The sequence below is a fragment of the Serratia aquatilis genome, assembly GCF_044865145.1.
In the GTDB taxonomy this organism is placed as follows: domain Bacteria; phylum Pseudomonadota; class Gammaproteobacteria; order Enterobacterales; family Enterobacteriaceae; genus Chania; species Chania aquatilis.
Genome location: NZ_CP173186.1, coordinates 346,028 through 403,698, shown reverse-complemented (window position 1 = coordinate 403,698; position 57,671 = coordinate 346,028). Strand labels below are relative to the sequence as shown.

Here is a 57,671-nt window from a genome sequence, read left to right as displayed (position 1 = left end):
TCCTGTTTGCTCCCCACGCTTTCGCACCTGAGCGTCAGTCTTTGTCCAGGGGGCCGCCTTCGCCACCGGTATTCCTCCAGATCTCTACGCATTTCACCGCTACACCTGGAATTCTACCCCCCTCTACAAGACTCTAGCTTGCCAGTTTCAAATGCAGTTCCCAAGTTAAGCTCGGGGATTTCACATCTGACTTAACAAACCGCCTGCGTGCGCTTTACGCCCAGTAATTCCGATTAACGCTTGCACCCTCCGTATTACCGCGGCTGCTGGCACGGAGTTAGCCGGTGCTTCTTCTGCGAGTAACGTCAATGAATGGTGCTATTAACACCAAACCCTTCCTCCTCGCTGAAAGTGCTTTACAACCCGAAGGCCTTCTTCACACACGCGGCATGGCTGCATCAGGCTTGCGCCCATTGTGCAATATTCCCCACTGCTGCCTCCCGTAGGAGTCTGGACCGTGTCTCAGTTCCAGTGTGGCTGGTCATCCTCTCAGACCAGCTAGGGATCGTCGCCTAGGTGAGCCATTACCCCACCTACTAGCTAATCCCATCTGGGCACATCCGATGGTGTGAGGCCCGAAGGTCCCCCACTTTGGTCCGAAGACGTTATGCGGTATTAGCCACCGTTTCCAGTAGTTATCCCCCTCCATCAGGCAGTTTCCCAGACATTACTCACCCGTCCGCCGCTCGCCGGCAAAGTAGCAAGCTACTTTCCGCTGCCGCTCGACTTGCATGTGTTAGGCCTGCCGCCAGCGTTCAATCTGAGCCATGATCAAACTCTTCAATTAAAAGCTTGATTTGCTGCAACTCGTGCAGCGATGCTCGAAAATTAACTTTCGTAATAATTCATTCGCATGAATTATTGCTTGGTCACTCTTCAAGACTTGATATTTTTTTGCTACCGAAGCAGCTGGATATCGTCTTGTGAGTGCCCACACAGATTGTCTGATAAATTGTTAAAGAGCAGTGAGTTACGCGCTTTCGCTTGCTAACTCGAGGTGGCGTATATTACGCTTTCCTCTTGCAGAGTCAACCTCAATTTTAGGTTTTTTTTCTGCTGACTTCGGAAGCCTTGTGAAGTGATTCACATGTTCCGTGTCGATGGAGGCGCATTATAGGGAGTTACGCGCCGCCCGCAACAGGTATTTTCAACAAAAAGTGTCGTTTGCTGCATTCCACAGCAAAACCCGCCCTTATACCCAGTTATGCACTAACTTATCCACAGAGCGCATTTGCCTGGAAAATTTACGAGCACCACGCAAACGTTTTCGCTACAATTCTCCGCGATGAAGTGAACCCCAATCTTAACGGGCGTTAGCTGGATCTTTTCCTGTCTCTTCTTATATAGAGAGAAATCCCTCTATATATAAGAAGCAAAGTAAAGTGGGGATCCACGTAACGCTCTTTTATTGCGACTCAAAGCCAAGGGATAAAACCATGCAACAACCTCGTCCAATCCGCCGGGCCTTGCTCAGCGTGTCTGACAAATCCGGTATCGTTGAATTCGCTGAAGCTCTTTGCCAGCGCGGCGTAGAATTGCTTTCCACCGGTGGTACAGCGCGTCTGCTGGCTGATGCCGGTCTACCTGTTACCGAAGTTTCCGACTACACCGGGTTCCCAGAAATGATGGACGGACGCGTCAAGACGCTGCATCCGAAAGTACACGGCGGTATTCTTGGCCGTCGCGGTCAGGACGACGCGATTATGGAAAGCCATGCGATCAGCCCGATCGATATGGTCGTGGTAAATCTGTATCCCTTCGCTCAAACGGTGGCGCGCCCAGATTGTTCGCTGGAGGATGCCGTCGAGAATATCGATATTGGCGGGCCAACGATGGTGCGCTCCGCTGCCAAGAACCACAAAGACGTTACGATTGTGGTCAAAAGCAGCGACTACGCCGCTATTATTACCGAGATGGACAATAATGACGGCTCGCTGCTGTATTCGACCCGTTTCGATCTGGCCATCAAGGCGTTTGAACACACCGCCGCCTATGACAGCATGATTGCCAACTATTTTGGCGCTCTGGTTCCTGCTTATCACGGTGAAACCTCTCAGCCTTCCGGCCGTTTCCCTCGCACGCTGAATCTGAACTACATCAAGAAACAGGATATGCGTTACGGTGAGAACAGCCACCAGCAGGCCGCCTTCTATATAGAAGAGGATCTGCATGAAGCTTCCGTTGCTACCGCAGAGCAACTGCAGGGCAAAGCGCTCTCCTATAACAACATCGCAGATACCGATGCCGCTCTGGAATGTGTGAAGGAGTTTGCCGAGCCTGCCTGTGTGATCGTCAAGCACGCTAACCCTTGTGGCGTAGCAATCGGTGAAAATCCGTTAGCGGCCTATGATCGCGCCTACCAGACCGATCCGACCTCCGCATTCGGCGGTATCATTGCCTTCAACCGCGAGTTGGATGCCGAAACAGCGCAAGCGATCATCAGCCGTCAATTCGTTGAAGTGATCATCGCCCCCGCAATCAGTGATGAAGCGCGTTCTCTGTTGGCCGCCAAACAGAATGTGCGCGTGCTGGCCTGTGGCCAGTGGCAGCAGCGCATTCACGGGCTGGACTTTAAACGTGTCAACGGCGGTTTGTTGGTACAAGACCGCGATTTGGGTATGGTGATTGAAGCTGACTTGCGCGTGGTGTCTGAACGCCAGCCAACTGCTCAAGAGCTGCGTGACGCGCTGTTCTGCTGGAAAGTCGCCAAATTCGTCAAATCCAACGCTATCGTTTATGCACGCGATAACATGACCATTGGTATCGGTGCGGGTCAAATGAGCCGCGTGTATTCAGCAAAAATTGCCGGTATCAAGGCCGCTGACGAAGGTTTGGAAGTGAAAGGTTCTGCGATGGCATCCGATGCCTTCTTCCCGTTCCGTGACGGTATTGATGCGGCTGCAGCGGTGGGTATTACCTGCGTGATCCAGCCCGGTGGTTCAATTCGTGACGATGAAGTGATTGCAGCTGCCAATGAGCACGGCATTGCGATGATCTTTACCGACATGCGCCATTTCCGCCACTAATCCCTTTTGCTACGTGCGCGCCAGCCGCGCACGTTGTTTATGGAGCACCTGATGAATATTCTGATTATCGGCAATGGCGGACGCGAACATGCGTTGGCCTGGAAAGCTGCCCAATCGCCGCTGGCGGATAAAGTTTACGTTGCACCGGGTAACGCAGGCACCGCACTGGAAGCAAATCTGACCAATGTCGATATCGCCCCCACCGATATTCCGGCATTGGTTGCCTTTGCCAAAGCTAATTCGGTCGAACTCACTATCGTCGGTCCTGAAGCACCGTTGGTTATTGGTGTTGTCGATGCCTTCCGGGCTGCAGGGTTGAAAATCTTTGGTCCTTCGCAGGCCGCTGCCCAGCTTGAGGGTTCCAAAGCTTTTACCAAAGACTTCCTTGCTCGCCACGCAATCCCCAGCGCCGAGTACCAGAACTTTACTGAAGTAGACCCCGCATTGGCGTATGTGCGTAGTAAAGGTGCGCCAATTGTGATCAAAGCGGACGGTCTGGCCGCGGGCAAAGGGGTGATCGTTGCCATGACGCTGCAGGAGGCCGAGGACGCTATTCAGGACATGTTGGCGGGAAACGCTTTTGGTCAGGCGGGGCATCGCATCGTGATCGAGGAGTTCCTTGAAGGCGAAGAAGCCAGCTTCATCGTTATGGTGGATGGCGAGAATGTGGTTCCCATGGCAACCAGCCAAGATCATAAACGCGTCGGTGATGGCGATCGCGGCCCTAATACCGGCGGTATGGGGGCTTATTCACCAGCACCGGTCGTCACTGACGAGATCCACCAGCGCGTGATGGAACAGGTGATTTGGCCAACCGTACGAGGCATGGCCGCAGAAGGCAACACCTATATCGGCTTCCTGTATGCTGGCCTGATGATTACTGAAGATGGCCAGCCAAAGGTTATTGAGTTCAATTGTCGTTTTGGCGATCCTGAAACTCAACCAATCATGCTACGTCTGCGTTCCGATTTGGTGGAACTCTGTCTGGCGGGTGCAGAAGGCAAACTCGCCGATAAAACCTCTGAGTGGGATGAGCGTCCTTCTCTCGGCGTCGTCTTGGCTGCCGGTGGTTATCCTGGTGAATACCGCCAGGGTGACGTGATCCATGGTTTGCCACAACAGGAAAATGTAGACGGCAAGGTATTTCATGCCGGTACGCGGCTGCAGGAAAATCAGGTGCTGACCAGCGGTGGTCGGGTGCTTTGCGTGACTGCATTGGGCGAAACTGTCGCGGAAGCGCAGAAGCGGGCTTATCAGTTAGCGGAAGGAATTCAGTGGCAAGGCAGTTTCTGTCGCAAGGATATTGGCTACCGCGCAATCGCCCGCGAAAAATAAGCCGTATTCACATTAATAAAGGAGGCTCTGTGCGCAGGGCCTTTTTGTTGGTTGGCGTTTCTAGAGTGTATCTTTTGTCGGCTCCCAACGGCAGAAGTCATCGTTAGCCACCAGCAACAACTCGCGTCCTTCCGGTCCATCCAACCAGGCAAGGCTAACCGGTTGGTGATTGTTGGTAGTTCGCCGTGCGATCCAATTCTCGGCCTGTTTATCAAAACCCGGCTTCACCACCTCACCGTTGCATAACTTGACTTCCCCTTGTTGCCAATGCCCCTGCAACAGCCTAACGCGGCCCACATTCAGCGCATCACTCACTTCCAAGATACGACGAGCCTGATATTGGTAAAGGGCGATATCATCATTGGACAACTTTTGGCGCTGAGTGGCCAATTGACGCTGCATAAAACTGACGGTGCCATTCACTGTGAAACGTAGTTGAATGGAATCGCGATCGCCATCTGCATCAGTACGTTTGATCTGGTACAGCACACCATTTTGATATTCGTACAACGTTGAGATCGTCCCCGGCCCACTATAGGGGCTATAGACACTCATCAATACCAAGGGGCGCTGCTGCCCGTCATCTATTCGCCATACCCGCATGACGCCCTGATCGGCGACAAAACCACTGGCAGTAAAAGAAGGCGGGGATGAACGGAGGCTACAAGCGCTCAGACCACTGACAACAGCAGCGATCATGAGCGCCCGTTGAATAAACAAAAGGGGCATGTTCGCCCCCCTGTTTAAACTTTTTATCACGCGGTTAGGACTTAACTGCGTCTTTCAATGCTTTACCAGATACGAACGCAGGCACGTTAGCGGCTGCGATTTTGATTTCTTTACCTGTTTGTGGGTTGCGGCCAGTGCGCTCGCTACGATGGTTTACCTTGAAAGTACCGAAACCAACCAATTGTACCGCATCACCTTCCTTCAGAGACTCAGTAATAGCAGCCAGGGTAGATTCCAGAGCCAGTTTAGCTTGAGCTTTGGAAAGGTCAGCCTTGTCTGCGATTACATCAATCAGTTGAGTCTTGTTCATAACTTATCCTTACAGTGTGTTTATCGTTTGCAAAGCATCGAGTGCGACGGATATGCCGATAGACAGCACTCTCCTGCATACACGCACCGATAGCCACTTTTTTTACGCCCCCCAAATGTAGACCAGACAGGGTGCGGATGTGAAGCCTTAAGGCATGACAAATCAGGCGTTAAATCACGTTTTCTTGTGTTACTGCGTTAAATTTATACCAATATTACTTACCGCAGCCTCACGTAGGTCAGATCGTAACCCTTTGATCAAATCCAGGTCACGCTCCTCGCAGGCAGCCAGAAGGCGGAAAATCTCCCATTGAATGTCCCATTCCTCCTCTACGGCAGGCAGAATTTTCAGTTCTTCATCGGTCATTTCTTTACCGGCCTGAGTCATTTCCAACATTGCTACAGTGCGAATTGACGTTTCACTGATGGCGATGGCGTGCTCCAGCGTCTCCCCACTGAGGCGTGAATGGATCAGTTCCCCTAATGCAATACAAGCATCTATTGCCGGGTAAACACCGTAAAGATCGTAATCGTCAGCCGATGGGATCGCTTCCTCCAACTTTTCCAGTTGACTGTCAAAGTTGACCTTGGCGTCTTTCACCACCAGCGTCTCCCATATCAGATCCAGGATCCGGCGATAAACCGCCGGATCGCCAAATTCCGTTTGCAGGCAGAACATCTGGTAATTTGGGTACATACGCTCGCACAGGCAGGCCATAAAGGTCAAATGCTGCCAGCTTTCCAGCTTTTCCAAGCGTAAATGAATTGGGTTACGTAGCATTGTCTACTCTCTTACTCGTTATTTGCCGCGCAGTGTACCCGAAATCGCTCATTGCGGCACCTCTGGATGCTGCTGTAACCAGCGTACAAAGGCCGGGCGACGTGAAGCGATAGCGTCGGCCCAACGGGTTGGTTCCGGCAAGCGATAACCTGCCATACAGCGCTGTACCCAGGCCAAGGCACTTTCGGTGCAAACACGATGCCCGGTAGAGATAAACAGTGGGTTACAGCGTGCTTTGCTACGCCATACCCATCCCAGTTGTTCGTCCTTGTCCTGCAGCGCAGCCAGGGCACCAACTGCGGAATCCAATGGGGGAAACTTACCGCACAGGCGCTGCTTCGCGACACCAATGGTTGGCACATTCACCAGCAAGCCAAAATGGCTGGCAACCCCTAAACGCCTTGGGTGCGAGATACCGTGCCCATCGACAAAAACCAGGTCGGGCTTAAGTTGCAGTTGCTCCCAAGCGGCAAGCAACGCAGGATACTCGCGAAACGACAGAAAGCCTGGGATATAAGGCATGACCGTATTAATACGCGCTATGCGATATTCCACGAGTTCCAGTGAAGGGTAGCGCAAGATAGCAATAGCGGCACGCGTTACCGAGCCCTCCTGCTCAAATCCAACATCTGCACCGGCAATATATGCTGGCGGATTTTGCAAAAAATCATCCTCACGGATGATTTCCCCAGCACGCTGTTGTTGTTCCTTACGCAGAGCCTGTGTGTCTATCACTGCGTCTCCCCACTGGTTCAACGATGGTATTTAGCCGAAAGCGCGTGGACTGCTTCAACAAATGCGCCAGCATGTTCCGGTGGCACATCCTGGTGGATACCGTGCCCAAGGTTAAAGACGTGCCCCTCACCATGGCCAAAACCAGCCAGGATAGTTTCCACTTCCTGCTCGATGCGTTGCGGTGAGGCATACAGCATGGAAGGGTCCATATTGCCTTGCAACGCAACCTTATCACCGACACGGCGCCGCGCATCAGCAATGTCGGTTGTCCAATCCAGGCCCAGTGCATCACAACCCGTGGCCGCCATTGCCTCCAGCCATTGGCCTCCCCCTTTGGTGAACAGAGTCACCGGCACACGGTGCCCATCGTTTTCACGCTGCAAACCATCAACGATTTTATGCATATAGTGCAGAGAGAACTCGCGGTAATCACGCCCCGTCAGCACACCGCCCCAGGTATCAAACACCATCACGGACTGCGCTCCAGCGCGGATCTGGGCATTGAGATAAAGAATGACACTGTCAGCCAGCTTGTCCAGCAACAGATGCAACGTTTGTGGCTCGGCATACATCATTTTTTTCAGCTTGGTGAACGCCTTACTGCTGCCCCCCTCGACCATATAGGTGGCCAATGTCCACGGACTGCCGGAGAAACCGATCAGCGGCACTTCCCCTTTGAGTTCGCGACGAATGGTGCGGACAGCATTCATCACATAACCGAGTTCATCTTCCGGATCGAACAGCGGCAGTTTTTCAACATCTGCCCGGCAGGTGATAGGAGAAGAAAAACGCGGCCCTTCACCCGCCTCAAAGTAGAGCCCAAGCCCCATGGCATCAGGAATGGTGAGAATGTCCGAGAACAGAATCGCGGCATCCAGTGCATAGCGGCGCAGCGGTTGTAATGTCACTTCGCAGGCCAGATCGGCGTTTTTGCACAATGACATGAAATCACCGGCTTGCGCACGGGTAGCCTTGTACTCCGGCAAGTAACGACCGGCCTGGCGCATCATCCATACAGGGGTAATATCCACCGGCTGGCGCAACAAGGCGCGCAGGTAGCGATCGTTCTTCAACTCATTCATTATTGGGCTCCCTTGATAATCTGCCGCCATTGTACCTTATTCCGCACGGCACAGCGCCACCGTGTCCTCTATCAGACGGCGCGCCACAGTACCCGGCGGCGGCAGCATCGGCAGTTGATCATAACGATACCAACCCGCATTAAGTAACTCTTTCGGATCGTGACGCAATTCACCGCTGTGATAATCAGCCATGAACGCCATCATCAATGAATGAGGAAACGGCCAAGGTTGGGAGGTCACATAACGTAGATTAGTGATAGCGATATTGCTCTCTTCCATAACCTCACGCGCCACGGCCTGCTCTAGGGTTTCCCCGACTTCGACGAACCCGGCCAGCACCGTATGTATCCCGCCACGATGGCGAACATGTTGCGCCAGCAGGATCTCGTCATGGCGACGAATGGCGACAATCACGCAGGGCGCAATCTGTGGGTAATAACGTTCACGGCAGTTATTACACAGGCAAGCGCTCTCAGTGCGGCTGAGATGCATTTCATGTCCACAATAACCGCAAAACCGGTGCGAACGGTAAAAATCCGCCAATTGCACACCGCGCCCGGCAAGCTGGAACAGATCACGATCGAGATCGAGCAGTTGCCTCACCGATCCCATATCTCTTGGCATTGGTTTGCGGACCAGCCAGACCTTTGCGCCGTCCCATTCGCCAATCTGACGAGCCAACTGGCCCTGTAGTGAAAATGATGCGGAAGAACCAAACGGCAGTTCACCATTTGGTAACCAAATTTTGCTTTCATGGCTGATGATCCACCAGCCATTTTCGTTACCCGTTAATGCAAGTTCCATATGTTGTTGCACAACCTCTGCTTCACTGGCAATCTAGGGATGGTCTTGTTACATTTTAATAACTTACTGTTTTTTTCTATTACTTACGGAGTCAACTATGCTCAACCGACTGGAAAGCCTGACTCAACGCGTTGGTGGCAGTAATGAGTTAGTCGATCAATGGCTACAAGCACGCAAACAGTTGCTGATTGCCTATTGCGCATTGGTCGGCATCAAACCCAATAAAGAAAAGCATACCCCGCTGAATGAAAAAGCGCTGGATAACTTTTGCTATCATCTGGTGGATTATCTCTCTGCCGGGCATTTTCACATCTATGGCAAAATTATCAAACAAGTGGAAGGTTCTACCAGCCCTAAAATGGCCCTGACCACCAAGTTCTACCCCAAGTTACAGGCTAATACCGAAAGCGTCATGGCGTTTCACGATCGCTTTAGTGAAATTGAGTTCGATAAAAATATGCGGCAGGAACTCAATCAAGCCTTGTCAGAAGTCGGCGAGGTGTTGGCTTCACGTTTTGCACTGGAAGACCAGTTAATTCAGCTAGCAGCGGAAACCTGGCAACAGGGTAATCCCGACGCAGCCAATACAGGAACGGTGCAACATCCAGCCTGATTTAAGCCTTGCCCCTCATTTTTCACACCGCAACACGGCTGCAGAGTGAAAGATGAGGGGCAAGCTTGTAGTTTTTATTCTCCCTTCTATACCCAAGTTACTTCGAGTTGCAGGTAGGCGGCAACCGAGAGATTCCCCAGGCGCTTGGTAAACCAAGTGACTGAGGTGAGTAAAGGCAGCCAACCCCCCTATAACTTGAAGGGCGACGTGTATATACTGGGTGCTCTTGTCGGAGTGCCTAGCGTTGATTTTCCATTAAATCGGCCAGGCTGAGACCGTTAATTCGGGATCCGCGGAACCTGATCGGGTTAAGACCCGCGAAGGAAACAAGAGTAATCCATACCCGTCATGCTTGACGTTGCAGGTGCGTTGGCTTTCCTCGCTCACCCAGTCACGTACTATCTGTACGCTCCCGGGGCTCGCTGCGTTGCCGCCTTCCTGCAACGCCAATTATTTAGGGTATGCCGCCACTGGCAACAGACCTGCCTTAGGCTACCACCATTACTCCCTCCGAGCTCCAGACAAGCAATTTTCCGAACATCACCACACTGATAGGAATTTGCTATGTCTAATGTAAATAAAACCCGTGTCCGTAAACAACGACGTGATGAAGCGCAGTCTTTCATTGCTTCTCTGCAAGGTGTGACCTTCCCCAACTCCCATCGTATTTATCTTTCTGGCTCTCGAAGCGACATTCAGGTCCCAATGCGGGAAATTCAACTCAGTCCGACGCTGATCGGCGGCAGTAAAGATAACCCGCAATATGAACAGAATGAGGCCATTCCGGTATATGACACCGCAGGTCCTTATGGCGACCGGCAAGAAACGCTGGATGTTCACCGGGGCCTGAAAAAGATACGTGCGGGCTGGATCGCTGAACGTGCGGATACGCAAACGTTAGCCGACGTCAGTTCTGGTTTCACTCAACAGCGGCTGGCGGATGAGGGACTGGATCATCTGCGTTTTGAACACCTGCCGCAGCCGTGTAAAGCCCTGGCGGGTAAATGCGTAACACAATTGCACTACGCACGTGCCGGTATTATTACGCCGGAGATGGAATTCATCGCCATCCGCGAAAATATGGGCCGTGAACGCGTTCGCAGTGAGGTTCTGCGCCAGCAGCACCCAGGTCAAAACTGGGGAGCCAACCTGCCTGAAAATATCACGCCGGAATTTGTACGCCAGGAAGTGGCGGCTGGCCGTGCCATCATCCCCGCCAATATTAACCACCCAGAATCTGAGCCGATGATTATTGGCCGCAATTTCCTGGTCAAGGTGAATGCCAATATCGGCAACTCAGCGGTTAGCTCCTCGATTGAAGAAGAAGTGGAAAAGTTGGTGTGGTCGACTCGCTGGGGCGCAGACACGGTGATGGACCTCTCCACTGGCCGTTATATCCATGAAACGCGCGAGTGGATCCTGCGTAACAGCCCGGTGCCGATTGGCACGGTGCCCATCTATCAGGCGCTGGAAAAAGTGAACGGTGTGGCAGAAAACCTAACCTGGGAAATGTTCCGCGATACCCTGTTGGAACAGGCCGAGCAAGGCGTGGATTATTTCACTATCCATGCAGGGGTGCTGCTGCGTTATGTGCCGATGACCGCCAAACGTCTGACCGGCATCGTGTCACGGGGCGGTTCAATCATGGCAAAATGGTGCCTATCACATCACCAGGAAAACTTCCTCTATCAACATTTCCGTGAGATCTGCGAAATTTGCGCTGCTTACGATGTTGCACTGTCGCTCGGTGATGGGTTGCGTCCTGGCTCTATTCAGGATGCCAATGATGAAGCGCAATTTGCCGAATTACGTACCTTGGGCGAATTGACCCAAATAGCCTGGGAATATGATGTACAGGTGATGATCGAAGGCCCTGGGCATATACCTATGCATATGATCCACCGCAATATGAGCGAAGAGCTGGAGCATTGCCACGAAGCACCATTCTATACGCTGGGCCCTTTGACCACCGATATTGCACCGGGTTATGACCATTTCACCTCTGGCATCGGTGCCGCAATGATCGGTTGGTTTGGCTGTGCGATGCTTTGCTATGTGACACCGAAAGAACATTTGGGTTTGCCGAACAAAGAAGATGTGAAGCAGGGGTTGATTACCTACAAGATAGCCGCTCATGCGGCCGATTTGGCAAAGGGCCATCCCGGTGCACAGATCCGTGATAACGCTATGTCCAAGGCGCGCTTTGAATTCCGCTGGGAAGATCAGTTCAACCTGGCTCTGGACCCTCTAACCGCCCGCGCTTACCACGATGAAACACTACCGCAGGAATCAGGCAAGGTTGCTCATTTCTGCTCAATGTGCGGGCCAAAATTCTGTTCGATGAAAATCTCGCAGGAAGTCCGTGACTATGCTGCGGCACAGACGGCGGCCAACACAGTAGAGATCCAGTTGAGCGGCATGGAGAAAATGTCTGTCGAGTTTCGCTCGCGTGGCAGCGAACTTTACCATAGTGCGTCCAATCTGCAGGAGGAGGTTAATAATGACTGAAATTATCACCCCCTTCCCCGCTACACCGCACAAGCTGGGCTTATACCCGGTTGTTCAGAGTGTTGAATGGATCGCCCGCCTGCTGGATGCGGGCGTTACCACAATTCAGTTACGCATCAAGGATCAGGCAGATCAACAGGTAGAGGCAGATGTTGCCGCAGCCATCGCTTTAGGCAAACGTTACCAGGCTCGGCTGTTTATCAATGACTACTGGCGGTTGGCGATCAAGCATCAAGCCTATGGTGTGCACTTGGGGCAGGAGGATTTGGATACTGCCGACCTGGTTGCAATCCACCGAGCAGGATTACGGCTAGGCGTTTCTACCCATGATGACGCTGAGCTAGCTAGAGCTATCGCCGTAAAACCCTCCTATATTGCGCTAGGGCATATTTTCCCGACGCAAACCAAAGAGATGCCGTCAGCCCCCCAAGGGCTAGCCGAACTCAAACGCCACCTCGCCGGATTGCAGGATCACCCGACGGTAGCCATTGGCGGCATTAGTATCGACCGTGTGCCAGCCGTGCTGGCTTGCGGCGTCGGCAGCGTCGCCGTGGTCAGTGCCATCACCATGGCACCCGACTGGCGTGCGGCCACCGCGCAATTGTTGCAACTGATCGAAGGCAAGGAGCCGAGCAATGCTGAGTGACCAAGAGTTTCTGCGTTACAGCCGCCAACTGTTGCTCGAAGAGGTAGGTCCCGAAGGGCAACACAAGCTGAAGCACGCGACGGTGCTCATCGTCGGTTTGGGTGGATTAGGCTCCCCAGCCGCGCTGTACCTTGCCGCCGCTGGGGTTGGCACTTTACTGTTGGCCGATGATGACAAGTTGCACATTACTAACTTGCAGCGGCAAATTCTTTATCGGACCGTCGACGTTAACAGCAGCAAAGCCCAACTTGCACAACGCGATTTGCAGGCACTCAACCCGCTGGTGGAATGCATTGCATTGGAACAGCGCCTTGCCGGCTCAATCCTGAGTGACGTCGTGGCCCGTGCCGATCTGGTACTCGATTGCAGCGATAATATGGCCACCCGCCATGCGGTTAATGCGGCCTGTTTTAACACAGGTGTGCCTTTAATCAGCGGTAGCGCTGTGGGCTTCAGCGGCCAATTACTGGTTATTGAACCACCCTATACGCAGGGTTGTTATGCCTGCCTCTATCCCGAGCAAACCGAGCCACAGCGTAATTGCCGTACAGCAGGAGTGCTCGGCCCGGTCGTCGGTATTATCGGCACGCTCCAAGCACTGGAAGCCATCAAAATGCTGGCGGGAATGCCTTCTCACCTCAGTGGCAAGCTGCGATTGTTCGACGGCAAGCAGCAAAGCTGGAACACACTACAGTTGAGCAAAACGACAGCTTGCAACGTCTGTGGAGGTTCAGCATGAAAATTATGCTGAATGATCAACCACTGGAGCTGGGGCAGCAGCTGAGCATCCTGGCTTTGCTCGAACAACTGGAGCGCCACCAGCCAGGTACCGCATTGGCGATAAATCAGGTCATCATTCCACGCGACGACTGGGCAAGCCGTTTCGTACAGGATGGTGATGATATTCTTTTATTTCAAGCAATTGCTGGGGGCTGACATGCTGCAAATCGCCGATACTACTTTTACCTCACGCCTATTGACCGGCACAGGTAAATTTGCTTCGTCAGCATTGATGCTGGCCTCTCTGCAAGCCTCTGGTTCCCAGTTGGTCACTATGGCAATGAAACGCGTCGATCTACGCAACGGTAATGATGCCATTCTGGCCCCGCTGCAACAGTTGGGCGTACGGCTATTACCGAATACTTCCGGGGCTAAAACCGCTGACGAGGCGGTATTTGCCGCTCGACTGGCGCGTGAGGCGCTGGGAACTCACTGGGTGAAACTGGAAATTCATCCCGATGCAAAATATCTGCTACCCGATCCGATCGAAACCCTGAAAGCAGCAGAAATCCTGGTTAAAGAAGGGTTTGTGGTACTGCCGTACTGCGGGGCCGATCCGGTGTTGTGTAAACGGCTGGAAGAAGTAGGCTGTGCTGCCGTGATGCCGTTAGGTGCACCAATAGGGTCTAATCGCGGGCTACTTACCCGCGATTTTCTTCAGATCATTATCGAACAGGCTAAAATCCCTGTGGTAGTTGATGCCGGAATTGGTGCCCCCAGTCACGCGTTAGAAGCGATAGAACTGGGGGCTGATGCCGTATTGGTCAACACCGCCATTGCAGTAGCTGGCGATCCGGTAAAAATGGCCCAGGCTTTCCGTCTGGCCGTCGAGGCGGGCGAGTTAGCGTACCACGCTGGGTTAGGTAGCCAACAGCGGACCGCCATCGCATCCAGCCCGCTAACAGCCTTCCTGAGCCACTCAGGGGAGGCTCTCTAATGGCAGATGATTTTAGAGAACACTTGCAACAATGGGATTGGGACGATCTCCAGCTTCGCATCAACAGCAAAACTGCCCGCGATGTTGAAAATGCGCTCAATGCAGAAAAGCTGACGCGGGATGACTTCATGGCGCTCATTTCCCCCGCTGCCACGCCCTATCTGGAGCCTTTAGCGCAGCGTGCGCAGCAGCTTACACGCCAGCGTTTTGGCAATGTTGTGAGTTTTTACGTGCCACTCTACCTCTCTAATCTGTGTGCCAACGATTGTACTTATTGTGGTTTCTCAATGAGTAACCAACTTAAGCGCAAAACGCTGGACTCAGAGGAAATAGAACGGGAATGCACAGCCATTAAAGCCCTTGGCTTCGAGCATCTGTTGCTGGTTACCGGTGAACACCAGCGTAAAGTCGGCATGGACTACTTTCGCCAGCATATCCCCACTATCCGCCGCCATTTCAGTTCATTGATGATGGAGGTCCAACCGCTGGCACAGGAAGAGTATGCCGAGCTAAAAACCCTCGGGTTGGATGGCGTTTTGGTTTATCAGGAAACTTATCATCTCGCGACCTACCAACGGCACCACCTGCGCGGGCAAAAACAGGACTTTAACTGGCGGTTGGCAACAGCGGATCGTTTGGGCCGCGCCGGGATCGACAAGATCGGACTAGGAGCGCTCATCGGGCTTTCTAACAGTTGGCGCGCCGACTGCTATCTGCTGGCCGAGCATCTGCTTTATTTGCAACAAACCTACTGGCAGAGCCGCTACTCGATCTCGTTCCCTCGTTTGCGCCCCTGCACCGGCGGCATTGAACCGGCATCACTGATAAGTGAGCCGCAACTGATGCAGTTAATCTGCGCTTTCCGCTTATTGGCTCCTGATGTTGAGCTGTCATTATCGACTCGGGAGTCATCCTTCTTCCGCGATCATGTGGTCCCAGTGGCTATCAACAGCGTTAGTGCCGGCTCCAAAACCCAGCCTGGTGGATACGCTGACGATGTTCCACCTCAGTTGGAACAATTTGAACCGCATGACAGCCGAACACCCCTGCAGGTGGCGCAAGCCATTCAAGCAGCCGGATTACAGCCAGTATGGAAGGATTGGGATGACTATTTGGGACGCGCTGCGCAACCACCTGTAACGATTACAAGACAGCCCCAATAACGCGGGAACCACTACGCAAAGCAATAAAGACAGGCTGGAGCGGTAAATCAGCATCGTTATAGTGACGTTGTTGGTTATCAAATCCGAAACCAACCAAGGTTATCTTCCCCCTCTTGATGACCTTGCCTAACCCAACACCGGGTCGTGCGGAGACTGGCCGCACGTTCCCGGTTTCTTTTTTACCCGCCGCGAGCGAAACGACGTCAATCTACGGCCTGAGGCTTCATTCTCATGCCAACAATGGCTGACAGCAGGCACCCCATTGCCAGATAAGCAGCCACTAAATGCCAGGAGCCGCCCATAAACTCAACCAGCAAGACAGCGATAAACGGGGTGAAACCACCACCAACCACACTGGCAACCTGGTAACCAACGCCAGCCCCACTATAGCGGTATGCCGTACCAAACAGTTCAGTAAACATTGGCTGTTGCACGCTGACGAGCATATCGTGCGCCACGTTGCCCAACATGATGGCAAAGAGGATAATCATCACGGTATTACGGCTTTCTAGCGCCATGAAAAATGGAACAGCACTGGCGAATCCGATTAACGCGCCGGTGACGTATATCCTGCGCCGACCGAAGCGATCGGCCAAATAGGCAAAGCACGGTATTGAGACACAACTCACCGCCCCAACCAGCAAGCCAATATTTAAAAAGATATCGCGCGAAAGGCCAAGATGAGTCGTCGAGTAATTCATAGCAAAGGCTGTAACGATGTACATTGTCAGCAACTCGCCAAATCTTAGGGCAATAATGAGTAAAAATGCCTTCGGATTCTGACGCAGTGCTTCAAAGATCGGGAAGTTGCGTATTTTGTTGGCTCTGATTTCCAGTGCCTTGTTAGCCTCAAACTCCTGCGATTCATCCATGCCTTTACGGACCCACCAGGCAATGGCCACCAATACCAGACTGAACAGGAAGGGTAAACGCCAGCCCCAACGAACAAAGTCTTCATTGGTAGTGAAATGGTTTACGATGGAAACTGAACCGGTCGCCAGTAACAGGCCAACACCGAAACCAATCTGTACGCCACTGCTATAGAAAGCTTTTCTCTTTTTCGGCGCACTCTCAACCGCCAGCAGGGCTGCGCCCCCCCATTCGCCGCCAACGGCAAATCCTTGAATAGCACGTAGCAAGACCAGCAGTACTGGAGCCCACCAGCCAATAGAATCAAAAGAGGGTAACAACCCGATCAAGGCGGTAGCGCCCCCCATCATCCAGACGGTAATCATCAGCATGCGCTTACGACCGAGCTTGTCACCAAAGTGCCCAAACACCATCCCACCGAGAGGACGGAACAAGAAACCCACACCAAACGTACCGAATGCTGCCAGCGTGCCCATTGTTGGACTCACCTGCGGGAAAAACTGGGTGTTAAATACCAGTGCGGCAACTATTCCGTACAGTAGAAAGTCGAACCAGTCGACAACTGCACCAACAAAACTGCCCCACGCGGCACGCCTTGCCCGCTTGGCAGAATAGCTGTCTGAAGGGGTTTGTAAGGTTAAATCGCCGCTACTAGAAGCTGAGGTGTTAATTACTGTTGAGGTATCCATGCCTATCCCGTTTTTAATACTTTACAGCACTGTACAACAAAAAGCCCCGGCTAAGATAGCCGGGGCTTTTGTCATTCACTGCTTAATATGCAGTCAGGGATAGCGATGACTTATTCGTCGTCGTTACCGCCCAGGTTACCTGCATTCAGCAATTCGGCCAGGTTGGCTGTCGCTTCTGCGGCGCTAACCAGCGGAACAACCGGGGTTTCACCCTGAGCTTTACGACGCATACGATCCTGATGATAAGCGTAACCGGTACCGGCTGGGATCAGACGGCCCACGATAACGTTCTCTTTCAGGCCACGCAGTTCATCACGCTTACCGGCAACAGCCGCTTCGGTGAGAACACGCGTCGTCTCTTGGAACGATGCGGCAGAGATGAAGGACTCGGTCGCCAAGGAAGCCTTGGTGATACCCAGCAGATCGCGTGAGAAGGTTGCTTCGATCTTGCCTTCAGCAGCAAGCTTACGGTTAGCAATCTTGACGCGCGATACTTCAGCCTGTTCGCCTTCCAGGAACTCGGTGCTACCTGCGCTAACGATAGTGCCTTTACGCAGCATCTGACGAACGATAACTTCGATGTGTTTATCGTTAATCTTAACGCCTTGCAGACGGTAAACTTCCTGCACTTCGTTGGTAATGTAGCGGGTAACCGCATGCACACCACGCAGACGCAGAATGTCATGTGGAGATTCTGGGCCGTCAGAAACAACGTCACCACGCTCCACAATTTCGCCTTCAAACACGTTGAGCTGACGCCATTTAGGGATCATCTCTTCGTAAGCATCGCTGCCGTCCAGTGGGGAGATAACCAGGCGACGTTTGCCTTTGGTCTCTTTACCGAACGAAATAATCCCGCTGATTTCAGCCAGGATTGCCGGCTCTTTCGGACGACGTGCTTCGAACAGATCCGCAACGCGTGGCAGACCACCGGTAATATCCTTGGTACCGCCGGATTCCTGAGGAATACGCGCCAAGGTATCACCCGCACCGATCTGAATGCCATCTTCCAACTGCACAATCGCTTTACCAGGCAGGAAGTATTGCGCAGGCATATCTGTACCTGGAATCAATACGTCATCGCCTTTGGCATCAACGATTTTCAGTGCCGGACGCAGGTCTTTACCACTACCGGTACGCTCTGCACTATCCAGTACAACCAGAGAAGACAAACCGGTCAGTTCGTCGGTCTGGCGGGTGATGGTCTGGCCATCAACCATGTCGGCGAAGCGGATGAAACCACCGACTTCACTGACAACTGGCATGGTGTGCGGATCCCAGTTAGCAACGGTTTCGCCGCCGTTAACTTCTGCACCGTCACCTTTGCCCATCACGGCACCATAAGGCACTTTGTAGCTTTCTTTGGTACGGCCAAATTCGTCGATCAGCTTCAGTTCGGTATTACGTGAAGTAATTACCAACTTGCCTGCAGCGTTCATAACGAACTTAACGTTGCTCAGCTTCAGGTTACCTTTGTTCTTAACCTGGATGCTGGATTCAGCAGCAGCACGCGAAGCGGCACCACCGATGTGGAACGTACGCATCGTCAGCTGTGTACCCGGTTCACCGATGGACTGTGCCGCGATAACACCGATAGCTTCACCTTTGTTGATGATGTGGCCACGTGCCAGGTCGCGACCATAGCAGTTTGCACACACACCAAAGTCGGTTTCACAGCTAACTACGGAACGAACCTTAACGCTGTCGACAGAGTTCTCTTCCAACAGGTCACAGGTCTTCTCGTTCAGCAGGGTGTTACGTGGAACCAGGATGTCCGCCGTACCCGGCTTGATAACATCTTCAGCGGTCACACGACCCAGAACACGCTCACGCAGTGGCTCTTTAACGTCACCACCTTCGATAACCGGAGTCATCATGATGCCGTTGTGAGTACCACAGTCGTCCTCGGTGACTACCAGATCCTGCGCCACGTCAACCAAACGACGGGTCAGATAACCGGAGTTTGCCGTTTTCAGTGCGGTATCCGCCAAACCTTTACGCGCACCGTGTGTGGAGATGAAGTACTGGAGTACGTTCAGACCTTCACGGAAGTTCGCGGTGATTGGCGTTTCGATGATTGAGCCATCTGGCTTCGCCATCAGGCCACGCATACCGGCCAACTGACGGATCTGAGCAGCAGAACCACGAGCACCGGAGTCGGCCATCATAAAGATGCTGTTGAAGGAAACTTGTTGTTCCACAACGCCGTCACGGTTAACCACGTCTTCAACCGACAGGTTTTCCATCATCGCTTTAGCAACACGTTCGTTCGCCGCAGCCCAGATATCGATAACTTTGTTATAGCGTTCGCCCGCGGTAACCAGACCAGACTGGAACTGCTCCTGGATCTCGGCAACTTCGGTTTCCGCTTCTTCGATGATCTCTGCTTTCTTCGCTGGAATAACCATGTCATCGATACCTACGGAAGCACCTGAACGGGCAGCGTAAGCAAAACCGGTGTACATGATCTGGTCAGCAAAGATAACGGTCGGCTTCAGGCCCAGGATGCGGTAACAGGTATTCAGCATCTTGGAGATCGCTTTCTTGCCCAAAGGCTGGTTGACGATCGAATACGGCAGACCGTTTGGTACGATCATCCACAGGATGGCACGACCAATGGTGGTATCAACGATAGTGGTCTGATGAACAGATTCGCCTTCGGTATTTTTGATCTCTTCTGTAATACGCACTTTTACACGTGCATGCAGAGAGGCCAGACCGGCGCGATAAACACGTTCAGCTTCTTTAGGACCCGTCAGAACCATGCCTTCACCTTTGGCGTTAACACAGTCACGAGTCATATAGTACAGACCCAATACAACGTCCTGAGAAGGAACGATGATTGGCTCGCCGTTCGCTGGTGACAGGATGTTGTTGGTAGACATCATCAACGCACGCGCTTCCAACTGGGCTTCCAGCGTCAGCGGTACGTGCACAGCCATCTGGTCACCATCGAAGTCGGCGTTGTATGCAGCACAAACCAGCGGGTGCAGCTGAATAGCTTTACCTTCGATCAGAACCGGTTCAAACGCCTGGATACCCAAACGGTGCAGGGTTGGTGCACGGTTCAACAGTACCGGGTGTTCGCGGATAACTTCGTCCAGGATGTCCCAAACGACAGCTTCTTCGCGCTCAACCATTTTCTTGGCAGCTTTGATGGTAGTAGCCAGGCCACGCAGTTCCAGCTTGCCGTAGATGAACGGTTTGAACAGCTCCAGTGCCATTTTCTTCGGCAGACCGCACTGATGCAGACGCAGGTATGGACCTACGGTGATAACAGAACGACCAGAGTAGTCAACGCGTTTACCCAACAGGTTCTGACGGAAACGACCCTGCTTACCTTTGATCATATCGGCCAAAGATTTCAGAGGACGCTTGTTGGAACCGGTGATCGCACGACCGCGACGGCCGTTATCCAGCAAGGCGTCTACCGCTTCTTGCAGCATACGCTTTTCGTTGCGCACGATGATATCCGGCGCAGCCAGATCCAGCAGGCGTTTCAGACGGTTGTTACGGTTGATCACGCGGCGATACAGATCGTTCAGATCTGAAGTCGCGAAACGGCCACCATCCAGTGGAACCAGCGGACGCAGATCCGGCGGCAGTACCGGCAGTACGGTCAGGATCATCCACTCTGGCTTGTTACCAGATTGAACGAACGCTTCCAACAGCTTGATACGCTTGGTCAGCTTTTTACGCTTGGTTTCAGAATTGGTTTCATTCAGCTCTTCACGCAGTTGTTCGCATTCGGCTTCCAGATCCATGTTTTTCAGCAAGGCCTGAATAGCTTCGGCACCCATCTTGGCGTCGAATTCGTCACCGAACTCTTCCAGAGCGTCCAGATACTGCTCTTCTGTCAGGATCTGACGGCGCTCGAGGTTAGTCATACCGCCTTCAATAACCACATAGGATTCGAAGTACAGTACACGTTCAATATCGCGCAACGGCATATCCAGCAGCAAACCGATGCGGGATGGCAGCGATTTCAGGAACCAGATGTGCGCCGTTGGGGAAGCCAGCTCGATGTGGCCCATACGCTCACGGCGCACTTTGGTCTGGGTCACTTCAACGCCGCACTTCTCACAGATTACGCCGCGGTGTTTCAAGCGCTTGTACTTACCGCACAGGCACTCGTAATCTTTTACCGGCCCAAAGATACGGGCACAGAAAAGGCCGTCACGTTCTGGTTTGAACGTACGGTAGTTAATGGTTTCCGGCTTTTTAACTTCACCGAACGACCATGAACGGATCATGTCTGGCGATGCCAGAGCAATCTTGATCGCATCAAACTCTTCGGTCTTAGTTTGCGCTTTCAGAAACTTCAATAAGTCTTTCACGGATTGGCTCCTGTCGGAGTTAAACCTGTTGGGTGCACACTGAAAAATTGCACACCCGTGTGACCTGAACAACCACCCTCTGGCTCCCTAAGGTCGGGAGCCAGAGCTGGAATAGCGATTAATCGCCTTCCAGTTCGATGTTGATACCCAGCGAGCGGATTTCTTTCAACAGTACGTTGAACGACTCCGGCATGCCTGGTTCCATACGGTGATCGCCATCCACGATGTTTTTGTACATCTTGGTACGGCCGTTGACGTCATCCGACTTAACGGTAAGCATTTCCTGCAAGGTGTAAGCTGCGCCGTATGCTTCCAGCGCCCACACTTCCATCTCACCGAAGCGCTGACCACCGAATTGCGCCTTACCACCCAGCGGCTGCTGAGTAACCAAGCTGTAAGAACCGGTAGAACGCGCGTGCATTTTATCGTCGACCAAGTGGTTCAGTTTCAGCATGTACATGTAGCCTACGGTTACCTGGCGCTCAAACTGCTCACCGGTACGGCCATCAAACAGCGTAATCTGACCAGAGGTCGGGATACCGCCCATCTCCAGCAATTGCTTGATTTCGGTCTCTTTCGCACCATCGAAGACAGGCGTTGCGATTGGCATACCCTTTTTCAGGTTTTCTGCCAGACGCATCACTTCTTCGTCTGTGAAGGTGTTCAGATCGACTTTCTGGCAAACGCCATCACCCAGATCGTAAGCCTTCTGGATGAACTCGCGCAGCTTGGCGACTTCCTGGTGCTGCTTCAGCATCTGGTTGATCTTCTCACCAATGCCTTTTGCAGCCATACCCAGGTGAGTTTCCAGGATCTGACCGATGTTCATACGTGATGGAACGCCCAGCGGGTTCAATACGATATCAACCGGCGTACCGTCTATATCGTAAGGCATATCTTCGATCGGGTTGATCTTGGAAATTACACCCTTGTTACCGTGGCGGCCTGCCATCTTGTCACCCGGTTGGATCTGACGTTTAACGGCCAGATAAACCTTGACGATTTTCAGCACGCCTGGCGCCAGATCGTCACCTTGAGTGATCTTACGACGCTTGGCATCCAGCTTCTTCTCAAAGTCAGATTTCAGTTCGTCGTACTGCTCAGCCAACTGCTCCAGCTGGTTTTGCTTCTCTTCGTCGGTCAAGCCCAGTTCTAACCAGCGATCGCGTGGCAGCTTGCTCAGCTTGTCCGCTTCAATACCACCGGCAACCAGCACCGCGTGGATACGCGCAAAAAGGCCAGCTTCCAGGATCTGCAGTTCTTCAGTCAGGTCTTTTTTGGCCTGCTTCAACTGCATCTCTTCGATTTCCAACGCACGCTTGTCTTTTTCCACGCCATCGCGGGTAAAGACCTGAACGTCAATAATCGTGCCGGAAACGCCGTTTGGTACACGCAGAGAAGAGTCTTTAACGTCAGACGCTTTCTCACCGAAGATCGCACGCAGGAGCTTCTCTTCTGGCGTCAGTTGGGTTTCACCTTTTGGCGTTACCTTACCAACCAGAATGTCGCCACCGGTAACTTCTGCCCCGATATAGACGATACCGGATTCATCCAGTTTGGAGAGTGCCGCTTCACCCACGTTAGGGATGTCGGCAGTGATCTCTTCAGGCCCCAGTTTGGTGTCACGAGACACACAGGCCAGTTCCTGGATGTGGATAGTAGTAAAACGATCTTCCTGTACTACACGCTCGGAGACCAGGATGGAGTCTTCGAAGTTGTAACCGTTCCAAGGCATGAACGCTACGCGCATGTTCTGGCCCAGTGCCAGTTCGCCCAGGTCTGTTGACGGACCATCTGCCAGCACGTCACCGCGCTCGATTGGCTCGCCCAGATTCACACACGGCATCTGGTTGATACAGGTGTTCTGGTTGGAACGGGTGTACTTGGTCAGGTTATAAATGTCGATACCTGCTTCGCCCGGGTACATCTCGTCTTCGTTAACTTTGATAACGATACGGGAAGCATCCACGTACTGGATCACGCCGCCACGCTTGGCTACGGCAGTAACACCGGAGTCAACCGCAACAGCACGTTCCATACCGGTACCTACCAGCGGCTTGTCAGCACGCAGGGTTGGAACCGCCTGACGTTGCATGTTCGCACCCATCAAGGCACGGTTGGCGTCATCGTGTTCCAGGAATGGAATCAGTGAGGCACCAACGGAAACAACCTGCTGGGTTGATACGTCCATATAGTCAACCTGATCGCGGCTGAACAGGCTTGATTCGCCTTTGCTACGACAGGTAACCAGATCTTCTTCAAAGCGGCCTTCATCATCCAGGTTGGAGTTCGCCTGGGCGATAACAAAGTTGCCTTCTTCAATAGCAGACAGATAGTTGATTTCATCGGTCACTACGCCGTCACGCACGCGGCGGTACGGGGTTTCCAGGAAACCATACTCGTTAGTCTGTGCGTACACGGACAAGGAGTTGATCAGACCGATGTTTGGACCTTCCGGCGTTTCGATTGGGCACACACGACCGTAGTGAGTCGGGTGTACGTCACGAACTTCAAAGCCAGCACGTTCACGGGTCAGACCGCCTGGGCCCAATGCAGAGATACGACGTTTGTGCGTAATCTCAGACAACGGGTTGTTCTGGTCCATAAACTGAGAAAGCTGGCTGGAACCAAAGAACTCTTTCACCGCTGCCGAGATTGGCTTGGCGTTGATCATGTCCTGAGGCATCAGGGTATCCAGATCGCCCAGGGACAGGCGCTCTTTCACCGCACGCTCAACACGCACCAGACCAACACGGAACTGGTTCTCAGCCATTTCGCCAACGGAACGAATACGACGGTTGCCCAAGTGGTCGATATCATCCACTTCGCCTTTGCCGTTACGGATATCGATGAGCTTCTTCATCACTTCAATGATGTCGTCTTTGCTCAGGATGCCCGAACCTTCGATCTCGTCACGCAGCAGAGAACGGTTGAACTTCATGCGACCAACCGCAGACAGATCGTAGCGGTCTTCAGAGAAGAACAGGTTCTCAAACAGGCTTTCAGCCGCTTCGCGCGTTGGTGGCTCACCAGGACGCATCATGCGGTAGATTTCAACCAGCGCACTTAGACGATCGCTGGTTGGATCGACACGAACAGTTTCAGAGATGTACGCACCATGATCCAGATCGTTGGTGAACAACGTTTCGATACGCTTGTGGCCAGACTGGCTCAGCTTGGCCAGCAGATCCAGTGACAGTTCCATGTTGGCAGCACAGATCAGCTCACCGGTATTGGTGTCGATATAGTCCTTCGCGACCACTTTTCCAGCGATGTACTCAACCGGAACTTCAATACTACGAATTTCGTCTTTTTCGAGCTGGCGGATATGGCGAGCAGTAATGCGGCGGCCTTTCTCAACGTAGATCTTACCGTTAGCTTCGATATCGAAGGACGCTGTTTCACCACGCAGACGTTCTGGAACCAACTCCATCTGCAGCTTGTTGTCACGGATTTCGAAAATAATTTTTTCAAAGAACAGGTCAAGGATCTGTTCAGTGGTGAAACTCAGCGCACGCAGAATGATGGTCGCAGGCAGTTTACGGCGACGGTCAATACGCACGAACAGGTTGTCTTTCGGATCGAACTCGAAATCCAGCCATGAGCCACGGTAAGGAATGATACGTGCGTTATACAGCACTTTACCCGAGGAGTGGGTCTTACCCTTATCGCTATCAAAGAACACACCAGGACTACGGTGCAGCTGGGATACGATAACCCTCTCAGTACCGTTGATTACAAAGGTTCCGTTTTCGGTCATGAGCGGAATTTCGCCCATATAGACTTCTTGTTCCTTGATGTCTTTGACCGTACCTTCAGGTGCTTCGCGTTCGTAGATAACCAGGCGCAGTTTTACGCGTAGCGGTGCAGAGTACGTCACACCACGGATCTGGCACTCTTTGACGTCGAACACCGGCTCACCAAGACGGTAGCTAACGTATTGCAGCTCCGAATTGCCACTGTAGCTCTGGATAGGGAAAACAGAACGGAATGCGGCTTCTAAGCCGTACTGCCCTTCTGGATCTTGCTCGATAAACTTCTGGAACGAGTCAAGCTGGATAGAAAGGAGATAAGGTATGTCCAGAACTTGTGGACGCTTACCAAAATCCTTACGAATACGTTTTTTCTCGGTATAGGAGTAAACCATAGGGTTCCTCAGCTCGCTGGAAAGTCGAACCACTCTGTCCGTCCGATCTTGGGACAGTTCATGCAACACCATTTTATCGACCGGAAAGTGGGAACACTTTCCGCAATACTCGTTTCTATCACGCTTAAATCATTTCATTGCCTTTGCGACAGATTCGGCTGTAGCAGTAGAAGCAGTATATTAAGTCGTCGATAGAAAGAAATATTGTGGTTAGCCAGTAGCCAAACGGTGTGAAACGCTACTGACGCCCTACAGCGCAAAAAGGCTGGTGACCAAAAAGTCACCAGCCATCAGTCTGTTAAGCCAGACTGTACTCTGAGAAGTTAAACTTATTTAACTTCAACAGAAGCGCCAGCTTCTTCCAGAGATTTTTTCAGAGCAGCAGCGTCATCTTTGCTGATGCCTTCTTTCAGTACTGCTGGAGCTGATTCTACCAGGTCTTTAGCTTCTTTCAGGCCCAGACCGGTTGCGCCACGTACTGCTTTGATAACAGCAACTTTGTTAGCGCCAACAGCAGACAGAACAACGTCGAACTCAGTTTTTTCTTCAGCAGCTTCAACTGGGCCAGCAGCTACAGCTACAGCAGCAGCAGCAGAAACGCCGAATTTTTCTTCCATAGCGGAAATCAGTTCAACAACGTCCATTACGGACATAGCAGCAACTGCTTCCAGGATTTGGTCTTTAGTGATAGACATAACAATTGTTCCTAAAATTCAGAAATAGTTTAAATACGTTAGCAAAGGCTAAGAAAGAGTGGCTTATGCCGCTTCTTTCTGATCGCGCAGAGCAGCCAGAGTGCGAACCAATTTGCCAGCAGCGGCTTCTTTCATGGTTGCCATCAGGCGTGCGATTGCTTCATCGTAAGTAGGCAGCGTTGCCAAGCGGTCAATTTGTGCCGCAGGGATCAGCTCACCTTCAAAGGCCGCAGCTTTAACCTCAAATTTTGCATTCGCTTTCGCGAACTCTTTGAACAGACGAGCAGCAGCGCCCGGGTGTTCGTGAGAGAATGCAATCAAGGTTGGACCGACAAACGTGTCTTTCAGGCATTCGAATTGAGTGCCTTCAACTACGCGACGCATCAGAGTGTTACGAACAACACGCATATAAACGCCAGCTTCACGACCTGCTCTACGCAGTTCAGTCATTTTATCAACGGTAACGCCGCGAGAATCCGCAACAACCGCAGACAGCGCGCCTTTGGCCACTTCGTTGACTTCAGCAACAATCGCTTGTTTGTCTTGAAGATTTAATGCCATTAGCTTTTTGCTCCTGGATTAGCCAGGGAAAATTCCCCGGAACTCACTTCACTCAACACTTTGTGTAACCACGCAGCGATGAGCGGCTTAACACGGTGAGCAGAATCCAGCAAAGACAATTTAAAATTTTCTTTAGGCTCTGTCACCGTCTACGCAGGAAGGATTAAGTGCTTTTCAGCACACCTGCGGTCTTGGACGGAGGCCTGGATAGGCCAGGCTCCAACCGAAAAACTTTGTTCTACATACAGCAGAACCTTGGGGCGAAGATTCTAGGTGAATTTTTACCCCAAGTCAAAGCGATAATCACCTGGTGATTAGTTCGCTACAGCAGTCAGGCCGCTTTGATCGATAGCAACGCCAGCACCCATGGTGGTGGAGAGGCTAACTTTCTTGATGTAAACGCCTTTAGCCTGAGATGGTTTTGCTTTTTTCAGCGCAACCAGCAGGGCTTCCAGGTTTTCTTTCAGCTTGTCTGCGTCGAAATCAACCTTACCGATGGTGGTATGGATGATGCCGTTTTTGTCGTTACGATAACGAACCTGACCTGCTTTAGCGTTTTTCACTGCTTCAGCAACGTTCGGAGTAACGGTACCCACTTTCGGGTTTGGCATCAGGCCACGTGGACCCAGGATCTGGCCCAGTTGACCAACAACGCGCATTGCATCTGGAGAAGCAATAACAACGTCGAAGTTCATTTCGCCTTTCTTGATCTGGTCAGCCAGATCTTCCATACCTACCAGCTCTGCGCCAGCTGCTTTAGCAGCTTCAGCGTTAGGACCTTGGGCAAATACGGCAACGCGAACGCTGCGACCGGTACCATGTGGCAGAACGGTAGCACCACGTACGTTTTGGTCTGATTTACGAGCGTCGATGCCGAGGTTAACAGCAACGTCAACGCTTTCTACGAATTTAGCGGTGGCCAGCTCTTTCAGCAGAGCAACAGCTTCGGTGATGTCATACTGTTTAGTAGCATCAACTTTGTCACGGATCACGCGCATGCGCTTGGTCAGCTTAGCCATTTCTTAATCCTCCACTACCAGGCCCATGGAACGAGCGGTACCTTCGATGGAGCGAATCATCGCTTCAACGTCAGAACCAGTCATGTCCGCAGCTTTGGTTTCTGCGATTTCACGTACCTGCGCACTAGTCACTTTACCAACTTTGTCTTTGTTCGGCTTGCCAGAACCAGACTTAACACCAGCCGCTTTTTTCAGCAGAACTGCTGCTGGCGGAGTTTTGGTAACGAAGGTGAAGGAGCGATCAGAATAAACAGTAATAACAACAGGGATCGGCAGACCTTTTTCAATGCTGTCAGTCTTAGCATTGAACGCCTTACAGAATTCCATGATGTTAACACCCTGCTGACCCAGAGCTGGGCCAACTGGCGGGCTCGGGTTAGCCATACCGGCTGCAACTTGCAGCTTGACGTAGGCTTGTACTTTCTTGGCCATTGAAATTTCCTCGTATGGGTAGTATCGCCTCGTGAGAGGCTCCCCGTGTTTCGCCCCGCGTTAAAAGCAAGGCATCTAAAAACAAAAGGCGCGAAATTGTAGTTCAATTCCGCGCCTCTGACAAGCTGCAAATCCACTTGCCTTGCTGACTAATCGATCAGGCTTTTTCTACCTGGCTAAAGTCCAATTCCACTGGCGTTGCGCGGCCAAAAATTGAGACAGACACTTTTAAGCGGCTTTTCTCGTAGTCCACTTCTTCAACAACACCGTTAAAGTCAGCAAAAGGACCATCGTTGACACGCACCAACTCACCAGGTTCAAACATCGTTTTCGGACGTGGTTTATCACCTACCTGCTGCAGGCGGTTCATAATCGCGTCGACTTCTTTATCGCTGATCGGCGCAGGACGATCGGAAGTCCCACCAATGAAGCCCATCACACGAGGAACACTTCGCACCAGGTGCCAACTGGCATCGTTCATTACCATCTGGACCAGTACATAGCCAGGGAAGAACTTACGCTCACTCTTGCGTCGTTGACCACCACGGATTTCAACCACCTCTTCAGTGGGTACCATGACTTCACCGAACAGCTCTTCCATATCATGCAATTTAATGTGTTCACGCAACGACTGAGCTACGCGACCTTCAAAACCGGAAAACGCCTGAACGACGTACCAACGTTTTTTTGGGGCTTCAGACATTTTAGAACCTCAGGCCAGTAATAAACGATACCAGACGGACCAGAATGCCATCCAGGCCCCACAGAATCAGTGACATCACGGCAGTTACCGCGGCGACGATCAACGTGGTGTGCAGCGTTTCCTGACGAGTTGGCCAGATCACTTTACGTACTTCAGTACGCGCTTCGCGCGCAAACGCAACGGTGGCTTTGCCTTTAGCCGTCATCAACGCCACTGCACCAGCAACAACAATGACTACTACAACTGCCAACGCGCGTAATGGCAGGCTGAAATCACGGTAGTAATAATTACCGACGATAGCCACAACCAACAGAACGGCGACGATCAGCCACTTGGCTGCTTCCAAGCCGCGCCCGCTCCCTTGAGCCTCGGTATTCGCACTCATAAACCAACCTGTCACAATGATTCGAACAAACAACTTTGCCTCGCAATGCGAGGCAAACCAAACCGATAAAATGCCATTTGGCGGCATCTCGGTGTTTTACGCTATGACGTATTGCATTCAATACGGTTTAAGAGCCCATCTCACCAATGATTATGACTGCAAAATCGCTGATGAGATAGGTTCTAGTTCACAGCGTAGAAAAAGGGCATCAAATGATGCCCTTTTAGCGCATGTCGCGTCAAATATTATCCGCAATTAAGCGATAACTTTAGCAACAACACCTGCGCCAACGGTACGGCCACCTTCACGGATTGCGAAACGCAGACCGTCATCCATTGCGATTGGGTGGATCAAGGTAACAACCATGTTCACGTTGTCGCCTGGCATTACCATCTCTACGCCTTCTGGCAGTTCGATGGTACCGGTCACGTCAGTTGTACGGAAGTAGAACTGTGGACGGTAGCCTTTGAAGAATGGAGTGTGACGACCACCTTCTTCTTTGCTCAGGATATACACTTCAGACTCGAACTGAGTGTGTGGCTTGATAGAACCTGGCTTAGCCAGTACCTGACCACGTTCGATATCTTCACGTTTGATACCACGCAGCAGAACACCCACGTTCTCACCCGCACGGCCTTCGTCCAGCAGTTTGCGGAACATTTCAACGCCAGTACAGGTAGACTTAACGGTGTCTTTGATACCAACGATTTCAACTTCTTCGCCAACTTTGATGATACCGCGCTCAACACGACCGGTAACAACGGTACCACGACCAGAGATGGAGAATACGTCTTCAATTGGCAGCAGGAATGGCTTGTCAATCGCGCGCTCTGGTTCTGGGATATAGGAATCCAGATAGCCAGCCAGCTCGATGATCTTCTCTTCCCACTCTGGCACGCCATTCAGCGCTTGCAGAGCTGAGCCACGAACCACTGGCAGGTCATCGCCAGGGAAGTCGTAAGCAGACAGAAGTTCACGAACTTCCATTTCTACCAGTTCCAGCAGCTCTTCATCATCAACCATGTCACATTTGTTCATGAATACGATGATGTAAGGAACGCCAACCTGACGACCCAGCAGGATGTGCTCACGAGTCTGAGGCATAGGGCCGTCAGTCGCAGCAACAACCAGGATAGCGCCATCCATCTGAGCAGCACCAGTGATCATGTTTTTCACGTAGTCGGCGTGCCCTGGGCAGTCAACGTGCGCGTAGTGACGGCTTGGAGTATCGTATTCAACGTGAGAAGTGTTGATGGTGATACCACGCGCTTTTTCTTCTGGTGCGTTATCGATCTGGTCGAAAGCACGGGCACTACCACCGTAGGTTTTAGCCAGAACGGTAGTGATTGCAGCAGTCAGGGTAGTTTTACCGTGGTCAACGTGGCCGATAGTACCGACGTTAACGTGCGGTTTTGTACGTTCAAACTTTTCTTTAGACATCGATTGTCCCTCTAAGACACGGATAAATCGGTGGTATCACCACATCAACCAAGCATTTGCTTGTTGAATCCAGAAACAGAAAGAAAATCAGGGGCGAGAAATTAAGAAGTGGTGCTGATAGGCAGATTCGAACTGCCGACCTCACCCTTACCAAGGGTGCGCTCTACCAACTGAGCTATATCAGCACATCTTGGAGCGGGCAGTGGGAATCGAACCCACATCATCAGCTTGGAAGGCTGAGGTAATAGCCATTATACGATGCCCGCATCCTGGAACTCGGCTACCTGACTTTTCTGCAGAATTTATAGGTGTAGAGAAGGATTGTTCGTCGCTTTGCTCTTCACCCTTCGTGCTGGCAGCTGACGCTACTCAACGCGATCTTTGTCGAAGGTTTTCACCTTCCCCAAACGGAAATTATATCAACATCACCGCTTGGTGTGACCCAGAACTCAAGGTCTAGTTTGGTGGTGGGGGAAGGATTCGAACCTTCGAAGTCTGTGACGGCAGATTTACAGTCTGCTCCCTTTGGCCGCTCGGGAACCCCACCAGATTTTAATTACTGAAACTTGAATGGTGCCGGCTACCGGAATCGAACTGGTGACCTACTGATTACAAGTCAGTTGCTCTACCTACTGAGCTAAGCCGGCATCAAGTGCTGCGCATTCTAGGTAGAGCTGACGGCCTATGCAACAAAAAAATTGCGTTCAATGCACTATCGCTCATAAATCAGCCGATTTCAGTGCCCAGTTCGCAATTCAGTGGAATAATAGCACAATTAGTAACCAGGCGCAGACATCATTTTTGTACGCCCCTCTATTTTCGCAAGAGTCACTATCTGGATCGTTCAGCTTGTTTAACCTCACAGGAAACTATCAGACCCACTTGCACCACTAAGAGACAAATGTTGCACCATGATACATTTAGTTGCTTCACAGAACGGCGAGCGAGCGCTGCAGGCAGTTAAAGGAAACGCTCTAAATGTCACTCTTCTTCCATAAATGTAACGTTGGCTGGACTGAAGCACTGCCTTAGTATGTTTATTGCTTTAATTTCATTTCCACCTCCGCCAAGGAAGAATGAGCAATGAACATTATTCAGGTCAATGCAGCCGCACTCCCCATTTATGTCGAAGAACTTGCATCTGTGCTTATCGATGCGATAACACATGGGGCGTCAGTGGGTTACACATCGCAAATCACTCGTGAAGAAGCTACACGCTACTTTCATAGCCTGTGTCCAGCGTTAGCTGAGGAAGAATTGCTTCTATGGATTGCCAAGGACGAAAGTGGTGTCATTGGTACTGTTCAGCTCTCATTGTGCCAAAAGCCGAATGGTCTTAACCGGGCTGAAGTACAAAAACTGTTGGTTCACAGTCATGCCCGCCGCAATGGTATTGGCCGAAAACTGATGAAGGAATTGGAAAAATCTGCCTTGGCTCAAAGCAGAGGTTTATTGTTCCTCGATACGCAAGTTGACTCCGTAGCAGAGCACCTGTATCGCTCTCTGGGTTACCAACGTGTTGGTGAATTGCCGGACTATGCCGCAGCACCAGATGGCAGCTACTACCCGACAGCGATTTACTACAAACGTTTGTTTTTACTTAGTCCGCCTTTCGGTACTGCCTGACCAGTATCGTTTGTCAGTGTTATCCTTCTGCAACGCGTTCTTTATCAATTGAGCACAGGCTCTCACTCTTGGCATAAAATCATGCAGATCGACAACATTCTTTAAAAAAGTCTACGCCAAAAACCAAGCTATCTATAATATGCAGCTTGTTTATTTATCTGGGTTTGGCGCATAGCGTCTTTCCCAACCCGCATAAACAGGCAGAATTAGGCTTATGATACAAAGAGATAAATCTTTAGCGACGCCTTACCTTCAGTTCGACCGCACCCAATGGGCTGCGTTGCGAGATTCGGTACCATTGACGTTATCGGAAGAAGAGATTGTTAAACTGAAAGGGATTAACGAGGATCTCTCTTTGGAAGAGGTAGCCCAGATCTATCTGCCACTTTCAAGACTGTTAAATTTCTATATCAGTTCTAACTTACGTCGCCAAGCCGTTCTGGAGCAATTCCTCGGTACTGACGGACAACGAATCCCATATGTAATAGGCATCGCAGGTAGTGTTGCTGTGGGGAAGAGCACTACAGCACGCTTGCTGCAAGCACTGTTAAGCCGCTGGCCAGAACATCGCAGCGTTGAGTTGATTACTACCGATGGCTTCCTGCACCCTAACAAGGTGCTTAATGAGCGAGGCCTGATGACGAAAAAAGGCTTCCCACAGTCCTATGATATACATAGCTTGGTGAAATTTGTCTCAGAAGTAAAATCCGGAGCTAAGCGTGTCACAGCCCCTGTTTACTCTCATCTAATCTATGACGTCGTGCCGCAAGGTAACAAAGTGATCGAACAACCAGATATTTTAATTCTGGAAGGACTGAATGTTCTGCAAAGTGGAATGGATTATCCACATGAACCTCATCGTGTATTTGTTTCTGACTTTGTCGACTTTTCAATATATGTTGATGCACCTGAAGATCTACTGAAAACATGGTATATCAACCGTTTCCTTAAATTCCGCCAGGGTGCATTTTCAGATCCTGACTCTTACTTTCATAATTATGCCAAGCTTCCTGAAACCGAAGCCATTAACGTTGCAACAAAATTATGGAATGAAATCAATGGATTAAATCTCAAAGAAAACATTCTGCCAACACGTGAACGAGCCAGCTTGATTATGACCAAAAGTGCTAATCATGCTGTTGAATTCGTCCGGTTAAGAAAGTAATTATTAAAATAAGAGAGGCCTACCGTCTCTCTTATCCCGTCATTCACTAAACGCCACGCAAAGATATTTCACCACCGATGAAAGGTTTAATTTCACCTTCTTGTTCAAGCAGTAATGCCCCTTGCTGATCAATACCGCGAGCAATACCGAAAAACTGTTTTTCGCCAATTAAAAGTTTGACAGGCCGATCTATAAAGTTATCCAAATCACGCCAACGCGAAATAAATGGAGCAAGCCCCTCTATCTCAAATTGTTGCAACGAATGACGTAGTTCGTTGAGTAACTTCGCTGCTAATTCATTGCGGTCAATATTAATTCCCGCCTCCTGCAAGTTAACCCATCCTTGGTCAATATGGCTGGCATTAGTTTCTCGCATTGCCATATTAATACCTGCACCCAGCACAAGTTGGGCTGCATCCCCCGTCTTTCCCGTTAACTCAACGAGGATACCTGCCAATTTTCGATCGTTCAGGTACAAGTCATTTGGCCATTTAACACGAACCTGCTCTGCTCCTAAACGTTGTAACGCCTCGGCCATCACAATACCAATAACCAGACTTAGCCCCATGGCTGCTGCTGGCCCTTGTTCAAGACGCCAGAACATGGATAAATAAAGATTGGCACCGAAAGGCGAGATCCATTGACGGCCACGCCGCCCACGCCCAGCTTGCTGATATTCTGCAATACAAGCATCTCCGGATGTCAGCGCTGTAATTCTATCCAGCAAATACTGGTTCGTTGAGTCAACCACCGGTAGGACTGTGACTCGCTTGTCTTCCAACATACCGAGTATTCTTTCCGCATTCAGCAAGGTGATCGCGGTTGGTAGGCTATAGCCTTTCCCAGGTACAGTGAACACATCCAAACCCCATTCCCGAATAGTTTGAATATGCTTGTTAATGGCCGCACGGCTCATACCCAAGAGCTCGCCTAAATTCTCACCGGAGTGAAACTCGCCATCCGCTAACAGTGAGATAATCTTCAGAGGTACTGTTGTATCCCTCATGATAACACCTCTACAGCATCCAACTCCCCCGTAGCGCCAATGAAACGTACCTCAGGCTCCAGCCAAATACCAAATCTCTCAGCTACCGTATTGCGCACATGCTTTGCTAAAGCAACCACATCCTGGCTACTAGCATTATCTGCGTTCACTAGCACTAATGCCTGCAGAGAGTTTACTGCCGCACCACCAATCTGATGCCCTTTTAAAGAGCATTGATCGATAAGCCAGCCAGCAGCTAATTTCACTTGTCCGTCAGCTTGAGGATAGTGTGGCATCGATGGGTATTGGGCCAACATCCGCTCAGCTGTCTCTGCGCTTACCTGTGGATTTTTAAAGAAACTGCCTGCATTACCTGTAATCCGGGGATCCGGCAACTTACTACGACGCATAGCACATACTGCATCAAACACTTGTTGTGGTGTTACAGTCTGTGGGTCAAGCTTGGTAAGGTTGCCGTAGTTCAGTAACGGACTCCACTGTTTATTAAGCCGCAAACCAACAGCCACAATGACGAATCCTTCCTTAAACTTATGTTTAAAAATACTTTCGCGGTAACCAAATTCACAGCGTTGCGGATCCATACGATCAATCTCTCCCGTAGTGAGATTGAGCAGATCGACATACTCACACACTTGCTGCAACTCAATACCATATGCCCCGATGTTCTGGATTGGGGCAGAACCAACCAACCCAGGGATCAGCGCCATATTTTCCAAGCCAGGCATTCCGCACTTGAGGGTATAGCTGACCAGATGATGCCAGTTTTCGCCCGCACTAACATGAAGATGCCAGGTATCCTGCCCTTCTTTAGCCTCGATGCCTTCTAACTTATTGATCATGACAGTACCGGCAAAGTCTTCCAAGAACAGGACATTACTCCCTTCACCCAAGACCAAAAATGGCTCTTTACGCTTTTGCGCCTTCTGCCAAGCCTTAATCATCATCTCAATTTGTTCTGCAATGACTAAATGCGCCGCGTTGACCGGGAGCGCAAAAGTATTGTGATTTTTTAAAGACGCGCTTTCAGTAGACATGACTTAAATACTCTTACGGAATAAATTACTAACTAGTCTACTCGATTCGTCGCTGATGGCTATTATTTGTTTTTATTAGTTTGATTTATCTTGCTATCTATAAAAAAACCGCCATAAGCAAAAAAATAAATATCCATAAAAATCAAACTGATATCATATGGTATTTATCTGAGATAGAGATAATTTTTGGTTTATATACAAACCAATAGCATTGACTGTATGCATAGATACGAGATTGTGACCACAAGCTAAAAATTTTATGAATATTATTGCTAATTAACTTAGCTGTATTTAATTATTCACCGGAAGTAAATAGCTAATGTAAAATCTGAGAATAAGAGGGATGAACTAATAGAGAAGATTATGAGTCTAAGTTTATTTTCATAAAGCAAAAAGCCTCATGCTTTCGCATGAGGCTTTCGACTTTGTTTGATGCCTGGCAGTGTCCTACTCTCGCATGGGGAGACCCCACACTACCATCGGCGCTACGGCGTTTCACTTCTGAGTTCGGCATGGGATCAGGTGGGACCACCGCGCTATGGCCGCCAGGCAAATTCGTTTCATTCCAACCGCTTCACGCTCAATCGCGCGCAGCCATCAGAACCAATCTAGGAACTTCGCTGAAAATCTTTCTCTCTCAAATCCAAAACACCTTCGGTGTTGTAAGGTTAAGCCTCACGGATCATTAGTACTGGTTAGCTCAATGCATCGCTGCACTTACACACCCAGCCTATCAACGTCTTAGTCTTAAACGTTCCTTCAGGGACCTTAAAGGCCCAGGGAAGACTCATCTCGAGGCAAGTTTCGCGCTTAGATGCTTTCAGCGCTTATCTTTTCCGCACTTAGCTACCGGGCAGTGCCATTGGCATGACAACCCGAACACCAGTGGTGCGTTCACTCCGGTCCTCTCGTACTAGGAGCAACCCCTCTCAATCTTCCAACGCCCACGGCAGATAGGGACCGAACTGTCTCACGACGTTCTAAACCCAGCTCGCGTACCACTTTAAATGGCGAACAGCCATACCCTTGGGACCTACTTCAGCCCCAGGATGTGATGAGCCGACATCGAGGTGCCAAACACCGCCGTCGATATGAACTCTTGGGCGGTATCAGCCTGTTATCCCCGGAGTACCTTTTATCCGTTGAGCGATGGCCCTTCCATTCAGAACCACCGGATCACTAAGACCTACTTTCGTACCTGCTCGAGCCGTCACTCTCGCAGTCAAGCTAGCTTATGCCTTTGCACTAACCTCACGATGTCCGACCGTGATTAGCTAACCTTCGTGCTCCTCCGTTACTCTTTGGGAGGAGACCGCCCCAGTCAAACTACCCACCAGACACTGTCCTCACCCCGGATTACGGGGCCGAGTTAGAACATCAAACATTAAAGGGTGGTATTTCAAGGTTGGCTCCATGCAGACTGGCGTCCACACTTCAAAGCCTCCCACCTATCCTACACATCAAGGCTCAATGTTCAGTGTCAAGCTATAGTAAAGGTTCACGGGGTCTTTCCGTCTTGCCGCGGGTACACTGCATCTTCACAGCGAGTTCAATTTCACTGAGTCTCGGGTGGAGACAGCCTGGCCATCATTACGCCATTCGTGCAGGTCGGAACTTACCCGACAAGGAATTTCGCTACCTTAGGACCGTTATAGTTACGGCCGCCGTTTACTGGGGCTTCGATCAAGAGCTTCGCGTTGCCGCTAACCCCATCAATTAACCTTCCAGCACCGGGCAGGCGTCACACCGTATACGTCCACTTTCGTGTTTGCACAGTGCTGTGTTTTTATTAAACAGTTGCAGCCAGCTGGTATCTGCGACTGGCTTCAGCTCCGAGAGCAAGTCTCTTCACCTACGCGCCAGCGTGCCTTCTCCCGAAGTTACGGCACCATTTTGCCTAGTTCCTTCACCCGAGTTCTCTCAAGCGCCTGAGTATTCTCTACCTGACCACCTGTGTCGGTTTGGGGTACGATTTGATGTTACCTGATGCTTAGAGGCTTTTCCTGGAAGCTTGGCATCAACCACTTCGCCACCGTAGTGACTCGTCATCACGCCTCAGGGTTGATATGCAACCGGATTTACCAGGTCACACCCCCTACACGCTTAAACCGGGACAACCGTCGCCCGGCTAGCCTAGCCTTCTCCGTCCCCCCTTCGCAGTAACACCGAGTACAGGAATATTAACCTGTTTCCCATCGACTACGCCTTTCGGCCTCGCCTTAGGGGTCGACTCACCCTGCCCCGATTAACGTTGGACAGGAACCCTTGGTCTTCCGGCGAGCGGGCTTTTCACCCGCTTTATCGTTACTTATGTCAGCATTCGCACTTCTGATACCTCCAGCAGACCTCACAGTCCACCTTCAACGGCTTACAGAACGCTCCCCTACCCAACAACGCCTAAGCGTCGCTGCCGCAGCTTCGGTGCATGGTTTAGCCCCGTTACATCTTCCGCGCAGGCCGACTCGACCAGTGAGCTATTACGCTTTCTTTAAATGATGGCTGCTTCTAAGCCAACATCCTGGCTGTCTATGCCTTCCCACATCGTTTCCCACTTAACCATGACTTTGGGACCTTAGCTGGCGGTCTGGGTTGTTTCCCTCTTCACGACGGACGTTAGCACCCGCCGTGTGTCTCCCGTGATAACATTCTTCGGTATTCGGAGTTTGCATCGGGTTGGTAAGCCGGGATGGCCCCCTAGCCGAAACAGTGCTCTACCCCCGAAGATGAGTTCACGAGGCGCTACCTAAATAGCTTTCGGGGAGAACCAGCTATCTCCCGGTTTGATTGGCCTTTCACCCCCAGCCACAAGTCATCCGCTAATTTTTCAACATTAGTCGGTTCGGTCCTCCAGTTAGTGTTACCCAACCTTCAACCTGCCCATGGCTAGATCACCGGGTTTCGGGTCTATACCTTGCAACTATTCGCCCAGTTAAGACTCGGTTTCCCTACGGCTCCCCTATACGGTTAACCTTGCTACAAAATATAAGTCGCTGACCCATTATACAAAAGGTACGCAGTCACCCCCATTAAGAAGGCTCCCACTGCTTGTACGTACACGGTTTCAGGTTCTATTTCACTCCCCTCGCCGGGGTTCTTTTCGCCTTTCCCTCACGGTACTGGTTCACTATCGGTCAGTCAGGAGTATTTAGCCTTGGAGGATGGTCCCCCCATATTCAGACAGGATGTCACGTGTCCCGCCCTACTCATCGAACTCACAGGATGTGCATTTTAGTGTACGGGGCTATCACCCTTTACTGCGCGACTTTCCAGACGCTTCCACTAACACACACCCTGATTCAGGTTCTGGGCTGTTCCCCGTTCGCTCGCCGCTACTGGGGGAATCTCGGTTGATTTCTTTTCCTCGGGGTACTTAGATGTTTCAGTTCCCCCGGTTCGCCTCGTTAAGCTATGTATTCACTTAACGATAGTGCAACGAATTGCACTGGGTTTCCCCATTCGGGTATTGCCGGTTGTAACGCTTCATATCAGCTTACCGACACTTATCGCAGATTAGCACGCCCTTCATCGCCTCTGACTGCCTAGGCATCCACCGTGTACGCTTAGTCACTTAACCTCACAACCCGAAGGTGTCTTTCGACGCACTTCGTGCTGTAAACATTTGAGAGACTCTCTGACAGGTTAGTTCTTATCTCAATAGTTCTACGGAGAGATAAGTTTCAGCTGTCAGGTTTCAATTTTCAGCTTGTTCCAGATTGTTAAAGAGCAATATCTTAAACATGACTTGGAAGTCATCTTTAAGATATTCGGTGATAATGTCTTTCACTCATTATCGGATTGGCGTCCCCAAGGGGATTCGAACCCCTGTTACAGCCGTGAAAGGGCAGTGTCCTAGGCCTCTAGACGATGGGGACCCGAAATTCGCTTATCGGATCAGTGATCCGATAATTTCGGGTAAAGGTGAGATTTTTCAAGAAAAATCGAGCGCCATTGTGGTTTGTCACTGCACTTGACAGCCACAAACCGCACAGCACTTAACCACCCATACCACAGGTTTTTTGCTCATTACTTTTCATCAGACAATCTGTGTGGACACTGCACTCAACTGCATATCTTTAGGTAAGGAGGTGATCCAACCGCAGGTTCCCCTACGGTTACCTTGTTACGACTTCACCCCAGTCATGAATCACAAAGTGGTAAGCGCCCTCCCGAAGGTTAAGCTACCTACTTCTTTTGCAACCCACTCCCATGGTGTGACGGGCGGTGTGTACAAGGCCCGGGAACGTATTCACCGTAGCATTCTGATCTACGATTACTAGCGATTCCGACTTCACGGAGTCGAGTTGCAGACTCCGATCCGGACTACGACATACTTTATGAGGTCCGCTTGCTCTCGCGAGGTCGCTTCTCTTTGTATATGCCATTGTAGCACGTGTGTAGCCCTACTCGTAAGGGCCATGATGACTTGACGTCATCCCCACCTTCCTCCGGTTTATCACCGGCAGTCTCCTTTGAGTTCCCACCATCACGTGCTGGCAACAAAGGATAAGGGTTGCGCTCGTTGCGGGACTTAACCCAACATTTCACAACACGAGCTGACGACAGCCATGCAGCACCTGTCTCACGGTTCCCGAAGGCACTAAGCTATCTCTAGCAAATTCCGTGGATGTCAAGAGTAGGTAAGGTTCTTCGCGTTGCATCGAATTAAACCACATGCTCCACCGCTTGTGCGGGCCCCCGTCAATTCATTTGAGTTTTAACCTTGCGGCCGTACTCCCCAGGCGGTCGACTTAACGCGTTAGCTCCGGAAGCCACGCCTCAAGGGCACAACCTCCAAGTCGACATCGTTTACAGCGTGGACTACCAGGGTATCTAATCCTGTTTGCTCCCCACGCTTTCGCACCTGAGCGTCAGTCTTTGTCCAGGGGGCCGCCTTCGCCACCGGTATTCCTCCAGATCTCTACGCATTTCACCGCTACACCTGGAATTCTACCCCCCTCTACAAGACTCTAGCTTGCCAGTTTCAAATGCAGTTCCCAAGTTAAGCTCGGGGATTTCACATCTGACTTAACAAACCGCCTGCGTGCGCTTTACGCCCAGTAATTCCGATTAACGCTTGCACCCTCCGTATTACCGCGGCTGCTGGCACGGAGTTAGCCGGTGCTTCTTCTGCGAGTAACGTCAATGAATGGTGCTATTAACACCAAACCCTTCCTCCTCGCTGAAAGTGCTTTACAACCCGAAGGCCTTCTTCACACACGCGGCATGGCTGCATCAGGCTTGCGCCCATTGTGCAATATTCCCCACTGCTGCCTCCCGTAGGAGTCTGGACCGTGTCTCAGTTCCAGTGTGGCTGGTCATCCTCTCAGACCAGCTAGGGATCGTCGCCTAGGTGAGCCATTACCCCACCTACTAGCTAATCCCATCTGGGCACATCCGATGGTGTGAGGCCCGAAGGTCCCCCACTTTGGTCCGAAGACGTTATGCGGTATTAGCCACCGTTTCCAGTAGTTATCCCCCTCCATCAGGCAGTTTCCCAGACATTACTCACCCGTCCGCCGCTCGCCGGCAAAGTAGCAAGCTACTTTCCGCTGCCGCTCGACTTGCATGTGTTAGGCCTGCCGCCAGCGTTCAATCTGAGCCATGATCAAACTCTTCAATTAAAAGCTTGATTTGCTGCAACTCGTGCAGCGATGCTCGAAAATTAACTTTCGTAATAATTCATTCGCATGAATTACTGCTTGGTCACTCTTCAAGACTTGATATTTTTTTGCTGCCGAAGCAGCTGGATATCGTCTTGTGAGTGCCCACACAGATTGTCTGATAAATTGTTAAAGAGCGTCGGTTACCGTTATGTTTCTCGGTAACGCGGGAGGCAGATAATACGCTTTCCCGCTGAAGAGTCAAGCCTTTTTCTTATTAAGAAGTGGTGTTTTCACCGGCTTGCTGCTTCCTGGCTGGGCGACTTGTCAGTCGTTGTTCCCGGTCAGTGGAGGCGCATTATAGGGAGTTCTGAGAACGCCGCAACCCCTAATTTCAAAAAACTTTTCAAGCGCGGCTTTTTTCAGCAAAACGCTGCACAAGGCAGCGTTTTTGTCACTTTTCGTACTAGAACCGGCTTAAATCCTGGGCGAAGCGGTCCACCTGCTGCCAATCTGTATATTCAACTTCTTTGCTGGTATCAGTCTCTCCACCAGTCATCTTCATAATGAAACGGATCATAATACGGTCAAACCAGCGATAGCGTGGATAACGCAACGCACCAGCAAACACGGCGCACTGTTTTGGTTGCCAAGGCGACGACAGCAAGAACTTGCGGGTGTAGACATTGGTTTGTGGCGAACGTTTCTCAGGTTTACGCGCAGTCAGATTAACGGCAAAAAATGCACTTGGCATTTGATTCAGTTGCGCAGCATGGCGCTTAACAAACCTCATCAATGCAGGGGGGAAATGGCCGTAACGAACAGAGGCACCTATTAGTACCTGCTGATATTGAGCCAACTCTACAGTATCTACCTGCTGCAGATCGAGAACGTCAAAATTCAGAGTGTCCTGCAATTTGTTAGCTATATAAGAAGCAATAGCGCGAGTTTGTCCGTCGCGGCTCGAATAGAGAATCAGTGCCTTCATGGCGTTACTCCTTTGATAGATTCACTCACGCCAGAAGGTTGGCGTAAAAAGAACCAGCAGCGTAAAGACTTCCAAGCGACCAAACAGCATGGTCAATACCAATATCCACTTTGCAGGTGGTGGCATGGTAGTGAAGTTATCAGCGACAACACCAAGACCTGGCCCCAAGTTATTGAGCGTGGCCGTTACTGCAGCAAAGGCAGAAAAGTCATCAACACCGGTGGCAATGATAGCCAACATACTAACGATAAATACCAGAGCATAAGCAGAGAAGAATCCCCACACGGCTTCAAGGATACGTTCGGGCAGCGCACGCCTACCTAGTTTAATGGTGTAAACCGCATTCGGGTGTACCAACCGTTTCAACTCACGCGTTCCCTGCAGATACAGTAACAGGATACGGATCACTTTTAGACCACCACCGGTAGAGCCTGCACAACCACCTATAAATGCGGAGCAAAGCAGCAGCATAGGCAAGAACAGGGGCCATTTCGAAAAACTGTCGGTAGTGAAACCGGCGGTTGTCGCCATAGATACGACTTGGAAGAAAGCCTGATTGATGGTTTCCATCCCACTTTTATACACGCCGTTCCACCACAGTATCACGCTACACACCAGCACCAGAGTGAACTGCACAGCAATGAACATCCGGAATTCTGGATCTCGCCAATACACTTTCAAACTTCGCCCACTCAGCAATGCAAAATGAAGACCGTAGTTACAACCAGAAATCAACAGAAAAATGGCAACAATAGTATTAATGGTTGGACTGGCGAAGTAGCCAATGCTGGCATCATGAGTGGAAAACCCACCGATGGCGATGGTTGCAAAACTATGACCAATAGCATCAAACGCCGACATGCCTGCCCCCCAGAGCGCCAGCGCACAGGCAACCGTCAGTAAGACATAGATCAGCCACAAGGTTTTAGCCGTTTCTGCAATACGCGGTCGCATCTTGTTGTCTTTCAGTGGGCCAGGCATCTCCGCCCTATATAACTGCATTCCACCAACACCGAGGATGGGCAGAATGGCAACTGCCAGAACAATGATCCCCATGCCCCCCATCCACTGCAACATCTGGCGATAGAACAGAATCGCTTTAGGTAGAGAGTCCAGCCCAACCAGCGTTGTGGCACCGGTGGTGGTTAAACCGGAGAAAGACTCAAAGAAGGCATCCGTTAGAGAGAGACTGGGGCGCTCAGCAAACAGGAAGGGCAATGCCCCTACGCTGCCCAACACCGTCCAGAACAGCACTACGATCAGAAAACCCTCACGCGGCTTTAATTCGTGTTTTTGCTTACGATTTGGCCACCACAGTATCAAACCAATCGTAACTGCCACAAAGAAGGTCTGGCTAAATGCCCTGCCAGCTCCGTCACGGTATATCAATGCCACCAGACCGGGAATAAACATGGTCCCGGAAAACAGGATGACCAGCAGACCCACAATGCGGGTTATGGCGCGAAAATGCATTTCAGCACGATCCTTAGCAATTCAGTTGGTGGGAATTATTGCGATATAGGGATTAATTGCAAATTTCCGCGACTTTGATCACGTAGTTTACTTTCAAATGCCTCAACCCCCGATGCCGGTAAAGCCAAGCGCAGCATAACGGCAGCACCATATTCCCCATGCACAATTCGCCCTTCATTCTGTTGCAGTAAATTCTCTACCACGGCCAACTGGGCATAGTCGCATAGTAAATTGTATTCAACCTGCGGCACCTTGTAGCTGACGGTCAGTTGTTTCAACGCTTGCTGTACACCACTGCCGTAAGCTTTCACCAAGCCGCCAGTGCCCAGCTTGATACCACCATAGTAACGCACAACAACGGCAGTTATTTCGCCAATGCCACTACCTGCCAATTGAGCAAGTATAGGCTTACCTGCTGTCCCCGAAGGTTCACCGTCATCAGAGAACCCAAGTTGCTGCGAATCACCCGGTGGACCGGCAACAAAAGCCCAACAATGGTGCCGGGCCGTTGGATGTTCTGCTCGCACTTGCCGGATAAAAGCCTTAGCCGCATCCACCCCGCAGGTAGGCACCAGCAGGGTGATGAAACGGCTTTTCTTGATTTCCTCACTGACGCTGATTGCCGCGACAGGGACTGGGTAAGGTTGCATCAGGCCAGATTCAGATCACGCGTCATATTCTCGATGCGCTTCTCATGAACCACGATGTTATCTTCGATACGAATGCCACCATAAGGTTTCAGTGCGTCGATACGATCCCATGCAAAATGTTTGCTGAGTTCACCTGTACGCCACGGTGCCAGGAGGGATTCTATGAAATAAAGGCCTGGTTCAATGGTCAATACCATCCCAGGTTGCAAGACCCGGGTGCAACGCAGGAAAGGATACTTTGCTGGGGCTGCCAGATGAGTGCCTGTCTCGTCTTGCATAAATCCGGCAACGTCATGCACCTGCAACCCAAGCGGATGGCCTAGCCCGTGGGGCAGGAATGGGCAGGTGACACCTTGCTCCACCATTGCTTCCTCGCTGATACCACTTACCAGTTTGTGTTTTTTCAAAAGCTTGGCAAGCCGCTGGTGCATCTGGAGATGATAATCGGTGTAACGCACTCCAGCTTTCATCGTACCAATCAAAGCCAATTGTTCATCATTGAGGTCTTTCACCAAGTGTGCGAAAGCATCATCACCTTGCTTAGCATAAGTCCGGGTAAGATCAGCAGCGTAGCCATTGTATTCCGCACCAGCATCTATCAGGAAACTACGGAATTCAGACGGCGGCTGATTATCCAGTTTAGTGTAATGCAGCACTGCCGCATGTTCGTTCAGCGCCACTATGTTGCTATAAGGCACATCCGTATCACGATGGCCGGTTGCTGTCAGATAAGCCAGGTTGATGTCGAATTCACTCATACCGGACTGGAAAGCTTCATGGGCAGCACGATGCCCTAGTACGGCAGTTTTCTGCGCTTCACGCATACAGGCCAATTCATAGCCGGTTTTGATCGAACGATGAAAATCGAGGTAATTGAGCACCCCCTGCGGGTTGATATTCTCGGCACTGATCCCGAGAGAAAGCGCACGCTGCTGCGCATAGCCAATGTAACCTACACGCTCACGCAGCGCTGGTAGCTGGCTGGCAATATCATCCGGATTGCTCAATGGCAGCAGCTCAATAGACTGGGTCCAGAAACTTTTCGGTAATGGCTCCACGCTATGCCAGTAATCCACTGGGGAATAGAACCACAGCTTGGGTTTACTGACACCGTCCACCCACAGCCAGCAATTCGGCACAGAAGTGACGGGCACCCACGCTTTGAAGTTGGCATTCACTTTAAATGGATAGTGATGGTCATCCAGAAAGACGCGCTGCAGCTCTCCGGAATGGATCAGCAACGCATCAAGTTTATTGCGATCCAGGACTTCACGCGCCCGTTTTTGCAGCGTAGCCAGGTGGTCGTTATACAAAGAAGCCAGCGTTTCCATCACAGTACCCTTAATACCCTCAGAACGAAGGGTGCCATCTTAGCACACTGATTCTACGCTCCAACCCCATCGATTCTTGCTTGCGGCGCACTTCGCAAACATCCGAAAAACAGCTAAACATTTTAGCGGCAAGGGGATAATACTGTTGAACGCCAAGATCTATGATAAAAAATAAATTTTATTTTTATTAGTTAGTTAACCGTTCGCCCTGTGATCAAGTTTGCAAATATGCAATCTATAATTTGCAAATTGTTAACATAAAAACCACACTCCTCATCATCTGGTCATACCAGATCATATGCGCTGATTCAGGAGATAGACATGCTCTACCAAGGCGAAACACTACAAGTACACTGGCTAGAAAACGGTATTGCCGAGTTGGTGTTCAATGCTCCAGGCCCGATAAACAAGCTGGATACCAGCACCGTTGCCAGCCTGGGAGCTGCACTCGACGTGCTTGAAAAGCAGGCAGCACTAAAAGGTCTGTTGTTACGCTCCTCCAAGAGCGCATTCATTGTGGGTGCCGATATTACCGAGTTTCTCTCGCTATTTGCCGCGCCTGCCGAAAAGCTGCACGAGTGGCTAGTGTTTGCCAACTCAATATTTAACCGCCTGGAAGACCTTCCGGTGCCAACCATTGCAGCTATTAATGGCTATGCATTAGGTGGCGGTTGTGAATGCATTCTGGCAACCGATTTCCGTGTCGCTTCTCCAGATGCGCGTATCGGTTTGCCCGAAACCAAGCTTGGCATCATGCCAGGCTTTGGCGGTTCCGTTCGCTTGCCGCGTCTGCTGGGTAATGACAGTGCGCTGGAGATCATCGCCGCCGGGAAAGATATCGGAGCTAAAGACGCACTAAAAGTTGGTTTGGTAGACGCAGTGGTCGCGCCAGAGAAACTGGTAGAAGCTGCACTGAAAATCCTGCATCAAGCGATCGATGGGCAGCTTGACTGGCGTGCCTACCGTCAACCGAAGCTGGAACCGCTAAAACTCAGCCCAGTAGAAGCTGCGATGAGTTTCACCACAGCTAAAGGCATGGTGCTGCAAACCGCTGGGAAGCACTATCCTGCGCCGATGACCGCAGTGAAAACCATCGAGGCTGCCGCCAAGTTGGGCCGCGACGCCGCATTGCAGCTGGAAACAGCCAGTTTTGTTCCCTTGGCTCGCTCAAACGAAGCTCGCGCTCTGGTCGGTATTTTTCTCAACGATCAGTTCGTGAAAAGCCAAGCGAAAAAGTTGGCGAAGGGTGTTGAAGCGCCTAAACAAGCGGCCGTGCTGGGTGCCGGGATTATGGGAGGCGGTATCGCCTATCAGTCTGCGCTGAAAGGCGTTCCGGTGATCATGAAAGATATCAGTGACGCCTCGTTGACACTTGGCATGGGTGAAGCGGCAAAGTTGCTGAATAAACAATTGGAGCGCGGCAAGCTGGACGGTTTACAGATGGCTCAGGTGCTATCAACTATTCAGCCGACACTGAATTATGCCGGTATTGAGCGCGCCCAATTGATCGTTGAAGCAGTAGTAGAAAACCCGAAAGTGAAAGCAGCCGTATTGTCTGAAGTAGAAGGGTTGGTTGGCGAGAATACCGTTTTGGCCTCAAACACTTCAACGATCCCGATTACTCATCTGGCGAAGTCATTGAAACGGCCACAGAACTTCTGCGGGATGCACTTCTTCAACCCAGTACATCGCATGCCGTTGGTGGAAATAATTCGTGGTGAACAAACCAGCGATAGCACCATTGCTGCCGTTGTCGCTTACGCCACTCGCATGGGCAAAACGCCAATTGTGGTCAACGATTGCCCCGGTTTCTTTGTTAACCGCGTACTGTTCCCGTACTTTTCCGGTTTCAGTTTACTGCTGCGAGATGGTGCCGATTTCCGGCAGATCGACAAAGTGATGGAAAAGCAATTTGGCTGGCCAATGGGCCCGGCTTATCTGCTAGATGTCGTGGGTATTGATACTGCTCACCACGCCCAGGAGGTCATGGCTACCGGTTTCCCTGAACGAATGGGTAAAGATTATCGCGATGCTATCGACATCATGTTCGAGCAAAAGCGCTTCGGCCAAAAAAATCAGTTAGGTTTCTATCGCTATAGCCAAGACAGTAAAGGCAAGCCACGTAAAGATAACGATGAGCAGACCGTTGCTCTATTGGCGGAAGTCTGCCAGCCAGCGCAAACCATCAGCACCGAAGAGATCATCGCCCGTATGATGATCCCGATGATCAACGAAGTGGTGCGCTGTTTGGAAGAAGGTATCATCGCCAGCCCGGCTGAAGCTGATATGGCGCTGGTGTATGGCATCGGTTTCCCTCCATTCCATGGTGGTGCATTCCGTTACCTGGATACGCTCGGCACGGCTAATTACGTTGAAATAGCACAGCGTTATGCCCATCTGGGCGCACTGTATCAGGTACCTGCCGGTCTGCGTGCCAAGGCGGAACGTAATGAAAGCTACTATCCGGTGGTGACGGCAGCGCTGTCTGATATCACCACTGGCCAACCGGCATGAGGTCATAAAGATGGAAAACGTAGTTATTGTTGATGCCGTACGTACGCCAATGGGGCGCTCAAAAGGTGGGGCTTTCCGTCAGGTACGTGCCGAAGATCTTTCTGCTCACCTGATGCGTGCCGTGTTAAGCCGTAACCCGGCAGTGAATGCCGCTGAAATTGATGACATTTACTGGGGATGCGTGCAGCAAACGCTGGAGCAGGGCTTTAACATTGCCCGTAACGCTTCACTGCTGGCGGAGATCCCACATAGCGTCCCTGCGGTGACGGTTAACCGTCTTTGCGGTTCATCAATGCAGGCACTGCACGATGCCGCTCGCGCGATCATGGTCGGTGACGCACAAATCAGCCTGATTGGCGGCGTGGAACATATGGGTCACGTACCGATGAACCACGGTGTAGATTTTCACCCTGGTTTGAGCCGCACCGTGGCGAAAGCGGCCGGAATGATGGGGTTGACCGCAGAGATGCTGGCCAGAATGCATAACATCAGCAGAGAAATGCAGGATGAGTTCGCTGCACGTTCACATCAGCGGGCGCATGCCGCAACGCTGGCGGGTTATTTCAAGAATGAAATCATCCCCACCACTGGCCACGACGCCGACGGTGTACTGACACGTTACGACTATGATGAAGTGATCCGTCCGGAAACCACCGTTGCCAGCCTGGCTGCGTTGCGCCCAGCGTTCGATCCGGCGAGTGGAACCGTAACGGCGGGGAGTTCTTCCGCGCTGTCAGACGGCGCTTCTGCCATGTTGATCATGAGCGAATCGCGTGCCAAAGCGCTCGGTCTGAAAGCCCGCGCCCGCATCCGTTCAATGGCGGTTGTGGGGTGCGATCCTTCGATCATGGGTTATGGTCCGGTACCTGCCAGCAAGCTGGCGTTAAAACGCGCAGGTCTGAGTTTACAGGACATTGACCTGTTCGAATTGAATGAAGCTTTTGCAGCCCAGTCCCTCCCTTGCATCAAAGATTTGGGGTTACTGGAAACCATGGACAATAAGGTCAACCTTAACGGTGGGGCAATTGCTCTGGGTCACCCATTAGGCTGTTCGGGTTCCCGCATCTCCACAACGTTGCTGAACAATATGGAGCGTCGAGACGTGCAGTTCGGCCTGGCGACCATGTGTATTGGTTTGGGACAAGGGATTGCTACAGTATTTGAACGTGTTTAGCAGTGTCTGATTAGATGCCTTTCAGGGCATTAAAAGTGTTTAGTTGCCGTACTTCCCGCCTGTCAGGGGCGGGTTTTTTATTTTTAAATCCATACTGATACAAATAAAAACGGGGCAACACCTGGTCACCCCGCTGTACTGCCGATCAGATAAACGAGAAGGCATCACCAAACATATGAGCCTCCAAAGCACCACGCTCCGCACAGAAGCGCTCGCGGGCAATTTTCGCCATTTCAAAACGGCCAGCGATATAAATATCGTGCTCCGCTAGCGAACCAAAATCCTGCAACACTGCACTTAATACCGTACCGCTACGGCCACGCCAGTCGTTTTCCGGCTGCTCAACTACCGGGATCACCTTCAGATTAGGGTACTGCAGCGAGATGGCCTCCAACTCGCTGAGATCATAAAGATGTTTCAGTTCACGCCCACCCCAATAGATGGAAATATCGCGTTCCGGCTGCTGTTCTAAAGCCGTCAGCAGAATGGAGCGAACATAAGAGAACCCGGTACCACCTGCGATCAGTACCAAAGGACGGCGGCTTTCTTCCCGCAGCCAGGCATCGCCGTGCGGAATATCCACGGTAATAGCCTGCTCCTTCAGCACGCGATCCATCACGGCCATCGCATACAGGTTCAGCTCGGAAGCACCAATATGTAACTCGATATAGTCCTGCTGCATCGGCGTTGAAGCAAGAGAGAACGGGCGCTTGTCACGCTCGTCCATCACTACCATCAGGTATTGCCCTGCTTTGAACGAAAACGATGCCTCTGGCACCAGGCGTACTCGGTAAACGGTATCGGTAATGGCCTCTACGGAGGTCACTTTACAGCTCAATGTTGTCATGCGTTCCCTCTGTCGGGTCATCAATGCAAGACTGAGAACAAATACTGGCTCTAAAGCGTCGGTTCTCTGTCACTGAATATGGCAAGTTCATCCCAGATTTCATCAATGCGCGCACGCACCTTATCATCCATCTGAATAGGACGGCCCCACTCGCGCTGGGTTTCCCCTGGCCATTTATTAGTCGCATCCAGCCCCATCTTCGACCCAAGACCGGAAACAGGTGAAGCGAAGTCAAGATAATCAATCGGCGTATTCTCTACCAACACGGTGTCCCTTGCCGGATCCATCCTGGTAGTGATCGCCCAAATCACATCCTTCCAATCACGCGCATTTACATCGTCATCGCATACAATAACAAATTTGGTATACATAAATTGGCGTAGGAAAGACCAGACTCCCATCATTACGCGTTTTGCATGCCCTGCGTACTGTTTTTTGATGGTAACTACCGCTAAACGGTAAGAGCACCCCTCCGGCGGCAAGTAGAAATCGACGATTTCCGGGAACTGCTTTTGCAGGATTGGCACCAGTACTTCGTTCAGTGCCACGCCTAAAACCGCTGGCTCATCCGGCGGACGGCCAGTATATGTAGAGTGATAAATAGCGTCACGCCGCTGGGTAATATGGGTAACGGTAAATACCGGGAAGTTATCGACTTCATTGTAATACCCGGTATGGTCACCATAAGGGCCTTCAGGCGCCATTTCCCCTGGTTCGATATAACCTTCCAGCACAATTTCCGCGCTCGCTGGAACTTCGAGATCGTTTGAAAGGCATTTAACCACTTCGGTTTTGTTACCGCGCAGAAGCCCGGCAAAAGCGTATTCAGAAAGGTTATCCGGTACTGGCGTCACCGCCCCCAGAATAGTAGCTGGATCGGCTCCCAGCGCGACAGCCACCGGGAAGCGTTCCCCAGGGTGAGTCTGGCACCACTCCAGATAATCGAGCGCGCCTCCACGATGTGACAGCCAACGCATAATCAGCTTGTTTTTACCCAACACCTGCTGGCGATAGATACCCAGATTCTGGCGTTCTTTATGCGGGCCACGCGTAACGGTTAGCCCCCAGGTAACCAGTGGTGCAGCATCTTCAGGCCAGCAATGCATTACCGGAATACGCCCAAGATCGACATCATCCCCCTGCCATACCTGCTCCTGGCAAGGGGCCGAGCCCAGTACCTTGGTTGACATATTCATCACTTGCTTGAATTTAGGCATTTTATCAAACAGATCGCGGAAGCCTTTTGGCGGCTCTGGCTCCTTGAGAAACGCCAGCAGTTTGCCGACTTCACGCAACGCACTGACCTCCTCCTGCCCCATTCCCATCGCCACGCGTTTAGGCGTGCCGAACAGGTTACAGAGCACCGGCATGTCATAGCCTTTCGGATTTTCGAACAACAGCGCCGGGCCACCCGCGCGTAACGTGCGATCGGCGATTTCTGTCATTTCCAGATAGGGATCAATCGGCTGGCTGATGCGTTTTAATTCGCCTCTCTTTTCCAGCAACGAGAGGAAGTCGCGTAGGTCACGGTATTTCATGCAGGCCATTACACCATTGATTTATAGTAGATTTAAATACGTGAGTGCGGAAATCCTCACTTTAACCCACATTTATTTAACTGCCTGATTTTAAGGCATTTCGCCACTGCCGGCTAGATTAACAGACTCTCGCTGCGTCAGCCAACTTTACCCCTGCAGCTTTGGGTTGTCACCACAATGATGCAGGTCATCCCCTGCTTCAATTTTAACTGATTTCGATAATCAAAATCCTGATGGCTGGCAGAAATCACCAGAGCCAGCCAATCATAATTAAATGAATGCAGACTGTAGATCCGCACCTCAGTGGCAGGTAAACGGCACTAACGGGCGTAACGCCAAGGTATCGTGATACTCCTGCGTTTCAACACCGTGGCGGAACACCTTGAAGCCCTGCTGTTTGGCACTGAAGTAATGCAGCTCGTTACCACTGACATGCAGCAGACTACCCTCACGCAGCGCCACCACCGATTCACTGGGGTTAACCGCGCAAAACTCAGCTAAGCGCTCATCGCGGGTTTCCCCCATGTGGCCGCTAATGTGGGCATCGATATAGTGCGGGTTAATCTGCAACGGGAATAGCCCCAGTGCAGGTAACACGACGCTGTTACGTACCGGCATATCGTTAGTGGTGCGAATACTTGGCGTCGCTACGTTGCAACCCGCACTCCAACCTATGTAGGGCACTTGGCGTTCACGTACCGCACGCTGGATCGGCACAATCAAACCTTTTTCATGCAGCATCTGATTCAGCATCCAGGTATTTCCCCCACTGATCAGAATGCACTCGGCCTGCGCAATCGCCTCTGCCGGTGATTCGGCATGGTGAATACTGGTAACCTTGATGCCCAACGTTTGTGCTAAGTCCTGTGCACGCTGGTCGTAATCACTGCGGATCAACGCATAAGGAATTAATACGGCAGAAGTGATTTTACGGCGTTCAATCATAGCTAACAGCTGGCTTTTGGCATAACCCAGCAGTTCCGCCTCACCGGATAGTTTGCCGTTACTCAGCAGAAATAGTTCCATGGTTTTTCCTCGGTTCAGAAATGATAATGACGTCACATCGAACAGTTTTTCGCTTACCATACTGTGACAGTGGCAATTTTCAGGCCTATTGTTATACCTGATTGGGGCAGATAATTGTGTGACTTTATGCTGAACGAAGGGAATGAGATTGTGCCCCTACGTTTCAATTTATTGTCCGCGAACCCCGTTCATAGCGTGATCCCATTAACCCGTTGTACTCTTGGTGTCAGCCTTGATAGCCGACTCTTGGGCTTACAGCATTACCACAGCTAAAGACCTGAAGCAGATTGTACCAGCAACACATGAAAAAACTGCTTCACTAGGTATCCGTAGTGGCTTTTGGTATGCTTACCGGCTGACAGAAAGGCATGTGAAACTATGGAATCTTGGTATTTACTTTATTGTAAGCGCGGTCAGCTCTTACGGGCGCAGGAACACCTGGTCAGGCAAGAGGTCAACTGCCTGAGCCCAATTATCACCTTGGAAAAGATCGTTCGCGGTAAGCGTACATTGGTCAGTGAGCCATTATTCCCCAATTACCTGTTTGTGGAGTTCGATCCTGAACGTATTCACACCACAACCATCAGCGCCACCCGTGGTGTCAGCCACTTTGTGCGTTTTGGTGCATTACCGACACAGATACCTTTGCAGGTCATCCAAGACTTGCAGGCGCACAATAATGGGCATTATGTCGATCCGGAAACACCACAGCCTGGTGATACCGTGCTGATAATCGACGGGGTATTCGAAGGTTTGCAAGCAATCTATACCGAGCCTGACGGCGAGGCCCGTTCCATGCTGCTGCTTAACCTGATCAACAAGCAGGTCAACCAGAGTATTGATAACCGACAATTCCAGAAGTTATAACGTCAACAGGCACCCTCGGGTGCCTGTTTTGCATGCTACAGATTAACGACGCATTGCGTCATCGTGCAGCCACTGGGCTACGCGTTTGGCAAAGTAAGTCAGAACCCCATCCGCGCCGGCACGCTTAAAGCACAACAGCGACTCCATCACTGCCGGTTGTTCCTGCAACCAGCCATTCTGAAACGCCGCCATATGCATCGCGTATTCGCCAGAAACCTGATAAGCGAAAGTGGGTACGCCGAAGGTATCTTTCACACGCCGAACGACGTCCAGATACGGCATTCCTGGCTTGACCATCACCATATCGGCGCCCTCCTGCAGGTCCTGGGCAATTTCCTGCAGCGCTTCGTCGCTGTTAGCCGGGTCCATCTGGTAGGTTTTCTTATTGCCCCCCTTCAGGTTACCTGATGAACCCAATGCATCGCGGAATGGACCGTAGTAACAGGAGGCGTACTTCGCGGAATACGCCATGATCTGGGTATTTACCATGCCAATCTGCTCCAAGCCCTCGCGGATAGCACCGACACGGCCATCCATCATGTCGCTGGGAGCCACAATCTCTGCTCCGGCTTCAGCATGAGAAAGCGCCTGTCGCACCAGAATTTCTTTGCTGACATCGTTGATTACGTAACCGTGCTCGTCGATCACTCCGTCCTGACCGTGCGTGGTATACGGATCGAGGGCCACATCGGTTAACACACCCAATTCAGGTACTGCAGCTTTTAGCGCTCGCACGGTACGTTGTACCAAGCCATCGGGGTTATAGGCTTCTTCCGCATGCAGCGATTTCAAACTGGGTTCAATCACCGGGAATAAAGAGATCACTGGAACGCCGAGTTTGGCGATAACCTCAGCTTCTTTAATCAGCAGATCGATAGTCATGCGTGATATGCCCGGCATGGATGAAACGGCTTCCTGACGGTTGCTACCCTCCATGACAAATACCGGATAAATCAGGTCGTTCACCGTCAGTTGATTCTCCGCCACCAAACGACGGCTGAAATCATGACGACGCACGCGACGCATACGGCGACCAGGGAAAGTACCCGGAAATGCATAGCTCATAGTGTTCTCCTAACTCAGACCAGCCGGAACAGCCGGCGGGCATTCTCATCAGTTTTCTTGCCCAGCCACTCAGGCTCTTCCCCGCGCCAGGCAGCAACCTGCCGGACAATGTGGGGCAGAAAACAGGGTTCGTTGCGACGAGATGCAGGTTTTGGATGTAAATCCCGGGGCAACAGATAAGGGGCATCGGTTTCCAGCAGCAGCCGATCAATAGGAATTTGCGGTAATAAGGCACGTAATTGAAGGCCACGGCGTTCATCACAGACCCAGCCGGTAATGCCGATCGACAATCCTAACGCCAGACAACCTTGCAATTCTTCGGCAGTACCCGTAAAGCAGTGCACCACAGCGGCGGGCAGTTTATCCAACCACGGTGCCAGCAGCGCAGCAAAACGTGCGTGTGCCTCACGGCAATGCAGGAATACGGGCAGATTGAGCTCAGCGGCCAGCGCTAACTGGTCACTGAAGGCCTTTTCCTGCTGCGCCGGCGTTGAGAAGTTACGGTTGAAGTCCAACCCACACTCGCCTATTGCCACAACCTCTTGCCTTACTGCAAGCTGGTGAATGTGTTGTGCCACATCGTCACACCAACTGCTGGCATCATGTGGGTGTACACCGGCGGTAGACCAGCAAAAACCGGCGTTTTGCCGCGCCAAATGGCTGGCAGCCTCGCTTTGCTGGGCATTGGTGCCGGTGATCAGGATCCCCGTCACGCCAGCGGCGCAAGCGCGCTCGACCACCTGCTGCGCATCTTTGCCAAATTGTGTGCTGGTGAGATTAACGCCGATATCAAACATAGTTTTTTCCAAAGCAAAAACCGCCCATCGGGCGGCTTGGTATCAAGATGCTGGTGGCTCTTCGCCTTCCTCTTCTTCGGCTGGCTTTCGCCGTTTCCCAACGTAGAAGCGGGCACAGAATACTCCGACCTCAAACAGCAGGTACATTGGGATCGCTAACAGGGTTTGCGAGAAGACATCTGGTGGCGTCAACAACATACCCACAACGAAAGCGCCGACCAGCACATACGGGCGTTTCTTTCTCAGATCTTCAGGGGTGGTGACACCGCTCCAGCACAGCAGAATAATGGCCACCGGGACTTCAAAAGCCACGCCAAACGCCATAAAGAGCGCCATGACAAAATTGAGGTAATTGCTGATATCCGTCGCAATCAGCACGCCAGCAGGCGCGGTCTTGGCGAAAAAGCCAAACGCCAGGGGAAACACAATAAAGTAGGCAAAGGCCATTCCCAGATAAAACAGCAGGCTGCTGGATACCAGAAGCGGCATCATCAGGCGGCGTTCATGCTGGTATAACGCAGGGGCAATAAAGGCCCAGAGCTGATAGAGGATAACCGGTGCAGCAACAATCACCGAAACCATCATCGTCAACTTGATCGGGGTAAAGAACGGTGAGGCCACATCAGTGGCAATCATGCTCGCCCCGCTAGGTAACTGCTTGATCAGTGGCGCGGACACCAACTGATAGATATCGTTGGCGAAAAATACCAACACGATAAAGATCACCAGTACGCTGATGATCGAATTCAACAGCCGCTTACGCAGTTCGATCAAATGACTGATAAGCGGTTGGGTATCTTCAACGGCCATGTTTTAACGTTCGCCACTAGGTTGTTGAGACTCAGGGGGTTTTTCCGCCACAGGCTCTTGAATGGCCTGCATTGCAGGGGCTTGTTCCACTTTAGCAACGGGTGCTTGATCCGCCGTTTTTGCTACTGCCACAGGTTTCATAACGGGTTCAGGCCGCGCGGCGGTAACTGGGGTGGGAATTGCAGCATCGGCATGGGCCACGTCGTCGTGGAAGGCTTCAGGATCGGTAGCCTGCGGATTGTGGATCGTATTAGACGGCTTATCATCAACGTGATAAGAATGCTTCAGCGATTCCGCAGCTTCCTTCAACTCATCCATCGACGCTTTGAGCTCTGGTGTCAAATTCTGCAAGCCAGCCTTTTCAACCTTCTTCAGGCTGTCCTGCAGTTCCTGCAGTTTTAATTCCTGTGAAAGCTCATTCTGCACCGAACTAGCCAGAGAACGTAATGCTCTGATCCAGCCTGCAACAGTTTTGACCGCCACTGGTAATCGTTCTGGCCCGAGCACCACCAGGCCGATCACCATCACCAGCAGCAGTTCACCAAACCCAATGTCAAACACGGTTTATACCTGCTCTTTGTTCTTTGACTCTTCCGTTTTCACTTCCGGCTGCTTATCGGTGATAGGCTTGGCCGCAAAGTCAGCATCATTGCTGGTTTTCTCTGTTGTGTTGGTCGGCGGAGTAGTGTCATCACCGATCGCTTTTTTAAAACCTTTGATTGATGCACCGAGATCGGAACCCAACGTGCGGAGTTTATTGGTACCAAACAGCAGCACCACGATCACTGCGATGATCAATAATTGCCAAATACTAATACCACCCATTCCATTTACCTCTACATTAAGGGGTCATTTTACGTTGCCGCATTATACCCGACACACTCCAAGTTGCAGCATTATGCGCAACAACTTGCTAAATTTCCGGTCGCAGCAGCAGCAGTCTTTAACCGGGTTAATCCATTTATACTCTAAAATAATTCGAGTTGCATGAAGGCGGCAAGCCCGAGAGCGGACGCAGCCAACACCCATGCAGCTTGAAGTATGACGAGTAAATTCAAGCGGTGCGTTTCCAACCGATAACCCAGGCAACGACGCCTGCAGCCATAAACCAGGCAGGCAAATCGTCCACGCCCCCCAGCAGCAAAATCGTACCACTTATCAGCAGCGTAGCGCCAACCCCGAACAGGTAGCGTGATTGCCCCTGGCGAAGACGTTGTGCCTGCATCTGCCCAGTCAGCTTGTCCACGCTTTGCTGCAAAAGCTTATGCTGCTGCAGGCTGTCATAAAACAATTCAGGTAATTCAGGCAGTTTCTCTGCCCAGTATGGCGCTTTTTCTTTCAGTGCGCGGATCACCGCCGGAATACCAACCTGATCCCGCATCCAACTCTCAAGGAATGGCTTTGCCGTGGTCCATAAATCCAGTTGAGGGTACA

The 57,671-nt window shown here is 51.3% G+C and carries 45 protein-coding genes, 5 tRNA genes, 4 rRNA genes, 1 other RNA gene and 1 riboswitch (2 of these 56 running past the window's edge); of the genes, 14 read left to right on the top strand and 41 right to left on the bottom strand.

Features of this window, described 5'->3' with window-relative positions; all coding sequences use genetic code 11:
- A 16S ribosomal RNA gene (locus SAQUA_RS01795) occupies positions 1-787 on the bottom strand; it reaches 756 nt to the left of the window's first position.
- A gap of 649 nt (positions 788-1,436) precedes the next feature.
- Between SAQUA_RS01795 and purH the strand changes: the two genes are divergently transcribed.
- Together purH and purD are read left to right on the top strand one after the other, a co-directional pair.
- Complete coding sequence (gene purH, locus SAQUA_RS01790; RefSeq protein ID WP_380676638.1) at positions 1,437-3,026, top strand: bifunctional phosphoribosylaminoimidazolecarboxamide formyltransferase/IMP cyclohydrolase; 1,590 nt, start codon at positions 1,437-1,439, stop codon at positions 3,024-3,026.
- 51 nt (positions 3,027-3,077) lie between these two features.
- Entirely contained in the window at positions 3,078-4,361 is a 1,284-nt protein-coding gene (gene purD, locus SAQUA_RS01785; protein ID WP_380676636.1) for a phosphoribosylamine--glycine ligase, read from the top strand.
- Between the two features lie 60 nt (positions 4,362-4,421).
- Here the strand turns inward: purD and SAQUA_RS01780 are convergent, their stop codons facing one another.
- The 6 genes from SAQUA_RS01780 to nudC all read right to left on the bottom strand — a co-directional run bounded on the left by SAQUA_RS01780 (position 4,422) and on the right by nudC (position 8,801).
- On the bottom strand, positions 4,422-5,090 hold the full coding sequence (locus SAQUA_RS01780; RefSeq protein WP_380676634.1) for a DUF1481 domain-containing protein: 669 nt from the start codon (positions 5,088-5,090) through the stop codon (positions 4,422-4,424).
- Positions 5,091-5,124: 34 nt separating this feature from the next.
- Positions 5,125-5,400, bottom strand: coding sequence for a nucleoid-associated protein HU-alpha (gene hupA, locus SAQUA_RS01775; RefSeq protein WP_024914152.1), 276 nt, complete (start codon positions 5,398-5,400; stop codon positions 5,125-5,127).
- 189 nt (positions 5,401-5,589) lie between these two features.
- Entirely contained in the window at positions 5,590-6,180 is a 591-nt protein-coding gene (locus tag SAQUA_RS01770; protein WP_380676631.1) for a YjaG family protein, read from the bottom strand.
- Positions 6,181-6,228: 48 nt separating this feature from the next.
- Positions 6,229-6,915 (bottom strand): deoxyribonuclease V, encoded by a 687-nt coding sequence (nfi, locus tag SAQUA_RS01765; RefSeq protein ID WP_380676629.1) that lies wholly within the window; start codon positions 6,913-6,915, stop codon positions 6,229-6,231.
- 17 nt (positions 6,916-6,932) lie between these two features.
- Positions 6,933-7,997 (bottom strand): uroporphyrinogen decarboxylase, encoded by a 1,065-nt coding sequence (gene hemE, locus SAQUA_RS01760; RefSeq protein ID WP_380676627.1) that lies wholly within the window; start codon positions 7,995-7,997, stop codon positions 6,933-6,935.
- Positions 7,998-8,033: 36 nt separating this feature from the next.
- Positions 8,034-8,801, bottom strand: coding sequence for an NAD(+) diphosphatase (gene nudC / locus SAQUA_RS01755; RefSeq protein WP_380676625.1), 768 nt, complete (start codon positions 8,799-8,801; stop codon positions 8,034-8,036).
- A gap of 97 nt (positions 8,802-8,898) precedes the next feature.
- Here nudC and rsd point away from each other — a divergent pair, with 97 nt between their 5' ends.
- The 7 genes from rsd (at position 8,899) to thiH (ending at position 15,448) form a co-directional block, all read left to right on the top strand.
- Positions 8,899-9,414 carry a sigma D regulator gene (gene rsd / locus SAQUA_RS01750; RefSeq protein WP_380676623.1) on the top strand — a complete coding sequence of 172 codons (516 nt, stop codon included), beginning with the start codon at positions 8,899-8,901 and terminating at the stop codon, positions 9,412-9,414.
- A 220-nt stretch (positions 9,415-9,634) separates the two neighbouring features.
- Positions 9,635-9,757, top strand: a riboswitch (TPP riboswitch).
- Positions 9,758-9,978: 221 nt separating this feature from the next.
- Complete coding sequence (gene thiC / locus SAQUA_RS01745) at positions 9,979-11,922, top strand: phosphomethylpyrimidine synthase ThiC (protein ID WP_380676621.1); 1,944 nt, start codon at positions 9,979-9,981, stop codon at positions 11,920-11,922.
- On the top strand, positions 11,915-12,568 hold the full coding sequence (thiE, locus tag SAQUA_RS01740; protein ID WP_380676619.1) for a thiamine phosphate synthase: 654 nt from the start codon (positions 11,915-11,917) through the stop codon (positions 12,566-12,568). Before thiC ends, thiE begins: the two co-directional genes overlap by 8 nt.
- Positions 12,558-13,307: a ThiF family adenylyltransferase gene (locus SAQUA_RS01735; protein WP_380676617.1), complete on the top strand. Its 750-nt coding sequence runs from the start codon at positions 12,558-12,560 to the stop codon at positions 13,305-13,307. The genes thiE and SAQUA_RS01735 overlap by 11 nt, the downstream gene beginning before the upstream one ends.
- Entirely contained in the window at positions 13,304-13,504 is a 201-nt protein-coding gene (gene thiS / locus SAQUA_RS01730; RefSeq protein WP_380676615.1) for a sulfur carrier protein ThiS, read from the top strand. Before SAQUA_RS01735 ends, thiS begins: the two co-directional genes overlap by 4 nt.
- A gap of 1 nt (position 13,505) precedes the next feature.
- The gene (locus SAQUA_RS01725) at positions 13,506-14,285 is read left to right on the top strand and encodes a thiazole synthase (protein ID WP_380676640.1); all 780 of its coding nucleotides are present in this window, start codon (positions 13,506-13,508) and stop codon (positions 14,283-14,285) included.
- The gene (thiH, locus tag SAQUA_RS01720; protein ID WP_380676613.1) at positions 14,285-15,448 is read left to right on the top strand and encodes a 2-iminoacetate synthase ThiH; all 1,164 of its coding nucleotides are present in this window, start codon (positions 14,285-14,287) and stop codon (positions 15,446-15,448) included. Before SAQUA_RS01725 ends, thiH begins: the two co-directional genes overlap by 1 nt.
- Before the next feature lie 203 nt (positions 15,449-15,651).
- Here thiH and shiA read toward each other — a convergent pair whose 3' ends face one another.
- From shiA to SAQUA_RS01645, 15 genes are all read right to left on the bottom strand, one after another.
- On the bottom strand, positions 15,652-17,007 hold the full coding sequence (gene shiA / locus SAQUA_RS01715) for a shikimate transporter (RefSeq protein ID WP_380676611.1): 1,356 nt from the start codon (positions 17,005-17,007) through the stop codon (positions 15,652-15,654).
- Positions 17,008-17,117: 110 nt separating this feature from the next.
- Positions 17,118-21,344 (bottom strand): DNA-directed RNA polymerase subunit beta', encoded by a 4,227-nt coding sequence (gene rpoC / locus SAQUA_RS01710; RefSeq protein WP_380676609.1) that lies wholly within the window; start codon positions 21,342-21,344, stop codon positions 17,118-17,120.
- Between the two features lie 118 nt (positions 21,345-21,462).
- Positions 21,463-25,491, bottom strand: a complete 4,029-nt coding sequence (gene rpoB / locus SAQUA_RS01705) for a DNA-directed RNA polymerase subunit beta (RefSeq protein ID WP_380676607.1) — start codon at positions 25,489-25,491, stop codon at positions 21,463-21,465.
- A 329-nt stretch (positions 25,492-25,820) separates the two neighbouring features.
- Complete coding sequence (gene rplL / locus SAQUA_RS01700; protein WP_380676605.1) at positions 25,821-26,186, bottom strand: 50S ribosomal protein L7/L12; 366 nt, start codon at positions 26,184-26,186, stop codon at positions 25,821-25,823.
- Between the two features lie 63 nt (positions 26,187-26,249).
- Positions 26,250-26,747, bottom strand: a complete 498-nt coding sequence (gene rplJ, locus SAQUA_RS01695) for a 50S ribosomal protein L10 (protein WP_380676603.1) — start codon at positions 26,745-26,747, stop codon at positions 26,250-26,252.
- A 314-nt stretch (positions 26,748-27,061) separates the two neighbouring features.
- Positions 27,062-27,766: a 50S ribosomal protein L1 gene (gene rplA, locus SAQUA_RS01690; protein ID WP_380676601.1), complete on the bottom strand. Its 705-nt coding sequence runs from the start codon at positions 27,764-27,766 to the stop codon at positions 27,062-27,064.
- A gap of 3 nt (positions 27,767-27,769) precedes the next feature.
- On the bottom strand, positions 27,770-28,198 hold the full coding sequence (rplK, locus tag SAQUA_RS01685) for a 50S ribosomal protein L11 (RefSeq protein ID WP_380676599.1): 429 nt from the start codon (positions 28,196-28,198) through the stop codon (positions 27,770-27,772).
- Between the two features lie 157 nt (positions 28,199-28,355).
- Positions 28,356-28,901: a transcription termination/antitermination protein NusG gene (gene nusG, locus SAQUA_RS01680; RefSeq protein WP_317694218.1), complete on the bottom strand. Its 546-nt coding sequence runs from the start codon at positions 28,899-28,901 to the stop codon at positions 28,356-28,358.
- Position 28,902: 1 nt separating this feature from the next.
- On the bottom strand, positions 28,903-29,286 hold the full coding sequence (gene secE, locus SAQUA_RS01675) for a preprotein translocase subunit SecE (RefSeq protein WP_380676597.1): 384 nt from the start codon (positions 29,284-29,286) through the stop codon (positions 28,903-28,905).
- 255 nt (positions 29,287-29,541) lie between these two features.
- Positions 29,542-30,726, bottom strand: coding sequence for an elongation factor Tu (gene tuf, locus SAQUA_RS01670; protein WP_380676595.1), 1,185 nt, complete (start codon positions 30,724-30,726; stop codon positions 29,542-29,544).
- Positions 30,727-30,835: 109 nt separating this feature from the next.
- Positions 30,836-30,911 (bottom strand) — tRNA-Thr (locus SAQUA_RS01665).
- A gap of 6 nt (positions 30,912-30,917) precedes the next feature.
- Positions 30,918-30,992, bottom strand: a tRNA-Gly gene (locus SAQUA_RS01660).
- A gap of 38 nt (positions 30,993-31,030) precedes the next feature.
- Positions 31,031-31,144, bottom strand: a non-coding RNA gene (locus tag SAQUA_RS01655) — RtT sRNA.
- A 44-nt stretch (positions 31,145-31,188) separates the two neighbouring features.
- Positions 31,189-31,273 (bottom strand) — tRNA-Tyr (locus SAQUA_RS01650).
- 24 nt (positions 31,274-31,297) lie between these two features.
- Positions 31,298-31,373, bottom strand: a tRNA-Thr gene (locus SAQUA_RS01645).
- A gap of 436 nt (positions 31,374-31,809) precedes the next feature.
- Here SAQUA_RS01645 and SAQUA_RS01640 point away from each other — a divergent pair.
- Both SAQUA_RS01640 and coaA read left to right on the top strand, forming a co-directional pair.
- Complete coding sequence (locus tag SAQUA_RS01640) at positions 31,810-32,352, top strand: GNAT family N-acetyltransferase (protein ID WP_380676593.1); 543 nt, start codon at positions 31,810-31,812, stop codon at positions 32,350-32,352.
- Positions 32,353-32,566: 214 nt separating this feature from the next.
- On the top strand, positions 32,567-33,517 hold the full coding sequence (coaA, locus tag SAQUA_RS01635) for a type I pantothenate kinase (RefSeq protein WP_380676591.1): 951 nt from the start codon (positions 32,567-32,569) through the stop codon (positions 33,515-33,517).
- A 46-nt stretch (positions 33,518-33,563) separates the two neighbouring features.
- Here the strand turns inward: coaA and birA are convergent, their stop codons facing one another.
- The 10 genes from birA to pepQ form a co-directional block, all read right to left on the bottom strand.
- Positions 33,564-34,523 (bottom strand): bifunctional biotin--[acetyl-CoA-carboxylase] ligase/biotin operon repressor BirA, encoded by a 960-nt coding sequence (birA, locus tag SAQUA_RS01630; RefSeq protein ID WP_380676589.1) that lies wholly within the window; start codon positions 34,521-34,523, stop codon positions 33,564-33,566.
- Positions 34,520-35,557, bottom strand: a complete 1,038-nt coding sequence (murB, locus tag SAQUA_RS01625; protein ID WP_380676587.1) for a UDP-N-acetylmuramate dehydrogenase — start codon at positions 35,555-35,557, stop codon at positions 34,520-34,522. Before murB ends, birA begins: the two co-directional genes overlap by 4 nt.
- Before the next feature lie 434 nt (positions 35,558-35,991).
- Positions 35,992-36,107, bottom strand: a 5S ribosomal RNA gene (gene rrf / locus SAQUA_RS01620).
- A 114-nt stretch (positions 36,108-36,221) separates the two neighbouring features.
- A 23S ribosomal RNA gene (locus tag SAQUA_RS01615) occupies positions 36,222-39,131 on the bottom strand.
- A 222-nt stretch (positions 39,132-39,353) separates the two neighbouring features.
- Positions 39,354-39,429, bottom strand: a tRNA-Glu gene (locus SAQUA_RS01610).
- Positions 39,430-39,635: 206 nt separating this feature from the next.
- Positions 39,636-41,178 (bottom strand): 16S ribosomal RNA (locus tag SAQUA_RS01605).
- Together the 16S, 23S and 5S rRNA genes with 1 tRNA gene alongside form the textbook arrangement of a ribosomal RNA operon.
- A gap of 445 nt (positions 41,179-41,623) precedes the next feature.
- On the bottom strand, positions 41,624-42,145 hold the full coding sequence (gene hemG, locus SAQUA_RS01600; RefSeq protein ID WP_380673652.1) for a menaquinone-dependent protoporphyrinogen IX dehydrogenase: 522 nt from the start codon (positions 42,143-42,145) through the stop codon (positions 41,624-41,626).
- A gap of 21 nt (positions 42,146-42,166) precedes the next feature.
- The gene (gene trkH / locus SAQUA_RS01595; protein WP_380673653.1) at positions 42,167-43,618 is read right to left on the bottom strand and encodes a Trk system potassium transporter TrkH; all 1,452 of its coding nucleotides are present in this window, start codon (positions 43,616-43,618) and stop codon (positions 42,167-42,169) included.
- A 35-nt stretch (positions 43,619-43,653) separates the two neighbouring features.
- Positions 43,654-44,268 (bottom strand): IMPACT family protein, encoded by a 615-nt coding sequence (locus SAQUA_RS01590; RefSeq protein ID WP_380673654.1) that lies wholly within the window; start codon positions 44,266-44,268, stop codon positions 43,654-43,656.
- Positions 44,268-45,599, bottom strand: coding sequence for a Xaa-Pro dipeptidase (gene pepQ, locus SAQUA_RS01585; protein ID WP_380673655.1), 1,332 nt, complete (start codon positions 45,597-45,599; stop codon positions 44,268-44,270). Before pepQ ends, SAQUA_RS01590 begins: the two co-directional genes overlap by 1 nt.
- A 321-nt stretch (positions 45,600-45,920) precedes the next feature.
- Here pepQ and fadB point away from each other — a divergent pair, with 321 nt between their 5' ends.
- Complete coding sequence (fadB, locus tag SAQUA_RS01580; RefSeq protein ID WP_380673656.1) at positions 45,921-48,113, top strand: fatty acid oxidation complex subunit alpha FadB; 2,193 nt, start codon at positions 45,921-45,923, stop codon at positions 48,111-48,113.
- A 10-nt stretch (positions 48,114-48,123) separates the two neighbouring features.
- Complete coding sequence (gene fadA / locus SAQUA_RS01575; protein WP_380673657.1) at positions 48,124-49,287, top strand: acetyl-CoA C-acyltransferase FadA; 1,164 nt, start codon at positions 48,124-48,126, stop codon at positions 49,285-49,287.
- Between the two features lie 145 nt (positions 49,288-49,432).
- Here fadA and fre read toward each other — a convergent pair whose 3' ends face one another.
- From fre to pepE, 3 genes are all read right to left on the bottom strand, one after another.
- On the bottom strand, positions 49,433-50,134 hold the full coding sequence (gene fre, locus SAQUA_RS01570; protein ID WP_380673658.1) for an NAD(P)H-flavin reductase: 702 nt from the start codon (positions 50,132-50,134) through the stop codon (positions 49,433-49,435).
- A gap of 50 nt (positions 50,135-50,184) precedes the next feature.
- A complete protein-coding gene (gene ubiD / locus SAQUA_RS01565; protein ID WP_380673659.1) occupies positions 50,185-51,681 on the bottom strand; it encodes a 4-hydroxy-3-polyprenylbenzoate decarboxylase in 1,497 nt (498 codons plus the stop codon).
- A 291-nt stretch (positions 51,682-51,972) separates the two neighbouring features.
- Positions 51,973-52,698, bottom strand: coding sequence for a dipeptidase PepE (pepE, locus tag SAQUA_RS01560; RefSeq protein WP_380673660.1), 726 nt, complete (start codon positions 52,696-52,698; stop codon positions 51,973-51,975).
- Between the two features lie 378 nt (positions 52,699-53,076).
- Between pepE and rfaH the strand changes: the two genes are divergently transcribed.
- Complete coding sequence (gene rfaH / locus SAQUA_RS01555; protein ID WP_380673661.1) at positions 53,077-53,565, top strand: transcription/translation regulatory transformer protein RfaH; 489 nt, start codon at positions 53,077-53,079, stop codon at positions 53,563-53,565.
- A 42-nt stretch (positions 53,566-53,607) separates the two neighbouring features.
- Here rfaH and hemB read toward each other — a convergent pair whose 3' ends face one another.
- The 6 genes from hemB to ubiB form a co-directional block, all read right to left on the bottom strand.
- On the bottom strand, positions 53,608-54,630 hold the full coding sequence (hemB, locus tag SAQUA_RS01550; protein WP_380673662.1) for a porphobilinogen synthase: 1,023 nt from the start codon (positions 54,628-54,630) through the stop codon (positions 53,608-53,610).
- Between the two features lie 14 nt (positions 54,631-54,644).
- Positions 54,645-55,427 (bottom strand): 3'-5' ssDNA/RNA exonuclease TatD, encoded by a 783-nt coding sequence (tatD, locus tag SAQUA_RS01545; RefSeq protein ID WP_380673663.1) that lies wholly within the window; start codon positions 55,425-55,427, stop codon positions 54,645-54,647.
- 42 nt (positions 55,428-55,469) lie between these two features.
- The gene (gene tatC / locus SAQUA_RS01540) at positions 55,470-56,237 is read right to left on the bottom strand and encodes a Sec-independent protein translocase subunit TatC (RefSeq protein WP_380673664.1); all 768 of its coding nucleotides are present in this window, start codon (positions 56,235-56,237) and stop codon (positions 55,470-55,472) included.
- Positions 56,238-56,240: 3 nt separating this feature from the next.
- Positions 56,241-56,798 carry a Sec-independent protein translocase protein TatB gene (gene tatB / locus SAQUA_RS01535; protein ID WP_380673665.1) on the bottom strand — a complete coding sequence of 186 codons (558 nt, stop codon included), beginning with the start codon at positions 56,796-56,798 and terminating at the stop codon, positions 56,241-56,243.
- A 3-nt stretch (positions 56,799-56,801) separates the two neighbouring features.
- The gene (gene tatA, locus SAQUA_RS01530) at positions 56,802-57,062 is read right to left on the bottom strand and encodes a Sec-independent protein translocase subunit TatA (protein WP_380673666.1); all 261 of its coding nucleotides are present in this window, start codon (positions 57,060-57,062) and stop codon (positions 56,802-56,804) included.
- 229 nt (positions 57,063-57,291) lie between these two features.
- On the bottom strand, positions 57,292-57,671 hold the 3' portion of the coding sequence (ubiB, locus tag SAQUA_RS01525; RefSeq protein ID WP_380673667.1) for a ubiquinone biosynthesis regulatory protein kinase UbiB. The gene runs 1,252 nt beyond the window's last position; the window shows 380 of its 1,632 coding nt (coding positions 1,253-1,632); its start codon lies beyond the right edge, outside the window; it ends in the stop codon at positions 57,292-57,294.

Coding starts and splice junctions, on each gene's coding strand:
- purH (WP_380676638.1), top strand. CDS start 1,437: ATGCAACAACCTCGTCCAATCCGCCGGGCCTTGCTCAGCGTGTCTGAC.
- purD (WP_380676636.1), top strand. CDS start 3,078: ATGAATATTCTGATTATCGGCAATGGCGGACGCGAACATGCGTTGGCC.
- SAQUA_RS01780 (WP_380676634.1), bottom strand. CDS start 5,090: ATGCCCCTTTTGTTTATTCAACGGGCGCTCATGATCGCTGCTGTTGTC.
- hupA (WP_024914152.1), bottom strand. CDS start 5,400: ATGAACAAGACTCAACTGATTGATGTAATCGCAGACAAGGCTGACCTT.
- SAQUA_RS01770 (WP_380676631.1), bottom strand. CDS start 6,180: ATGCTACGTAACCCAATTCATTTACGCTTGGAAAAGCTGGAAAGCTGG.
- hemE (WP_380676627.1), bottom strand. CDS start 7,997: ATGAATGAGTTGAAGAACGATCGCTACCTGCGCGCCTTGTTGCGCCAG.
- nudC (WP_380676625.1), bottom strand. CDS start 8,801: ATGGAACTTGCATTAACGGGTAACGAAAATGGCTGGTGGATCATCAGC.
- rsd (WP_380676623.1), top strand. CDS start 8,899: ATGCTCAACCGACTGGAAAGCCTGACTCAACGCGTTGGTGGCAGTAAT.
- thiC (WP_380676621.1), top strand. CDS start 9,979: ATGTCTAATGTAAATAAAACCCGTGTCCGTAAACAACGACGTGATGAA.
- thiE (WP_380676619.1), top strand. CDS start 11,915: ATGACTGAAATTATCACCCCCTTCCCCGCTACACCGCACAAGCTGGGC.
- SAQUA_RS01735 (WP_380676617.1), top strand. CDS start 12,558: ATGCTGAGTGACCAAGAGTTTCTGCGTTACAGCCGCCAACTGTTGCTC.
- thiS (WP_380676615.1), top strand. CDS start 13,304: ATGAAAATTATGCTGAATGATCAACCACTGGAGCTGGGGCAGCAGCTG.
- SAQUA_RS01725 (WP_380676640.1), top strand. CDS start 13,506: ATGCTGCAAATCGCCGATACTACTTTTACCTCACGCCTATTGACCGGC.
- thiH (WP_380676613.1), top strand. CDS start 14,285: ATGGCAGATGATTTTAGAGAACACTTGCAACAATGGGATTGGGACGAT.
- shiA (WP_380676611.1), bottom strand. CDS start 17,007: ATGGATACCTCAACAGTAATTAACACCTCAGCTTCTAGTAGCGGCGAT.
- rpoB (WP_380676607.1), bottom strand. CDS start 25,491: ATGGTTTACTCCTATACCGAGAAAAAACGTATTCGTAAGGATTTTGGT.
- rplL (WP_380676605.1), bottom strand. CDS start 26,186: ATGTCTATCACTAAAGACCAAATCCTGGAAGCAGTTGCTGCTATGTCC.
- rplJ (WP_380676603.1), bottom strand. CDS start 26,747: ATGGCATTAAATCTTCAAGACAAACAAGCGATTGTTGCTGAAGTCAAC.
- rplA (WP_380676601.1), bottom strand. CDS start 27,766: ATGGCTAAGCTGACCAAGCGCATGCGCGTGATCCGTGACAAAGTTGAT.
- rplK (WP_380676599.1), bottom strand. CDS start 28,198: ATGGCCAAGAAAGTACAAGCCTACGTCAAGCTGCAAGTTGCAGCCGGT.
- nusG (WP_317694218.1), bottom strand. CDS start 28,901: ATGTCTGAAGCCCCAAAAAAACGTTGGTACGTCGTTCAGGCGTTTTCC.
- secE (WP_380676597.1), bottom strand. CDS start 29,286: ATGAGTGCGAATACCGAGGCTCAAGGGAGCGGGCGCGGCTTGGAAGCA.
- tuf (WP_380676595.1), bottom strand. CDS start 30,726: ATGTCTAAAGAAAAGTTTGAACGTACAAAACCGCACGTTAACGTCGGT.
- SAQUA_RS01640 (WP_380676593.1), top strand. CDS start 31,810: ATGAACATTATTCAGGTCAATGCAGCCGCACTCCCCATTTATGTCGAA.
- coaA (WP_380676591.1), top strand. CDS start 32,567: ATGATACAAAGAGATAAATCTTTAGCGACGCCTTACCTTCAGTTCGAC.
- birA (WP_380676589.1), bottom strand. CDS start 34,523: ATGAGGGATACAACAGTACCTCTGAAGATTATCTCACTGTTAGCGGAT.
- murB (WP_380676587.1), bottom strand. CDS start 35,557: ATGTCTACTGAAAGCGCGTCTTTAAAAAATCACAATACTTTTGCGCTC.
- hemG (WP_380673652.1), bottom strand. CDS start 42,145: ATGAAGGCACTGATTCTCTATTCGAGCCGCGACGGACAAACTCGCGCT.
- trkH (WP_380673653.1), bottom strand. CDS start 43,618: ATGCATTTTCGCGCCATAACCCGCATTGTGGGTCTGCTGGTCATCCTG.
- SAQUA_RS01590 (WP_380673654.1), bottom strand. CDS start 44,268: ATGCAACCTTACCCAGTCCCTGTCGCGGCAATCAGCGTCAGTGAGGAA.
- pepQ (WP_380673655.1), bottom strand. CDS start 45,599: ATGGAAACGCTGGCTTCTTTGTATAACGACCACCTGGCTACGCTGCAA.
- fadB (WP_380673656.1), top strand. CDS start 45,921: ATGCTCTACCAAGGCGAAACACTACAAGTACACTGGCTAGAAAACGGT.
- fadA (WP_380673657.1), top strand. CDS start 48,124: ATGGAAAACGTAGTTATTGTTGATGCCGTACGTACGCCAATGGGGCGC.
- fre (WP_380673658.1), bottom strand. CDS start 50,134: ATGACAACATTGAGCTGTAAAGTGACCTCCGTAGAGGCCATTACCGAT.
- ubiD (WP_380673659.1), bottom strand. CDS start 51,681: ATGGCCTGCATGAAATACCGTGACCTACGCGACTTCCTCTCGTTGCTG.
- pepE (WP_380673660.1), bottom strand. CDS start 52,698: ATGGAACTATTTCTGCTGAGTAACGGCAAACTATCCGGTGAGGCGGAA.
- rfaH (WP_380673661.1), top strand. CDS start 53,077: ATGGAATCTTGGTATTTACTTTATTGTAAGCGCGGTCAGCTCTTACGG.
- hemB (WP_380673662.1), bottom strand. CDS start 54,630: ATGAGCTATGCATTTCCGGGTACTTTCCCTGGTCGCCGTATGCGTCGC.
- tatD (WP_380673663.1), bottom strand. CDS start 55,427: ATGTTTGATATCGGCGTTAATCTCACCAGCACACAATTTGGCAAAGAT.
- tatC (WP_380673664.1), bottom strand. CDS start 56,237: ATGGCCGTTGAAGATACCCAACCGCTTATCAGTCATTTGATCGAACTG.
- tatA (WP_380673666.1), bottom strand. CDS start 57,062: ATGGGTGGTATTAGTATTTGGCAATTATTGATCATCGCAGTGATCGTG.